Source organism: Bradyrhizobium sp. CCBAU 45321 (assembly GCF_028128975.1).
In the GTDB taxonomy this organism is placed as follows: domain Bacteria; phylum Pseudomonadota; class Alphaproteobacteria; order Rhizobiales; family Xanthobacteraceae; genus Bradyrhizobium; species Bradyrhizobium yuanmingense.
Genome location: NZ_LFKZ01000130.1, coordinates 224840 through 281557, shown reverse-complemented (window position 1 = coordinate 281557; position 56718 = coordinate 224840). Strand labels below are relative to the sequence as shown.

The window sequence follows — 56718 nt, the reverse complement described above, 5'->3', positions numbered from 1 at the left end:
GGGTGATCTCTCCACTCGGGCACTGTTCGGTGGGGAGAGACTGTCACCCCACCCCGCTCGCGCTGCGCGCGATCGACCCTCCCCCTCCAGGGGAGGGTGGGAGACGGTCTCTGTGTGGCACGAAGGTACGAGCCTCATGTCCCAACCGCTGCTGATCGAGCATGACGACGGCGTCGACCGGGTGACGCTCAATCGGCCCGAGCACCTCAACGCGCTCGATCCCGCGCTGATCGATGCGCTCAACGATTATTTCCAGGGCCTGCAACGCAATCGCGACACGCGCGTCGTCGTGCTCAAGGGCGCCGGCAGGAATTTTTGTGCCGGCCTCGATCTCAAAGCCGCGATGGAGCGCCGGGCCGGGCAGCAGGAGCCGCCGGGCGTCACGGAGTCGCTGGATTCGCAGCGGCGCATCGCCGACATCGTGATACTGATGCGGCGCTGTCCGCAGCCGATCCTGGCGCTGGTGCAGGGCGCGGCCGCCGGCGGCGGCTTTGCGCTGGCGCTGGCCTCAGACATGCGCATCGCGACGAGATCGGCGCGGATGAATTGTGCCTTCATCAAGCTCGGTCTCGGCGGCTGCGACATCGGCACCAGCTATTTTCTGCCGCGCCTCGTCGGCGTCTCCGTTGCATCCGAGCTGATCCTCACCGGGCGCTTCATCGGAGCGGAGCGCGCGCTCGCGGTCGGCCTCGTCTCGGAGCTCGTGGACGAGGACAAGCTCGATGACGCGGCAGGGCCTTACGTCGAGGCGATGATGACGGCCTCGCCCGTGGGCCTACGGCTATCCAAGGAATGCCTCAACATGAGCGTCGATGCCGGCTCGCTCGAAGCCGCGATTGCGATGGAGGATCGCAACCAGGTCCTGTGCAGCCGCTCGGAGGAGTTTTCGGAAGGCATCAGGGCCTTCCTTGAGAAGCGAAAGCCTGTCTATATCAGGCGCTGAACGAGAACGATCCGCAAAGGACAGTAATTCCGGGAGACGCAAAATGAGTGGAAGCGCGGCAGCGGTGATGACGAAGCCCGCCTTTCGCAAGGTCCAGTGGCTCGCGCGCGACATCGACGTCGAGCGCCGCGCCGACGGCACGGTGGTGCTGAAGTCGCGCATTCCGCTGCAGCCTTATGAGAAGCACATTCCGGCGTCGCTGGCGAAATGGGCGAAGGAAGCGCCCGAGCGCATCTGGCTGGCGCAGCGCGGCGGTCCGAACCGCGAATGGCGCAAGGTGTCCTATGGCGAAGCCAAGCGCATCGTGGACGCGCTGACGCAAGGCTTGCTCAATCTCGAGCTCGGCGGCCGGCCCGTCACGATCCTCTCGGGCAATTCGATCGAGCATGCGCTGATGACGCAGGCTGCGATGCAGGCGCGCGTCCCCGCAGCGCCGGTATCGCCGGCCTACTCCTTGATGAGCCACGACCACGTCAAGCTGAAGTATCTGTTCGACCTGATCAAGCCGGCCGTACTGATGGTGCAGGACGGACCGACCTTCGAGAAGGCGCTGAAGGCGCTCGACCTCAGCGGCGTCACCGTGGTCCACGTCGCGCGGCCCTGCGAGGGCATCAAGAGCGTCAGCTTTGCCGAGCTCGCAGCAACGCCCGTCACGGCCGATGTCGAGGCCTCGATCGCGAAGATCACGCCGCAGACCATCGGCAAGCTGCTGTTCACGTCGGGCTCGACCGGCATGCCCAAGGCCGTCATCAACACGCAGGAGATGATGTGCGCCAATGCGGCGATGATGATGCAGGTGCGGCCGCGCGATCCGAACGGGCCTGTTGCGACCATGCTGGACTGGATGCCCTGGAACCACACCATGGGCGGCAATGCCGCGTTCCATCCAATATTGGTCGACGGTGGCACGCTCTATATCGATGACGGGCGCCCGATGCCGGGCCAGTTCGAGGAGACGCTGCGCAATTTGCGCGAGATCTCGCCGACCTATTACGCCAACGTGCCCGCCGGCTATGCCGCGCTCGCCGCCGCCATGGAGAAGGACGACGCGCTTTGCCGCTCATTCTTCAAGAACCTCTCGATCATGGCCTATGGCGGCGCGCGCCTGCCTGACGATCTCTACGAGCGCATGCAAGCGCTGGCGGTAAAGACCACCGGAGAGCGGATCGTGTTCTATACCGGCTGGGGCTCGACCGAGACCGCGCCGACCTCGACCGGCACCTATTGGGACACCGAGCGCGTCGGCCTGATCGGCCTGCCGTTCCCAGGCGTCGAGTTGAAGATGGTGCCTTGCGGCTCGAAGTACGAATTGCGCCTGCGCGGCGTCAACGTCACGCCCGGCTATTTCGGCCAGCCGGAGCTGACCAGGAAAATGTTCGACGAGGAAGGATTCTACTGCATTGGCGATGCCGGCATCTTCGTCGACGATGCCGATCCGGTGCAAGGCATCATCTTTGCCGGCCGCGTGGTGGAAGACTTCAAGCTCACCACCGGCACGTTCGTGCATGTCGGCTCTCTGCGGACCGATGCGATCGCAGCAGCGACGCCTGTGGTGCACGACGCGCTGGTCGCGGGGCAGGACCGTCCCTTCATCGGCCTCTTGGCCTGGCCGAACCTGCACGCCTGCCGCCAGCTGGCCGGCAATCCCGATCTGAGCTTTACCGATGCGGTGAAGCATCCCGAGGTGATCGCCTGCTTCAGGCGCGGCCTGGAAGCCCACAACCGTGAGTGCGAAGGCGCCAGCAGCCGGGTCATCGCGCGCGCGATGCTGATGGTCGAGCCGCCTTCGATCGACGGCAACGAGCTCACCGACAAGGGCTACATCAACCAGCGCGCCGGCCTGGAACGCCGCGCGGCGCTGGTGGAGCGGCTCTATGCGGACAAGCCGGATGAAGATGTGATCGTGCTGAAATGAGAGCGCAACTCTCTCCCCTCGTCATTCCGGGATGGCCCGAAGGGCCAGGCCCGGAATCCATAACCCCGGCTCGTGGTTATGGATTCCGGGCTCGCGCCAAGGGGCGCGCCCCGGAATGACGGTGCCAATAAATGACAACGAATAAACAAAGGTAGCCCCGCCATGAACTTCGATTTCTCCGACGACCAAAAACAGCTCCGCGACCAAGCGCGCAAGTTCCTCGCCGAGAAATGCTCGCCCAAGGCGGTGCGTGTCGTGCTCGACGGCAAGACGCCTTACGACAAGGAGCTGTGGAAAGGCCTCGCCGAGATGGGCTTCCTCGGCGTCGCGATTCCCGAGGAGTTCGGCGGTGCCGGCGCGGGCCATCTCGAGCTGTGCGTGATCGCGGAAGAAATGGGCCGCGCCAACGCGCCGGTGCCGTTTTCCTCGACCGTGTACCTCGCCGCCGAAGCGTTGCTGATCGCCGGCAGCGACGCGCAAAAGAAGAAATGGCTGCCGGCGATTGCGTCCGGAGAGGCCATCGGCACGCTGGCGCTGTTCGAGGGCAAGGGCAACCCAGCGCCGAAGAACGTCAAGCTGACGGCTGCGAACGGGGTGCTCAACGGCGTCAAGAAGCCGGTCGCCGACGGTGCCATCGCCGATTTTGCGGTGGTTGCCGCGCGCACGGGATCGAGCGGGCGCGACAATGACATCTCGCTGTTCCTGGTCGATCTCAAAGCCGGCGGCGTCGAGGTCAAGAACCTCACTAATCTCGATCCGACCCGCGGGCAGGCCGAGATCACCTTTAAGGACGCCAAAGCCGAGCCTCTCGGCGCCGCGGGCGACGGCTGGAGCATCCTCACCCAGGTGCTCGACCGCGCCGCGGTGCTGTGCGCGTTCGAGCAGGTCGGCGGCGCCGACCGCGCGCTGGAGATGGGCCGCGACTACGCGCTGGACCGCATCGCCTTCGGCCGGCAGATCGGCTCGTTCCAGGCCGTCAAGCACATGCTGGCCGACATGTACGTCTCGGCGACGCTGGCGCGATCCAACAGCTATTACGGCGCCTGGGCACTCTCGACCAATGCGGCCGAGCTGCCGGAAGCCGCCGCCGCCGCGCGCATCAGCGCGACGCAGGCGTTCCAGCACTGCGCCAAGAACAACATCCAGGTCCACGGCGGCATGGGCTTCACCTGGGAATTTGACTGCCACATGTACTACCGCCGCGCCAATGCGATGGCGCTTGGCCTGGGCAGCCTGTCCTATTGGGAGGATCAGCTGATCGACCGCATGCGGAAGAAGAACGCGGCGTAACCCTCGCTCGTGTCCCGGACGCGGCGCGGAGCGCCGCAGAGCCGGGACCCAGGGGCTGCAATGGACCCCGGCTCTGCAGCGCACCGCTTCGCGCTGCGCAGCGTCCGGGGAACGAACCGAGAGATGAGACCATGAACTTCGACGACACCCCGCAGGAAGCCGAGTTCCGCGCCACCGCCCGCGCCTGGATCAACGCCAACGCGCCCAAGCAATACGAGGAGGAGCTGCGCAAATCCTCGCTCGGGCGTACCGTGCTCAAAAACGCGGATATCCTGCAGGTCGCAAAAGCCTGGCAGAAGAAAAAGGCCGACGCCGGCTGGGCCTGCCTGCACTGGCCGAAGGAATATGGCGGCCGCGGCGCCTCGCCGATCGAGCGCGTGATCTGGCAGCAGGAGGAAGGGCCGTTCGGCCAGCTCTCCCGCATGTTCATCATCGGCCACGGCATGTGCGGGCCGACCATGATGGCGTTCGCGCGCGAGGAGCATAAGCGCACCTATCTGCCGCCGCTCGCCTCCGGCGAGAAGGTCTGGTGCCAGCTGTTCTCCGAGCCCGCCGGCGGCTCTGATGTCGCGGGCCTCCGCACGCGTGCGGAGAAGGACGGCGACGACTGGGTGATCAACGGCCAGAAGATCTGGACCTCGGGCGCGCATTATTCAGACTATGGCATCCTGCTCACGCGCACCGATCCGACCGTGCCCAAGCACAAAGGCCTCACCATGTTCTTCCTGGACATGAAGAGCCCCGGCGTCGAGGTGCGGCCGATCAAGCAGGCGAGCGGCGCCTCGGATTTCAATGAGGTCTATTTCACCAACGTCCGCATCCCCGACCATCAGCGCCTCGGCGAGGTCGGCGACGGCTGGAACGTCTCGCTGACCACGCTGATGAACGAGCGCAGTGCGATCGGCGCGGCCGTATCGACCGGTTTCCCTGAATTGTTCGAGTACTGCTCCAGCTTGATGCTCGACGACGGCCCGGCGATCGAGGATCGCGCGGTGCGCTCCAAGCTGGCGAACTGGGCGGTGAAGGCGAGCGGCTTGAAATACACCAGCATGCGCGCGATCTCGGCGCTGTCGAGGGGCGAACGCCCGGGGCCGGAGAACTCCATCGGCAAGCTGGTGGCGGGCTCCATGATCCAGGACGTCGCGACCTACGCGTTGGATCTGCAGGGCGCGTCCGGCGTCGTCAGCGGTGAGGATGCCGAGCTCGCCGGCCGTTTCCAGGCCATGCTGCTGCGCGCGCCGGGTACCCGCGTCGAAGGCGGCACCGACGAGATCATGCGCAACATCATCGCCGAGCGGGTGCTGGGCCTGCCAGGCGACATCCGCGTCGACAAGGACGTGCCGTTCAACAGGATCCCGACGAAGGGAAGGAATTAGCCGTGTCCCGGACGCGATGCAGCACGCAGTGCTGCTTCGCAGAGCCGGGACCCAGATGGCCGCAATGGGCCCCGGCTCTGCAGCGCACCGCTTCGCGCTGCGCAGCGTCCGGGGCACGAGAGAGGAGAGCTCGAAGATGAATTTCGACGACACCCCGCAGGAAGCCGCGTTCCGTGAGACCGCGCGCAAATGGATCGAGACCAACGCGCCGAAGGAGCTGCATGGCGAGCTATCAAAGTCCTCGCTCGGCCGCATCCGCCTTGCCAACCGCGACATCGTCGAAGTCGGCAAGGCCTGGCAGAAGAAGAAGTTCGAGGGCAATTGGGCCTGCCTGCACTGGCCCAAGGAGTATGGCGGCCGCGGCGCGACGCCGATCGAGAAGGTGATCTGGCAGCAGGAGGAGGGCGTCTACGGCAAGCTGACGCAGCCGTTCCAGATCGGCGAAGGCATGTGCGGACCGACCGTGATGGCGTTCGGCAGTGAGGAGGCCAAGCGCCGTTACTTGCCGAAGCTCGCATCGGGCGAGGAGATCTGGTGCCAGCTGTTCTCCGAGCCGTCTGCCGGCTCCGATGTCGCAGGGCTTCGCACACGCGCGGAGAAGAAGGGCGACAATTGGGTCGTCAACGGCCAGAAGATCTGGACCTCGGGCGCGCATTATTCCGACTATGGCCTCCTCATCGCACGCACCGATCCGAACGTGCCCAAGCACAAGGGCCTCACCATGTTCTTCCTGGACATGAAGAGCCCCGGCGTTGAGGTGCGGCCGATCAAGCAAGCCAACGGCATGCAGGAGTTCAACGAGGTCTATTTCACCGATGTGGTGATCCCCGATAGCCAGCGGCTGGGCGCCGTCGGCGACGGCTGGAACGTCTCGCTGACCACGCTGATGAACGAGCGCATGTCGATCGGCGCGCGGCTCGCGACCGGCGTGCCTGAAATGTTCGAGCTCTGCTCGAACCTGATGCTGGAGGAGGGCCTCGCCATCGACGATCCCGCCGTGCGCTCGAAGCTCGCGAGCTGGGCGGCGAAGTCGAACGGGCTGAAATACACCAGCTACCGCACGATCTCGGCGCTATCGAAAGGCGAGCGCCCGGGCCCGGAGAATTCGATCGGCAAGCTGGTCTCGGGCATGATGCTGCAGGACATCGCGACTTACGCCATGGACCTGCAGGGTGCGGCCGGTGTTCTCACCGGCAACGACGAGGAAACGGCCCAGGGCCAATTCCAGCAGATGCTGCTGTCCTCGCCCTCGATGCGCATCGCCGGCGGTACCGACGAGATCCTGCGCAACATCATCGCCGAGCGCTTGCTGGGCCTGCCGGGCGACATCCGCGTCGACAAGGACGTGCCGTACAACAAGATCCCGACCAAGGGGCGGTGATCGCGCGCGCTGAGCATGGACCTCGGGTGGGCAAAGGCGCAAAGCGCCGTGCCCACCCTTGCGCGTTGCTCACTCCACCCCGATCGTCGTCAAGTCCTGGAACCAGTGCTGCGCCTGCACGAACTGCTTGATCTTCGGTGACAGCGCGTGCGGGTTGGTGTCGTGGACGACCCACACCAGCGTGGCATCGTCCACGATCAGCGCATGCGCCTGCGCCAGCAATTGATCCTGCTTGGTGCTCTCGAAAGTCTGCTTGGCCTCGTCGATCAGCGCGTCGACCTTCGGGTTCTTGTAGCCGCCCCAATTGACGCCTACCGGCGCGATCTGGCCGGAATGGAAGAAGCGGACGATGGCGTAAAGCGGATCCGAGGTGACATAGGCGATGTTGTTGGAGGTGATGCCGGCGTTCATCTCGTCGGCGGCGCCCTTGCGCCAATGCGTATAGAGCGTCTCCAGCTCGACCACCTTGAAGTCGATCTCGATGCCGATCTCCTTGAAGCTTTGCTGCAGGAATTCGTTCATCGGCAGCGACAGCATCTGGCCGGTGCCGCCTTGCGCGATGATGAAGGTGGTCTTCAGCGGCTTTGCTTTGGAATAGCCCGCTTCCTCCACCAGCTTCTTGGCGGCGGCGAGATCATATTTCAGCTCGAAGCTGGGCTTGCCGAACCACGGGCTCGACGGGTCGACCTGGCCCTTGGCGGGCTTGGCGAGGCCGTTCATCAGTCCGACGACTTCGTCGCGGTTGATCGCAAGGTTCAGCGCCTTGCGCAGGCGGATGTCGGTCCAGGGCGAGCCCGGCAGCACGCTGAGGTGATAATTCCACACATGCGGCGTGACGTTGTCGACCAGCTTCATTCCGGCCGCCTTCAACTGCGGCACGGCATCCGGCGCGGGTGTCTCGATCAGGTCGACCTGGCCGGCGAGCAGCGCATTGGTGCGCGTCAGCGCTTCCGGCATCGGTACCAGCACAATCTTGTCGGCCTTGGGAATGCGCTTCTTGTTCCAGTAGTCCGGATTTTTGCTGAGCTCGGCGAGCTCGCGCGGCACCAGCTTCGTCAGCTTGAACGGGCCGGTTCCGGAGGGCTGGCTGGCGAACTTGTCCCAATCCTTGCCGAGTTTTTCGTATTGCGCCGGGCTCGAGACCAGGAACCACAGCATCTGGTAGGGGAAGAAGGAATCGACCGTCTTGGTGGTGATCTCCACGGTGGAGTCGTCGATCTTGGCGTAGCTGGCGACGGAGGGGAGGCGGGTCTTCACCTGCGCGCTCTGCCGCTTGTCGAATTGCGGCGCCTTGTCGTTGAGCACCTTGTCGAGATTCCAGATCACCGCATCGGCGTTGAAATCGCTGCCGTCGTGAAACTTCACGCCCTTGCGCAAGCTGAAGCGCCACTTCGTCTTGTCGGCATCGTCCACCTTCCATTCGGTGGCAAGGCCCGGCACCAGCTTGCCGGGGCGGTCGGCGACGTCCATCTCCCAGGCCACCAGGGGATCGTAGATCGTGTAGGCCGTGAACTGATAGGCGCCGGCGCCGCGATCAGGCTGGCCGGTGGTGAGCGGAATATCCGCCATCGAGATGCCGTAGCGCACAACACTCTCCGCGCGCGCCGAGATTGCGGAGGACGCCAGCGCAAGCACGGCGAGACAGGTCGATAAGCGAATACGCATGGTCCAAGCTCCCAGGGATTTCGGAGCCGAACTTGCAATCTTGATGCCAGAATAGGCAGCCCGCCTGGTTGCCTCCTGGCGATCCACAAGGACTTGTCGCCGCAGGCAAGATTTGCAGAAAAAGTTTCTCCTTGGCATAGCCATTGCATACCATTGCATCAAAATTAATCATCCAAAGCCGGAGAAGGACGAGGCGATGCTTACTAAGAAGAAGACACGTGCGGCACTGATCGCGGTGCTCGCTCTGACGACAGCCGCCGCATGGCCGCGTGTGGCGAGCGCGCAGACCGTGCTGCGCATCGGCATGACCGCTGCCGATATTCCGCGCACGCTCGGCCAGCCCGATCAGGGTTTTGAAGGAAATCGCTTCACCGGCCTCACCATGTACGACGCGCTGACCGGCTGGGACCTGTCCTCCGCCGAGAAGGCGAGCGTGGTGATCCCCGGTCTTGCCACCGAGTGGAAGGTCGACGATGCCGACAAGACCAAATGGGTCTTCAAGCTGCGCCCCGGCGTCACCTTCCACGACGGCTCGCCGTTCAACGCGGACGCCGTGGTGTGGAACGTCGAGAAGGTGCTGAAGCAGGATGCGCCGCAATTCGACGCCAGCCAGGTCGGCGTCACGGCCTCGCGCATGCCGACGCTGGCCTCGGCGAAGAAGATCGACGACATGACCGTCGAGCTCACCACCAAGGAGCCCGACAGCTTCCTGCCGATCAACCTCACCAATCTGTTCATGGCGAGCCCGGCGAAGTGGCAGTCCTTCTACGACAAGACCGAGGGCGCCGACGCCAAGGCGAAGTCGCAGGCCGCCTGGACTGCGTTTGCCAAGGACGCCTCGGGTACCGGTCCCTGGAAAATGGCGAGCTTCACGCCGCGCGAGCGGCTCGAGCTGGTCAAGAACGCGAACTACTGGAACAAGGATCGTGTGCCCAAGGTCGACAAGATGGTGCTGCTGCCGATGCCGGAAGCCAACGCGCGCACCGCGGCGCTGCTCTCCGGCCAGGTCGATTGGGTCGAGGCGCCGGCACCGGACGCGATCCCCGAATTGAAGCAGCGCGGCTTCAAGCTCTACTCCAACGAGCAGCCGCACGTCTGGCCATGGCAGTTCTCGCGCGTCGAGGGCTCGCCCTGGAACGACATCCGGGTGCGCAAGGCCGCGAACCTCTGCGTCGACCGCGAAGGCCTCAGGGACGGTCTGCTCGCCGGCCTGATGGTGCCGGCGACCGGCACCTTCGAGCCCGGCCATCCCTGGCGCGGCAATCCCACCTTCCAGATCAAGTACGACAAGGCGGCTGCGCAAAAGCTGATGCAGGAGGCCGGCTACGGTCCCAACAAGAAGCTGACCGTGAAGACGCAGACGTCGGCGTCCGGCTCGGGCCAGATGCAGCCCTTGCCGATGAACGAGTATCTGCAGCAGGCGCTGGCCGAATGCTATTTCGACGTCCAGCTCGACGTCATCGAATGGAATACGCTGTTCACCAACTGGCGCCGCGGCGCCAAGGATCCCAGCGCCAACGGCTCGCACGCGACCAACGTCACCTACGCGGCGATGGACCCGTTCTTCGCGCTGGTGCGCTTCCTGCAGTCGGGCATGGCGCCGCCGGTCTCGAACAATTGGGGCTTCATCAACAACCCCAAGTTCGACGAGCTGGTGAAGAAGGCGCGCCAGACCTTCGATCCCGCCGCGCGCGACGCCGCGCTCGCCGAGCTGCACGCAGCCTCCGTCGACGACGCCGCTTTCCTTTACGTCGCCCACGACGTCGGCCCGCGCGCCATGAGCCCGAAGGTGACAGGCGTCGTGCAACCGAAGAGCTGGTTCATCGACTTCTCGCCGGTGTCGATCAAGCAGTGAGGTGAGTACGCTCTATCGACGCGTCATGCCCGGGCTTGACCCGGGCATCCACGTGTCTCCTCCAGCTCCGTCATTGCGGGATCGTCCGAAGGACCAGACCTCAGGTGTGCAATTGCGCACCGGGGAATCTCGAGATTCCGGGTTCGATGCTTCGCATCGTCCCGGATGACGAACCAAGAAAACGTGGATGGCCGGGACAAGCCCGGCCATGACGACCACTACGCACTAACTTGAGTAATCCAACGTGCTCGCCTATACCGCCAGACGCATTGTCTACGTCGTCCCGATCGTCATCAGCGTCGCGCTGGTGTGCTTCCTGCTCGTGCACATCACGCCGGGCGATCCGCTGGTCGCCGTGCTGCCGGCCGACGCGTCGCAGGAGCTCGCCGCGCAGCTGCGCGCCGCCTACGGCTTCGACCGGCCGCTGCCGGTGCAGTTCGGCCTGTGGCTGTTGCGTGCCCTTCACGGCGATCTCGGCAATTCCATCGCGACGGGGCGTCCGGTGCTCGCCGAGGTCATGCGCGCGGTCGGCAACACCGTCACGCTCGCAATTGCCGCCGCCATCATCGGCTTCACCATGGGCGTCTTGCTCGGCCTGATCGCCGGCTATTTTCGCGAGACCTGGATCGACAAGGTCGCGACCTCCTTTGCCATCGCCGGGGTCTCGGTGCCGCATTACTGGCTCGGCATGCTGCTCGTCATCATCTTCTCGGTCCAGCTGAACTGGCTGCCCGCGGTCGGCGCCGGCCCCAGCGGCTCCAACTCCTGGGCCTGGGATTGGGCGCATCTCAAATATCTCGTGCTGCCGGCGATCACGACGTCGGTGATCCCGATGGGCATCGTCACCCGCACGGTCCGCGCGCTCACTGGCGACATTCTCTCGCAGGACTTCGTCGAGGCTTTGCGTGCAAAGGGCCTGCGCGAAACCGGCGTGTTCCGCCACGTCATCAAGAATGCCGCGCCCACCGCGCTCGCGGTGATGGGGCTTCAGCTCGGCTACATGCTCGGCGGCTCGATCCTGATCGAGACGGTGTTCTCCTGGCCGGGTTCGGGCTTCCTGCTCAACTCGGCGATCTTCCAGCGCGACCTGCCGCTGCTGCAGGGCACGATCCTGATCCTGGCGCTGTTCTTCGTCTTCCTCAATCTCCTGGTCGACATCGCCCAAGCCGCGATCGACCCGCGCATCAAGCGGGGCTAGCGGGATGCATTTGAGCCGAGCTATAGCCGCGAAGCCGGTGCGCTCCCTCCCCCGCGAGCGGGGGAGGGTTGGGGAGAGGGTGTCTCCGCTCGCGAGAACCCCCAAGAGGCGAAAGCCCTCACCCGTCGCTTCGCGACGACCTCTCCCGCAAGCGGGAGAGGTTAACCGACCAAGCGGTTCGCACCGACCACACCGATACGCAACGGGAGCCAGCCGATGAGCGAGCTTCCGCTGTCCGCCACCGCCGACGCCGCGCTGCAGGCGGCGCCTGCCACCAAGGCGCGCGGCTATTGGGCGACCGTCGGCCGCCGCATCATGCGCGACAAGGTCAGCATGGCCTGCGCGCTGGTGTTGCTGCTGATCTTCCTCTCCGCGATCCTCGCGCCGTGGCTCGGTCTCGAAGACCCCTACAAGGGTTCGATGATCCGCCGGCTCCGCCACATCGGCACCACAGGCTATCCGCTCGGCACCGACGAGCTCGGCCGCGACATGCTGGCGCGGCTGATCTATGGCGGGCGCCTGTCGCTGGTCATCGGCATCCTGCCCGTGATCCTGGCCTTCTGCATCGGCACCTCGCTCGGCATCATTGCCGGCTATGTCGGCGGCAAGCTCAACACCGCCATCATGCGCACGGTGGACGTGTTCTACGCCTTCCCGTCGGTGCTGCTGGCGATCGCGATCTCTGGCGCGCTCGGCGCCGGCATCCTCAACTCCATCGTGGCGCTGACCATCGTGTTCGTGCCGCAGATCACCCGCGTCGCCGAGAGCGTCACCACCGGCGTGCGCAACATGGACTTCGTCGAGGCCGCCCGTGCCTCCGGCGCGGGCGCCTTCACCATCATGCGCGTCCACATCCTCGGCAACGTGCTCGGCGCGATCTTCGTCTATGCCACCAGCCTGATCTCGGTCTCGATGATCCTGGCGGCCGGTCTGTCCTTCCTCGGCCTCGGCACCAAGCCGCCGGAGCCGGAATGGGGCCTGATGCTGAACACGCTGCGCACCGCGATCTACGTCAATCCCTGGGTCGCAGCCTTGCCGGGCGCAATGATCTTCGCAGTCTCGATCTGCTTCAATCTCCTTTCGGACGGCCTGCGCAGCGCCATGGACATCAGGAATTAGCCATGAGCGAGATCAACGCATCTGTCGCCATGCTGGAGCCGGTCGAGGACCGCGGCGGGCTCGCGCAGCCGCTGCTTCAGGTCAACGGCCTGACCAAGCATTTTCCGGTGCGCGGCGGCCTGTTCGCCGCCAAGCGCACGGTGCGTGCCGTCGACAATGTCTCCTTCTCCGTCGCCAAGGGCGAGACGGTCGGCATCGTCGGCGAGTCCGGCTGCGGCAAGTCCACGACCGCGCGGCTCCTGATGCACCTGATGCCGCGCGATGACGGCGACATCATCTATGACGGCATGACCGTCGGTCAGTCGCTGAGCTTGCGCGAGCTGCGCCGCGGCATGCAGATGGTGTTCCAGGATTCCTACGCTTCGCTCAATCCGCGCCTGACGATCGAGGAGTCGATCGCCTTCGGTCCCAAGGTCCACGGCATGGCCGATGGCTCGGCGCGCAATCTGGCGCGCGAGCTGCTCGGCAAGGTCGGCCTGCGCCCGGAAAACTTCGCCAACCGCTATCCGCACGAGATCTCCGGCGGCCAGCGCCAGCGCGTCAACATCGCCCGCGCGCTGGCGCTGTCGCCGCGGCTGGTGATCCTGGACGAGGCCGTCTCGGCGCTCGACAAATCCGTCGAGGCGCAGGTGCTCAATCTGCTCGCCGATCTCAAGCGCGAATTCGGCCTCACCTATCTCTTCATCAGCCACGACCTCAACGTGGTGCGCTACATCTCGGACCGCGTGCTGGTGATGTATCTCGGCGAGGTCGTCGAGCTCGGCCCGGTCGACCAGGTCTGGGACAGCCCGGCCCATCCCTACACCCGCGCGCTGCTCGCGGCGATGCCGTCTTCCGATCCCGACAGGCGCACCGAGACGCCCCCGATCACGGGCGATCCGCCCAATCCGATCGATCCGCCCCCCGGCTGCCGTTTCCACACCCGTTGCCCGTTTGCGGAGCCGCTCTGCGCAAATGCGACACCAAAGCTCACCGCGCTGGATAATATGGGTCACGAGGCCGCGTGCTACATGGCCATACCGGGCTCAGGCCATAGCCGCGCCCCCAGGGGAGATATCGCATGACGAGACCGACACCGAAAGAGATCAAGCCGATCGCGCATATCGCCGGCGTGCCCGTGGACGACGAGATCGCGATCCGCATCTCCAATGCCATCGGGCCCGCCTTCGAAGGCTTCGCCGCGATCGCCGGCACGCTGCCGTTCGATCTGGAGCCCGCAACTTACGTGCTCGCGCAGACGCAGAAGGTGTCGAAATGAGCCGTGAGCCCGCTCTGATGACGCTCACCGAGGTCGCGCGCGCGATCGCGATGAAGCAGGTGTCCTCGCACGAGGCGACGCGTGCGCTGCTGCAGCGCATCGCGCAGTGGCAGCCGCATCTCAACGCCTTCATGTCGATCGAGGCCGAGGCTGCATTGAAAGCGGCGGATGCTGCCGATGCCGAGCTCGCCAAGGGCAATGTCCGCGGTCCCCTGCATGGCGTGCCGCTTGCGCACAAGGACATGTACTACGATGCCGGCCACGTCTCGACCTGCGGCTCGCTGATCCGCCGCGACTTCGTGCCGAACGTCACGTCCACCGCCTTGCAGCGGCTCAAGGACGCCGGCCAGGTCCGGCTCGGCACGCTGCATCTCGCCGAGTTCGCCTATGGCCCGACCGGGCACAACGCCCATTACGGTCCGGTGCGCAATCCCTGGAACGTCGCCCATATCACCGGCGGCTCCTCATCCGGCTCCGGCTCGGCGGTGGCCGCGCGCCTGACCTATGCGGCGCTCGGCTCGGACACCGGCGGCTCAATCCGCATGCCCGCGCATTTCTGTGGCGTCACGGGGCTCAAGACCACGGTGGGCCGCGTCAGCCGCGCCGGCGCAATGCCGCTGTCGCAATCGCTCGACACCGTCGGCCCGCTGGCCCGCACGGCCGAGGATTGCGCGCTGTTGCTGGCGCTGATGGCCGGGCCTGATCCCGCCGATTCGACCTGCAGCCACGAGCCGCTCTCGGACTACGTCGCGGCCACCAAGAGCTCGCTCAAAGGTCTCAAGATCGGCGTGCCCGCCTCGTTCTACGTCGACGATCTCGACAGCGAGGTTGCGCGCGTGCTCGACGAGACCATCGCGGTGCTCAAGCGCGAGGGCGCCGACATCGTCCCCGTCGAGCTGCCCGACCAGCGGCAATTGTCCTCGGCCAGCCAGCTCGTGCTCGCCGCGGAAGCTGCCGCCTTCCACAAGCGCTGGATGATCGAACGTCCGCAGGACTATGGCCCGCAGGTCTTGATGCGGCTTCAGAACGGCCTCGCCGTTCCCGCCATCACTTACCTCGAGGCGATGCGTTGGCGCGGGCCGGCGCTCGCGGCCCACAATGCCGCGACGGCAGGCGTCGATGCGGTGATCGCGCCGGCGTCCCCAGTGCCGGCGCCGACGATCGAGGAGAGCGACGTTGGCGGCGGCCCGAACGCGCCGGCGCTGTTGCAGCGGCTGACGCTGTTCACCCGCCCGGTGAATTTCCTGGGCTTGCCGTCACTGACCATTCCGTCGGGCTTCACCACGACCGGCCTGCCGGTCGGCATGCAGCTGATCGGCCGCTCCTTCGACGAAGCCACCCTGCTGACCATCGGCGCCGCGTTCCAGCGCGTCACCGATTATCACGATCGATTGCCGAAACTGCCGTCATGACAAAACTCGTCGAGATCTCAGGCCTCAACATCCGCTTCACCGGCGAGCGCACGGTCTATGCCGTGAACGATCTCAGCCTCTCGCTCGGCAACAGTGAGGTGCTGGGCCTGCTCGGCGAATCCGGCTCCGGCAAGAGCGTGACCTTGCGTGCGCTGATGCGGCTGTTGCCGAGGAAGCGCACGCAGATCTCGGGCACGGTCAATGTGTTGGGTCGTGACGTGCTCGCCATGAACGACGAGCAGCTGTCGTCCTTTCGCGGCCAGACCGTCTCGATGATCTTCCAGGAGCCTGCGCTCGCGCTCGATCCGGTCTACACGATCGGCGCGCAGATCGCCGAAAGCGTCGTGCGCCACGAAGGCAAGAGTTTTGCGGAAGGGCGCGCGCGGGCGCTGGAAATGCTCGAGGTGGTGCGCATTCCTTCCGCCAAGCGCCGGCTGGATGCCTATCCGCACGAAATGTCCGGCGGCATGCGCCAGCGCGCCATGATTGCGCTGGCGCTGGCCTGTCGTCCCAAGATTCTGCTCGCGGACGAGCCGACCACCGCACTCGATGCCACCGTGCAGATCCAAATCCTGCTGCTGCTGCGCGAACTCCAGCGCGAGTTCGGCATGTCCGTCATCTTCGTCACCCACGACATCGGCGTTGCGATCGAGATCTGCGACCGCGTCGCAGTGATGTATGCCGGCCAGATCGTGGAGCAGGGCACCTTGCGCGACATCGTCCGCTCGCCGGTGCATCCCTATGCCAAGGGCCTGCTCGCCTCCACCATCCACGGCGCCAGGCGCGGACAGCGGCTGGAGACCATCCCCGGCACGCCGCCGTCGCTGGCCGAGAAGCCGCACAATTGCTCCTTTGCTCCCCGCTGCAAGCTCGCCGAGCCGCGCTGCCTGGAGCAATTGCCTGCCAATGTCGAGGTCGGGTCGGGCCGGGCGGCGAGGTGCGTGCTGGCGGAGCCGGTCACCGCAGTATCATAGTTCGGATGAATGAGCCGGGCTGAGCGAGCCTCCAGCATTCACACCCCGTTCATTCCGGTTCCCGTTCCATGGCTCCGTTCACGGAGAGGAACCTCACGGATGTACATTTCCAACGAAGGCCTGCTCGTTATCCTGTTCGTCGGTCTCGTCGCCGGTTGGCTCGCCGGCAAGATCGTGCGGGGCGCCGGGTTCGGCCTTATCGGCGACATCGTGATCGGCATCTGCGGTGCGCTGGTGGCAAGCCTGCTGTTTCCAAAGCTCGGCATTCGCCTGGGCACCGGCTTGATCTCCCAGATCGTCTATTCTGCCATCGGCGCGGTCATCCTGCTGCTGGTGGTCCGTCTGGTGCGCGGCGGGGGCCGGCTCTAGCCTCTGCATTCGGCTGAGCGGAACTTGAGCCGCGCTTTTCGCGGAAGCGGCTGAAAGCCTGCAAGAAAAAGCCGCAAGCCTGTGGAATTCCGGACTTGCGCGGAAGGCTGTCGGGGGTAGATGTGGCCCATGAGGCCTCGGATTAAATTCGACCGCGTTGGACGGCCGGAAAACAGATGTTAATCCAAGGCGAGTACTCCTTGAATCGCCTTTGAAATCAGGGCTTTGCCCGTTAGCCGAAAGAGATCAGACTGATGGCAGCCATCCCTGGCGTCCGCCGTTCAGAGCTCGGTGACGCTTTGCGCGCTTGTCGCACGGCCTTCATCGGCGTGGGCCTGATGAGCTGCATGATCAACCTGCTCTATCTGACCGGGTCGATCTTCATGCTGGAGGTCTATGACCGGGTGCTGCCGAGCCGCAGCATCCCGACCCTGGTCGGCCTCATCATCCTCGCCAGCTTCCTCTACATGGCGCAGGGCGTGCTGGACATGATCCGCAACCGCATCTTGGGGCGGATCGGCACCGCGCTCGACGAGGCCCTCAATAAGCGCGTGTTCGACACCATCGTGCGCCTGCCGCTGCTGGTCGGCAGCCGCAACGAGGGCCTGCAGCCGCTGCGCGATCTCGACAATGTCCGTTCCTTCCTCGGCGGCATGGGCCCGAGCGCGTTCTTCGACCTGCCCTGGCTGCCGCTCTATCTCGCCATCTGCTTCGCTTTCCATGTCCTGATCGGCGTCACCGCGCTGGTCGGCGCCATCATCCTGGTCGGGCTGACGCTGGTGACCGAGTTCATGTCGCGCCAGCCGGCGAAGGAGGCGATGGGCCTCGCCGCCCAGCGCAACGATCTCGCCCAGGCCAGCCGCCGCAACGCCGAAGTGATGGTGTCGATGGGGATGGCCGGCCGGATGAACCAGCGCTGGAGCGAGGCCAACGAAAAATACCTCGCCGGCAATCAGCGGGCGAGCGACGTCGCCGGTGGTCTCGGCGCGGTCGCCAAGGTGCTTCGCATGATGCTGCAATCGGCCGTGCTCGCGGTCGGCGCCTATCTCGTCATCCACCAGGAGGCCACCGCCGGCATCATCATCGCCGGCTCGATCCTGTCCGCCCGCGCGCTCGCGCCGGTCGATCTCGCCATCGCGCATTGGAAATCCTTCGTCGCGGCGCGCCAGAGCTGGCAGCGTCTGACGCGCCTGTTGGAGCAGATGCCGGCGCAGGCGATGCCAACCCAGCTGCAGGCGCCGACCAGCCGGCTCTCGGTCGAGGGCGTCGCCATGGTGCCGCCCGGCGATCAGCGTCTCGTGGTGCAGGATGTCACCTTCGCGCTCGCCGCCGGCAACGGCCTCGGCGTGATCGGCCCGAGCGGTTCCGGCAAGTCGTCGCTGATCCGCGCGCTGGTCGGGGTCTGGCAGCCGGTGCGCGGCAAGGTGCGGCTCGACGGCGCGGCGCTCGATCAATGGACGAGCGACGCGCTCGGCCGCCATATCGGCTATCTGCCGCAGGACGTCGAATTGTTCGGCGGCACCATCGCGCAGAACATCAGCCGGTTCGATCCCGAGGCCACCTCCGAGGCGATTATCGCCGCGGCCAAGGAGGCCGGCGTGCACGAGATGATCATCAAGATGCGCGAGGGCTACAACACCCAAGTCGGCGAGCAGGGCGCCGCGCTTTCCGCAGGTCAAGCCCAGCGCGTGGCGCTGGCGCGCGCTCTCTACGGCAACCCCTTCCTGATCGTGCTCGACGAGCCCAATTCCAATCTCGACACCGAAGGCGACGAGGCGCTGACCCGCGCCGTCCGCTCGGCGCGCGAGCGCGGTGCCATCGTCGTCGTGGTGGCGCACCGCCCGATCGGCGTCGAGGCGGTCGACCAGATCCTGGTGCTGCGCGACGGCCGCATGCAGGCCTTTGGGCCGAAGGAGCAGGTGCTCGCCCAGGTGCTGCAGCCGCGCGTGACGCCGCCGGCGCCGATCAAGATCGTCAGCGAAGGCGGAGTGGCCAAACCATGAGCACGAAGCCATGAGCACGATGGCCATCGGCGGCCCCAAGGCGGCCGCGAAGACCGTCCGCGACTCCATCAGGTTCCACCTGATGCTCGGCCTCGCCATCGTGGTGGTCCTGGTCATCGGCCTCGGCGGCTGGGCCTCGACCGTCCTGATCTCGGGCGCGCTGATTGCGCCGGGCCAGATCGTGGTCGAATCCAACGTCAAGAAGGTGCAGCATCCGACCGGCGGCGTGGTCGGCGAGGTGCGCGCCCGCGACGGCGACCTGGTCAAGTCTGGCGACATCGTGGTGCGGCTCGACGACACCGTCACCAAGGCCAATCTTGCCATCGTCACCAAGAATCTCGATGCGGCGCAGGTGCGTGCGGCGCGATTGCAGGCCGAGCAGCGCGGCCTCGACCGAATCGAGTACCCGCAAAGCCTCATCGAGCGGGCGGGCGATCCCGACGTCAAGGCGCTGCTCGCGGCTGAAACCAAGCTGTTCGAGGTCCGCGTCAACGGCCGCACCGGGCAGAAGGCGCAGCTGCGCGAGCGCATCACGCAGCTCAACGAGGAGATCGCCGGTCTCAGCGCCCAGGAAAAGGCCAAGGACCAGGAGATCGCGCTGGTGCTGAACGAGCTCACCGGCGTGCGCGAGCTCTACGACAAGCGTCTGGTGCAGATCTCGCGCCTGACCCAGCTCGAGCGCGACTCGGCCCGCCTCAATGGCGAGCGCGCGCAGTACATCGCCGCGCGCGCCCAGGCCAAGGGCAAGATCACCGAGACCGAGCTCCAGATCATCCAGATCGACAAGGACGTGGTCAGCGAGGTCTCCAAGGACCTGCGCGAGACCAACGACAAGATCGGCGAGCTGATCGAGCGCAAGGTCGCGGCCGAAGACCAGCTCCGCCGCGTCGACATCCGCGCGCCGCAGGACGGCATGGTGCTGCAATCGAGCGTGCACACGATCGGCGGCGTCGTCACCGCCGGCGACACCTTGATGCTGATCGTGCCGCAGGCCGACGATCTCCAGGTCGAGGCCAAGGTCAATCCGGTCGACATCGACAAGCTCCAGATCGGCCAGAAGACGCTGCTGCGCCTTTCCGCGTTCAACCAGCGCACCACGCCCGAGCTCAACGGCGTCGTCAGCCGCGTCTCGCCCGACGTCACCACCGACCAGCGCACCGGCCAGAGCCATTACACCATCCGCGTCTCGATGCCGCCGGAAGAAATCGCCCGGCTCGGCGACGTCAAGATGATCCCCGGCATGCCCGTGGAAGCCTTCGTCCAGACCGGCGACCGCACCATGTTGTCCTATCTGATGAAGCCGTTTCACGACCAGCTGATGCGCGCGTTCCGCGAGAAGTGACGCGCGACATCGCGTCATCTTCACCCGTCATTGCGAGCGTAGCGAGGCAATCCAGTCTCGTAGGGTGGGCAAAGGCGCAAAGCGCCGTGCCCACGATCTTTCACACGATGAGCATATTGGTGGGCACGCTTTCGCTTTGCCCACCTACAACACCGCCTTCTTTGCTATAGTTCGACTCAGGCCCAATCATCCGGCGGTCGAACCATGCAATCCCCACCCTCCATCGCCACCCAATCCTTCTCCGACGCGTCCCTCGCCGTTGCCCGCCTCGAGGAGATCTACGAGCGCAACACGAAATTCCTGCGCGACCGGTTCGAAGCCTATGTCGGCGGCGAGGCGATCACGACGCGGGTTCGCGCCTACTATCCCTTCGTCCGTCTCACCACCGCGACGCATGCGCGGCTGGATTCGCGTCTTGCTTACGGCTTCGTGGCCGGACCCGGCGTGCATGAAACCAGCGTGACGCGGCCGGATCTGTTCCGCAGCTATCTCACCGAGCAGATCGGCCTCTTGATCCAGAACCACGGTGTGCCCGTCGAGATCGGCGAGTCCGCCGAGCCGATCCCGATCCACTTCGCCTATCGGCGCGACATCAATATCGAAGCCGCCATCACCACCAGCGAGAACTCGTCCGTCACACGCTCGCTGCGCGATGCGTTCGACGTGCCCGTTCTCGCGACGATGGACGATTCGATCGCCGACGGCACCTTCGAGCTCCAGCCCGGCGCGCCCGAGCCGCTGTCCCTGTTCCGCGCCGCCCGCGTCGATTACTCGCTGCGCCGGCTCTATCACTACACCGGCACCGATCCCGAATATTTCCAGAACTTCGTCATCTTCACCAACTACCAGTTCTATGTCGACGCCTTTGCGCAAGCGTGCCAGCAGCGGCTGCAGTCCGGCGAGGCCGGACTCGAGGCTTTCGTCGCGCCCGGCAACGTGATCACGAACAGCGGCGGCGCGATCAGCGGCACTGCGCCGGCTCGTGCACCGCAGATGCCGGCCTTCCACCTGGTCGCACCTGGCTATCGCGGCATCACGTTGATCAACATCGGCACCGGCCCGTCCAATGCGCGCAATGTCACCGACCACGTCGCGGTGCTGCGGCCGCATGCCTGGCTGATGCTCGGCCATTGCGCGGGCCTGCGCAACACGCAGCGGCTCGGCGATTACGTGCTGGCGCACGGCTATGTGCGCGAGGATCACGTGCTCGACCGCGAGCTGCCGCTGTGGGTGCCGATCCCGGCTCTGGCCGAGATGCAGGTCGCGCTCGAGGAGGCGGTCGAGGACGTCACCGGGCTCGAAGGCTTCGAGCTCAAGCGCCTGATGCGCACCGGCACGGTCGCGAGCGTCGACAACCGCAATTGGGAAATTTCCGGGCCCGAGGTGATCCGCCGGCTGTCGCAATCGCGCGCGGTGGCGCTCGACATGGAATCGGCCGCGATCGCCGCCAACGGCTACCGCTTCCGCGTTCCCTACGGCACGCTGCTGTGCGTCTCCGACAAGCCGCTGCATGGCGAGATCAAGCTGGCCGGCATGGCCAGCGAATTCTACCGCCGTCGCGTCGGCCAGCATCTCGAGATCGGCCTGAAGGCGCTGGAGCGGCTCAAGCAGCAGGAATCGGAACGGCTGCATTCGCGCAAGCTCCGCAGCTTTGCCGAAGTGGCGTTCCAGTAGGGCCGAGGCCGCACTTTGCTGCTGACAAGCGCAGCGATTTTCAGCATTGTCCGGCGCGGGGCTCGACCGGGACGACTTGATGCCACTCATGCGCCACAAGATCATTGGCCATGATCTGGAACGGCTGGCCTTTCGCTTCACCATGCTGAACGATGGCGAGGTCGTGCAGTGCCAGATCAGCGACGCCGCGATGGACGAGCTCGCGGGCATGCAGGGCACCGAAAGCAGCGCGCGTCAGGCGCAATTCCTGTCGCTGCGCGAGACCATCGAGCGGATCGCGTCGGATCTCTACGACGAGGCACCGCGATTCCCGGGCTATGTGGTGCGGATTTTCATGCGGCATTTGGAAAGGTAGCTGTCTCGCCACACTCCGTCGTCATCGCCCGGCTTGACCGGGCGATCCAGTACTCCGAGACGGCAGTGATAGAACCGAGAAGACGCGGCGTACTGGATGCCCCGGTCAAGCCGGGGCATGACAGCGATTATGTGGCGAGCTTGTCCGCTCGCTCACATCGCACAGCCGCATCACCCCTCAAGCTTCCTCAACAACAGCTTCAGCGCCGCCGCTGCGAACACCTGCATGTTGCCGAACCGGTCGTTGCTCCCCGTCTCCAGCGTCATCACCTCCATGGCGGGCCCTGCAACTGCCATGCAGCTATGGCCCGCCGAATCGCCGTAGCGGTTGCCGGTGGGGCCGGCGGCGCCGGTCTCGGACAGGCCCCAATCGCTGTCGAAGCGCGTTCGCATCTGCTCGGCCAGCAATTGCGCGTAGGGCTCCGACGAGGACCGAAAGCCCCTCATTCCTTCGTCCGAAATATCCATGAGCACGCGCCTGGCATCGCGCGTATAGACCACCGCGCCGCCGAGGAAATAGGCGGATGCGCCGGGCACCGCGAGCAGGCTGGCCGCGATCAAGCCGCCGGCGGAGGATTCGGCAACCGCAATGGTCTGTTTGCGCGCGATCAGTTTGGCGGCGACCTGTTCCGCAATGCCGACGAGCTCTTTCATGTCGTAACCCCTCATTCCTTCGCAACCGAGCTCAGCCTTCCTAGCATATGACAGGACGCTTGGCCGAGTTGCGGGCGGCGGGCAGGCCTGCTTGAATGGCGGGGATAAGAAGAGACATGCGAGGAAACGTGAGAAGGGAGACGTAATGGCATCCCTGATCGCCGGCGGCATCGACTGCGACGTGCATCCGGCCGTGCCGCATCTGACCAGCCTGCTGCCGTACCTGAACGATTATTGGCGCGATCAGGTCACGACGCGCGGCATGGTCGACCTTGTCTCGCAATCCTATCCGCAGAACTCGCCGATCACCGCGCGGCCGGACTGGCGCCCCGAGACCGGCAAGCCCGGCGAGAGTCTGGAGGCCATGCAGCGTCACGTGCTCGATCCCTTCCAGCTCAAGCATGCGATCTGCAATCCGCTCTACGGCGTTCAGATGGTGTTTTCGGAAGACATGCAGGCGGCCTTCTGCCGCGCGCTGAATGATTGGCTGGCGAAGGAGTGGCTCGATCGCGACGCGCGGCTCCGCGGCTCGATCGTGATCCCCACGCAAAGCGTCGAGAAAGCGGTTGCCGAGATCGAGCGCTGTGCACCGGACGAGCGCTTCGTGCAGGTGCTGATGCTGGTGATGGGCGATACGCCGCTCGGCAAGCGCGCGCTGTGGCCGATCTACGAGGCCGCGGAACGTCTGGAACTCCCGGTCGGCATCCACGCCGGTTCCGCCTATCACAATCCGCCGACCGCCGTGGGCTGGGGGTCCTATCACATCGAGGATTATGTCGGGCAGGCCCAGGCGTTCCAAACCCAGCTCACCAGCCTGATCGTCGAGGGCGTGTTCGCCAAATATCCGCGGCTGAAAATGGTGATGCTGGAGTCCGGCGTGTCCTGGATCGCGCCCTATCTGTGGCGTCTGCACAAGTTCTGGCGCGGGGTGCGGATGGAGACGCCGTGGGTCGATCGCGCGCCGCTGGAGATTGTGCGCAGCAACATCCGCTTCTCGTTACAGCCATTTGATGCCCCGCCGGAACCCGAGACATTAATTCGCCTGTTTGATCATATGCAGTCGGACGAATTGGTCCTATTCTCCACGGACTATCCGCACTGGCAGTTCGACGGCCAGGACGCGCTGCCCGAAGGTCTGTCCCCCGATCTCGTGCGCAAGATCATGATCGACAATCCGCATGCAACCTATCCCCGCCTGACATGAGCCCGCTGCCAAAGGAGGCAAGGCGATGAATATCCAGTTCCGCGAGAACCAAGAAGCCGCTTCCCCACTGACCGTCAAGACCGCAATCGCGGACTGCGACATCCATCCGGCACGAACGACCCCCACCGAGCTCTATCCCTACCTCGCCAAACGCTGGCAGCATCATCTCGAAATTTACGGCGTCCATGCCTATCAGGGCATGCTGGAAGGCCCGCCCTATCCAAAGGCCCAGCCCAACGCCTCGCGCCGCGATGCCTATCCGCCGGAAGGCGGCCCGCAGGGCTCTTCACTCGCCTTCATGCAGAAGCAATTGCTCGATCCCAACAACGTGCAGCTGGGCGTGCTCAACCCGCTCAACACCGGGCAGGGCATCCGCAATCACGAGCTCTCAGCCGCGCTGTGCTCGGCCATCAACGATTGGCAGATCGACAAATGGACCAGCAAAGATAAGCGGTTGAAGGCCTCGATCGTGGTCGGCAATGAGGACGGGCTATCGGCCGCCGCCGAGATTCGCGAGCGCGCCGGCGACAAGAATTTCGTGCAGGTGCTGCTGCTCAGCCGCAATGTCGAGCCGCTCGGCCAGCGTCGCTATTGGCCGATCTACCAGGCCGCAGAAGAAGCGGGGCTCCCGGTCGGCGTCCACGCCTTCGGCTTCGGCGGCAATCCGATCACGCCGTCGGGCTGGCCATCCTATTACATCGAGGAGATGGTCGGGCATTCGCAGTGCCAGCAATCGGCGCTTGCAAGTCTGGTTTTGGAGGGCGTGTTCGAGCGCTTCCCGAAATTGAAGATGGTGATGATCGAGGCCGGCTTCGGCTGGGCGCCGTCACTGGCGTGGCGGCTGGACAAGGCCTGGCAGCGGCTCAGGAGCGAGGTGCCGCATGTAAAACGGCCGCCGTCGGAATATATCCGCGAGCAGGTGTGGTGGACGACGCAGCCGATGGAAGATCCTGAAAGGCGCGAGGATCTGTTCGACGTCATCAAATGGATCGGCTGGGATCGTCTCTTGTTCGCCACCGATTATCCGCATTGGGACTATGACGAGCCGTCGCGCGTGCTGCCAGCGGGAGTCAGCGAGGCCAACCGCGAGGCGTTCTATCTCGGCAATGCGAAGAAGCTGTACGGAATCAATTGATGGCGCGGCACGTCATTGCGCCAGTGGATGAACTCCCGCCCGGCACGCGAAAATTCCTGGAGATCGACGGGCGGCCGATCGCAGTCTTCAACATCAAAGGCGAATATTTCGGCCTGATGAACCGCTGCCCGCATCAGGGCGCTGCGCTGTGCGAGGGGCCGTTGATCGGTCTCGCCCAGTCGCGCAATCCCGGCGAGATCGAATACACCAAGCTGGGTGAGATCATCCGCTGCCCCTGGCACGGCTGGGAGTTCGACATCCGCACCGGCCAATCCTATTGCGACCCCCGCCGTTTCCGCGTGAAGGCCTATCCCGCCCATGTCGAGCCGGGCGCGAGCGTGGTGAAGGGGCCCTATGTCGCGGAGACCATCCCGGTGAAAGTCGAGAGCGACTACGTGGTGGTCGAAATCTAAGCCGCACCGGCGGTGCGCTCCCTCGCCCCGTTCTTACAGGGAGAGGGTTGGGGTGAGGGGCCTCTCTCAACACGAGCGGTCGTCGAGATACCTGTACCCCCTCACCCGAATTCGATCTGCGATCGAATTCGACCTCTCCCCGCAAGCGGGGAGAGATGAAGAGAGTGCGCGTCCCGAAATGACACCGTCTAGCGCCCCGCCACCGGCTCCGGCACCGCATCATAGGCCGGCACTGTGCCGCCGCCGCGATACACCGTCGAGGCCGCGATGATGCCGAGCAGGGCGGCGAACATTAGCCAGAAGCCAGGCGCGGCCTTGTCGCCGGTGCGCTCGATCAGCCAGGTCGAGGCGAACGGCGTGAAGGTGCCGAACAGGGCGGCGGCGAGCGCGAAGGCGAGCGAGAAGCAGGTGGTGCGCACGTGCGCCGGCACGATCTCGACGAGTGCGCCGAGCATGGTGCCGCTGTAGACGCCGAAATAGAACGAGAACATCATCTCGACCGCGAGCAACTTGCCGAACGTCGGCGCGGCCACCAGCCAGTGCAGCGCCGGATAGGCGGTGACGAGAGAGAGGCCGGCGATGGCGAGCAGCACCGGCTTGCGGCCGATGCGATCGGACAGCGCGCCGCCGACCGGATTCCAGATGAAGTTGCTCACTGCGACGAGCAATGTCACGAGCAACGCGTCCTGCGTCGACAGCTTCAGCACAGTCTTGCCAAAGGTGGGCGTGTAGACGGTGACGAAATAGAACGTCGTCGTGGTCAGGATCGCGATCATCATGCCGAGCACGACGATGCGCCAGTTGGTGAGTGCGGAGGCGAACACCTCGCGCGTCGTCGGATGCTTTCTCATGGCAAGGAAGGCCGGCGTCTCCTCCAGCGTCCGCCGCAGGATGAAGATCAGCGGAATGATCAGGCAGCCCACGAAGAAGGGAATGCGCCAGCCCCAGGCGGCCACCAAGTCGGCCGGCATCACCTCCGAGAGGATGAAGCCGAGGATCGAGGCCACGAAGATCGCGACCTGCTGGCTCGCCGATTGGAACGAGGTGTAGAAGCCGCGATTGCCGGGCGTTGCGATTTCCGCGAGATATACCGAAACGCCGCCGAGCTCGACGCCCGCCGAGAAGCCCTGCAGCAGCCGGCCGATCAGCACGATGATTGGCGCGGCGATGCCGGTGGTCGCGTAGCTCGGGCAGAACGCGATGACGACGGTGCCGAAGGCCATGATGCCGAGCGTGACGATCAGGCCCTGGCGGCGGCCGATGCGGTCGATATAGGCGCCGAGCACGATCGCGCCGACGGGACGCATGAGAGCGCCGAGCCAGAATACGCCGAACGTGTTGAGTAGCGAGGCCGTCTCGTTGGTGGAGGGGAAGAACGCCTTGCCGATCGCGGCGGCATAGAAGCCGAACAGGAAGAAGTCGAACTGCTCGAGGAAATTGCCCGAGGTCGCGCGCAGGATGGCGCCGATGCGCGATTTGATCGCGGGTGGATTGGTCGATGCGGCTGATCCAGCCATGGCGTTCTCCCCTTGGAAAGGCGTGGCCGGCCGAGAATCGTTCTTTCGGCAAGGCGACAGATTGATGCTGCGACAATCTGCCATACCCCTTCCCGCGCGGGGCGAGGCGAGTCAACCGATTTCGCCGGGGAAGCTGATGAATTTTCAGGCTTTATTTTGCGCTGCAGCGATCATCCAGTCGCGAAAAGCGACCAACTTTGGCGCCTCGCGACGGCCCTCGGGCGAGACCAGGTAAAAGCCGGCGTCCGCCGGCAGCGCGATCTTGAACGGCACGACGAGCCGACCTTTGGCGATGTCGTCCTGCACGTAGGAGGTCCGTCCCATCGCGACGCCGATGCCGTCGATCGCCGCCTGGATGGTCATGAAGATCATGTCGAAGGTGATGCCGGGGTGTCTTGCGATATCGGCCGGCAGGCCCGCCGCGGTCAGCCACAGCCGCCAGTCGTCGCTATTGGTGCTCGACGTGTGCAGCAGCGGATGGTTGCGCAGATCCTCGGGGCGGCGCAGCGGCTTGTCGCCGCGCAGTAGCGACGGGCTGCACACCGGAAACAGCTCGTCCGCCATCAGCCAGTCGGCGCGCAGGCCCGGCCATTGGCCGCGGCCATAGCGGATCGCGGCATCGACATTGTCGCGTTGGAAATCGACGAGGCTGGTCGAGGTGGTGATGCGCACATCGATGCCGGGGTGCTGCTCCTGGAAATCGGTCAGCCGCGGCAGCAGCCATTTGGCGGCGAGTGAGGCCAGCGTCGACACCGTCAGCACCTTGTCGTCCTCCTTACGCAGCAGGCGGTCAGTGGCCAGGCGCAAGTCGTTGAAGGCGGCGCGGACGCCCGGCAGGTAATCGCGCGCCTCCGGCGTCAGCGCCAGCGCGCGGTTCTGCCGGATGAACAGGCGGATACCGAGCTCCTCCTCCAGCCTGCGGATCTGATGGCTGATCGCGGTCTGGGTCACGTTCAGCTCGCTGGCTGCCAGCGTGAAGCTGAGATGGCGCGCGGCGGCCTCGAACGCCCGCAATCCGTTCAGGGAGGGCAATCTGGCAGTCATTTGGCAGCAGGATGCATGACGTTATTTCATGCGAAAAGGTACAAATTGTCGTTTGTCGCGGCGCAGCAGAAGGCAGATATTAGCCGTCAACTTAGCTCCAGGAGCTGAAAATGTCTACATTGACCGACAATTCGATGACAAATCATCATGCGCACGGCCTCCTCTACCAGATCGGTGAAATCCTCCACGTCTGGCACGAGCGCTACCGGACCCGGCGCGAGCTGACCAACTGGACCGCCCGCGACCTCCACGACGTCGGGCTGTCCTGGTCCGACATTGCCTACGAGGCCGACAAGCCTTTCTGGCGGGCCTGATAGGCCGCCAGGCCGGCGCCGCCTGAGCACAGGGGCGCCGGCGGTCCCTTTTCCGCAGGGCATGTGACATGAGCAGCCTCCGCCTCGAAGACCTCAAGCAATATTCGGACGTGCTGCGCACCCGGCACGGTGAGCGGCTCAATGTCCGCTTCGTCGAGCCGCGCGACACCGATGAACTGCAGCACTATTTCCGCTCGCTCTCGACCCGCTCCCGCTACAACCGCTTCTTCGGCGCGATCAGCGAATTGCCCAAGGGCCTGCTGCACGATTTCCTCGAGGTCGGCGAGCGCGATCGCTTCACCATCGTGGCGACCATGATGGTCGACGGCTTCGAAACCATCGTGGCCGAAGCGCGCTATGCCTTCCATGCCGAGACCGCGACCCTCGAGTTCGGCCTCTCGGTCGATGACCGCTGGCAGGGCCACGGCATCGCCACCGCGCTGATGAAGAATCTCGAATGCCGCGCGGCCGCGCTCGGCGCCGAGCACATCTACGGCGACACGCTGCGCTCGAACGAGACCATGGTCTCGCTCGCGCGCAAATCCGGCTTCACCTTCGTCAACCACCCTGATGACTGGAAGCTGGTGCGCTTCGACAAGGAGATCAGGGTCGAACCGAAAGACATTCCCTGTGCGAGCTGGCGCCTCGCCGCCCTTTCCCGTCAGGCCGACAGCCCCTCAGCCTCGGCCTGACATGACTGCAGCCCGGCCTGGCCAAGCCAGCGCCGGGCTTTTTTTTCCACTGCGGTCTCTCACTCCATCGTCATTCCGGGGCGCGCGTAGCGCGAACCCGGAATCCATTACACCGCGCGTTTCGCGGCCCGATGGATTCCGGGTTCGATGCTGCGCATCGCCCCGGAATGACGCCTCGTTTCGGAACTACTTCCCCGTGAACACCGCCTTGCGCTTCTCGATGAAGGCCTGCACGGCCTCCTTGTGGTCGGCGGTCGTGGTGAGGCGGACCAGCCGCTCGGCTTCGTGGTCGCGCGCGGTTTCGAAGTCGAACAGCAGGGCCTCGTCGAGATTGTCCTTCATGTAGCGCAGCGCGAGGCGCGGGCCTTCGGCGAGCGATTTGGCCAGTGCGAACGCCTCGGTCTGCAATTTGTCGTCGGGCACGACGCGGTTGACGAGGCCGATCGCTTCGGCGCGCGCGGCATCGACGCGGTCGCCGGTGAACATCAATTCGCGCGCCCGCGCGGTGCCGACCAGCCGAGTGAGCAGCCAGGCGATGCCATAATCGCCGCTGAGCGCGATGCGGGCATAGCCGGTGGCGACGAAGGCAGATTGCGCGGCGATGCGGATGTCGCAGGCCATGGCGATGGCGAGCCCGGCGCCGACCGCGGGGCCGGGAAGCGCAGCGATCGTCGGCTTGCGCACAGACACCAGCGCGCCGGTGAGCAGCCGCTGCCGCTCCTGCAGGTCGGCGACCTTGTCGTCAAAGGACATGTCGAGCTTGGCCTTGTCGCGATGCGCACCCATGCCCTTGACGTTGCCGCCGGCGCAGAAGGCTTCGCCCGCGCCGGTCAGCAGCAGCGCGCCGACATCGGGATTCTCGCCGCAGCTCCTGATCATCGTGCGCAGCGCCGGCGTCAGCGCGTCCGACAGCGAGTTGCGCGCCTCCGGCCGGTTCAGCGTGATCACAGCGACGCGGTCACGGACCGTGCAGAGGAGTTCATTGGTGCCGGTGTCAATGGTGGTTTCGGTGGTCATGTCGCCTCCCTCGTTCGTCATTGCGAGCGAAGCGAAGCAATCCAGAATCTTTCCGTAGAGCCAGTCTGGATTGCTTCGTCGCTTCGCTCCTCGCAATGACGGGTGTTGTTGTCAGCTCGCCCTCAAAACCTCTCCACCCAGGGCCGCAGCTCCAGCTCCCAGCTCCAGGCGCTGCGCGGCTGCTGCAGCACGTTCCAATAGCTCAGCGCGATCGCGTCGGGATCGAGCATCGAGTCCGACTTGTCCGCCGGATCCGTCCGCGCGGCGCTCCTGATGCCGCCGTCGATGACGAAATGCGCGACATGGATGCCCTGCGGCGAGAGTTCGCGCGCCATGCTCTGCGCAAGTCCGCGCAGCGCGAACTTGCCCATCGCGAAGGGAGCGGACTGCGCATAGCCCTTGACGCTGGCGGAGGCGCCGGTGAACAGGATCGCGCCGTGCTGGTTCGGCAGCATGCGCTTGGCCGCCCGCTGCGCCACCAGGAAACCGCCATAGGCGCTGACCGCAATCGCCTGCGCGACGTCGGCGGGCACGAGGTCGACGAACGGCCCGCGCGTGCGGCCGGAGGCGTTGTAGACGACGAGGTCGGGCATGCCGATCTCGCGCTCGACCAGGCCGAACAGCCGCTCCACCTCGTCGGGCTCGGTGGCGTTGCAGGCATAGGCCTTGGCCCCGGTCTCCGTGCAGAGCGCGCCAAGCTTCTCGATCTTGCGTGCGGCGAGCGCGACGCGGATGCCCTGCGCCGCCAGCAGGCGCGCCAGCGATGCGCTGAGGCCTTCGCCGGCACCGACGATGAGGGCGATCCTGTAGTTCGGGTGTTCCATGGCGTGATCTCTCCGAAGTAGGAGCCGCTGATCTATGCATGGTCCGCGCAGACAACCAGCCGGCGCGATCACAATTCCGCAGGGCGAGTTGCTCCCTCGCGGCGATCATGCCGCCCTGACATTTTGCGGCTTTATCGCTGTCCGCGACTGGAGCATGATCGACATCATCCAAAGCGGCAAGCGCAAAGAATTGCCGTCGGACGGAAACGAAGAGGACGATCATGCCCGGACCGGTTAAAGCGCAGCCAAAAGATATCGCGGCCGCGCCAGCCGGCCTGCTGGCGCCCGATACGTCGGGCATGAATTTCTACCGCGCCGATCCCGCGCTCGCGGACCTGCTTCGCATCCATCTGCCGGAGAATCTGTTCCGCCACATCGAGCCGCATCTCGGCCGGCTCGGTGAGCTCGCCGGCGGCCATCTCGACGAATGCGCGCGGCTCGCCGACCGGCACACGCCCATCCTGCACCAGCGCGACAAGTTCGGCCGCGACGTGCAATGGATCGAATATCACCCGGCCTATCGCGAGCTGGAGAACGCCGCGTTCGGCGAGTTCGGCATCCACGCGCTTTCAATCCGCAAAGGCATCATGGGCTGGCCGGACAAATACCCTGTTGTCGCCAAGCACGCCTTCACCTTCCTGTTCAACCAGACCGAATTCGGCATGGGCTGCCCGATCAACGTCACCGATGGCTGCGCCAAGCTCTTGGCGAATTTCGGCAGCGAGGCGCTCAAGGCGAAATATCTGGATGGCCTGACCTCGACCGACATGAGCAAGCTGACCCAGGGCGGCCAGTTCATGACCGAGAAGGAAGGCGGCTCCGACGTCGGCACGCTGACCACGCGCGCCGTGCAGGAAGGCGACCATTGGCGCCTCTATGGCGAGAAATGGTTCTGCTCGAATGCCGACGCCAAGGTCGTAATGCTGCTGGCCCGGCCCGAAGGCGCCGGGCCCGGCACCCGCGGCGTCGGCCTGTTCCTGATGCCGCGCTTCCTCGACGACGGCACGCAGAACCATTACCGGATCGTGCGCCTCAAGGACAAGCTCGGCACCCGCTCGATGGCCTCGGGCGAGATCAAGCTCGAAGGCGCGATCGCCTACGCCGTAGGCAAGCTCGACCGTGGTTTCGTGCAGATGGCCGAGATGGTGAATTCGTCGCGGCTCTCCAACGGCGTCAAGTCCACCGCACTGATGCGCCGCGCCTATCACGATGCGATGACGGTCGCGACCAACCGCGTGGTGTTCGGGCAGCGCATCATCGATCTACCGCTGGGACGGCGGCAGATGCTGAAGATCATGCTGCCGGTGGAGCAGGGCCTGTCGATGAGCTTCCTCACTGCTGATGCCCTCGACCGTGCCGAGGCCGGCAGCCAGGATGCTGCGACGCTGCTGCGCATCCTCACCCCGACGCTGAAATTCCGCGCCACGCGCGATGCGCGCAAGGTTTGCGGCGATGCGCTCGAGATGCGCGGCGGCATCGGCTATATCGAGGAATTCGCCACCGCCCGCCTGCTGCGCGATGCGCATCTCGGCTCGGTCTGGGAAGGCACCGGCAACATTGTCGCGATCGATGCGCTGCGGCGGGCAGTGGGCCGCCACGGCGCGGAATCCGCGCTCGCGGCCGATCTGCACGCCCGGCTCGGCGACAGCGCCTCGGTACCGCAGGCCTGGCGCGATCATCTGCGTGGCCTCACCGACCGCGTCGTCGGCTTCGCACGCGAAGTTGCGGCCAAGTCCGAGAACGAAGCCGATGCGCGCCGCGCCACCAGCGCGCTCTATCACGTCGCCAGCGCAGTCGCCTTCGCCTGGGAAGCGCACCGCGTCCACGAGATGCGTGGCGATGCACGCCGGCTGCTGCTCTCGCGCCTCGTGATCGACCATCGCGTGACGCCGAGCGATCCGTTCCGGCTGACGGAAAATGCCGCGCAGGCGAAGATTGCCGCGCTGTTGCTCGGCGATCGTGCCGCCAGCATGAGCGAGGTTGGCGAACTGGTTCTGGCGGCGTAGGCTTCTGTCTTCACCTCTCCCATAGGGAGAGGTCGATTTGCGTAGCAAATCGGGTGAGGGGCTCAGGTCCCACGAGGGGGTGTAACCCCTCACCCGACGCTTCGCGCCGACCTCTCCCCATGGGAGAGGTAACGTCCGCACGCAACGAAATCATAAACAACGAGGAAACACCGATGAAGGCCGCCGTCCTCTATGAAGTCAACCAGCCGCTCGTCATCGAGGACATCAGCCTGCCGAAGCCGGGACCGCGCGAGGTGCTGATCCGGACCGCGGTTGCCGGTCTCTGCCATTCCGACCTGCACTTCATGGAAGGGCTCTATCCGCATCCGCTGCCTGCGGTGCTCGGTCACGAATCCGCTGGCGTGGTTGAGCAGGTCGGCTCCGATGTGACTTATGTCAAGCCGGGCGACCATGTCGTCACATGTCTCTCCGTCTTCTGCGGCACCTGCGACAATTGCACCACCGGCCGCACTGTGCTCTGCACCGACGCGACGGTGAAGATGCTGCCGGGCGTCTCCAACCGGATGCAATGGTCGAAGCCGGAGAAGCTTCACCAGTTTCTCAATCTCTCCTCCTTCGCCGAGCAGATGCTGGTGCACGAGAACGCCATCGTGAAGATCCGCAAGGACATGCCGCTCGATCTCGCCGCCCTGATCGGCTGCGGCGTCATCACCGGCTATGGCGCGGTGGTGAACACGGCGAAGGTGACGGCCGGCGAGACCGTAGCGGTGATCGGCTGTGGCGGCGTCGGCATGGCCGCGATTAACGGCGCGCAGATCGCCGGCGCCGGTCGTATCATCGCCATCGACACCAATCCCGCAAAACTCCAGCTCGCGACCAAGCTGGGCGCGACCGACATCATCAACCCCGCCGACGGCGATGTCGTGAAGCAGGTGCGCGACCTCACCAATGGCGGCGTGCACCATGCCTTCGAGGTGCTCGGCCGCAAGGAGACGGCCGAGCAGGCTTTTGCGATGCTCGCCTCCGGCGGCACCGCCACCATCGTCGGCATGATCCCGTTCGGGCAGAAAATCGAGCTGCACGGCTTCGACTTCCTGCGCGAGCGCAAGATCCAGGGCTCCTCGATGGGCTCGAACCATTTCCGCGTCGACATGCCGCGCCTGGTCGACTTCTATTTGCGCGGCCGGCTGCATCTGGAAGATTGGATCTCGGCCAAGCTGAAGCTCTCCGAGATCAACGAGGGCTTCGCCAACATGAAAGCGGGCAAGACGCTACGCAGCGTGATCGTGTTCGATAGTTGATTCCAGAACCGCTGTTTCGCTCCGTCATTGCGAGGAGCCCTCGCGACGAAGCAATCCAGGAGTCTCCGCGGAGATAGTCTGGATTGCTTCGCTTCGCTCGCAATGACGTGAAGGAATCAATCATCGAACATCTTCGGCGGCACGAAGCCGCCGAACTCGCGCTCGATCAGCTCGGCGAGCTTGAGCGGCGTGCGGTCCTCGAGGAAGGGACCGACGATCTGAGCGCCGACCGGCAGGCCGTCCTTCGACAGGCCGAGCGGAACGGCCGTTGCCGGCAGGCCCGGAAGCGTTGCGATGCCCGGCCAGGCGAGCTGGTCGGAATAGGGGTAATCCTTGCCGTCGATGCTGATCGTTCGCAGGCGCTGCTCCGGCGAATGATCGTGCGGAAAGGCCGGCGTCGGCATGATCGGGCAGATCACCGCGTCGAAGCTCCCGAACAACGCCCGCCATTGCGCGCGCAGGACGGCGCGGGCCCCCGCATCGAGCACCCAGGCGCGGTGGCTCGCGGTGATGCCGCGCAGTCGCTCCGCGTCAAGGCTGGTGTCCTCCGGTGACAGCTGGCTCGCCCGCGCCTGCGCATCCGCCAGCTCGTCGGGAGGCAAGAACGCGCCGAGGAAACCCAGCAGCATGCGCATGTAAAGCCGGGACGTCTCCGCGAAGTCCGGGAGCAGCGCGCTCTCGCGTGCGACGGTGACGCCGGCCTTCGCAAGATCGATTGCGAGCTTGTCGATCGCGCTGCGGACATCTCGGTCGCTCGGCAGCAGAGGATGGCTGTCGATCACCAGGATACGAAAATCCCGCAGCGACTGATGCCGCGCAGCCGGCAAATCGAGCTTGTAGGCGATACCGATGTCGAGAGGATCGGGTCCCGCCATGACGTCGAGCAGCAAGGACAGATCCGCCGCATTGCGCGCCATCGGCCCGATGACGGCGAGGTCGCCCTCGCGCGGAATGGCTGGAAACGGCGGCGGGGTCTCGCCGCGCGCCGCGCAGAGATTGAGGGTCGGCTTGTGCGCGAACACGCCGCAATGAAATGCCGGCACACGCAGGGAGCCGCCGATGTCGGAGCCGGTGGCGAGCGCGCAATAGCCTGCGGCGAGGGCTGCCGCCGATCCCCCGGACGAACCGCCCGGCGTGCGGCCGAGATCGTAGGGGTTGTTGGTGGTGCCGTAGATGTCGTTGTAGCTCTGCCAGTCGCCGAGGCCGACCGGCAGGTTGGTCTTGCCGAGGATCACGCCGCCGGCTTGCTTGATGCGGGCCACGGCCAGCGCGTCTTCCACAGGCTTGAAATCCTTCTGCGGCAGGAATCCCCAGGTCGTCGGCAGGCCGGCGATGTTGAAGGATTCCTTGATCGTCGTAGGCAGGCCGAGCAGCGGCTTGCGCTCGCCGCGCGCCAGCGCCGCATCCGCCTCGCGCGCCGCAGCGAGCGCGCGATCGAAGTCGCGCACGCACACCGCGTTGATCCTGCCGTCGTGCCGTTCGATACGCGCGATCGCGTCCTGCGTCAGCTCGACGGCCGAGACCTTCTTCGCGCGCAACGCGGCCGACAGTTCGACCGCACTCTTGAAACTCCATTCCGATCTGGCCACGGCGCTTCTCCCGCTCCGGTTCTTGGAAGATGATGCGCAGTTTGGCCGAATCTCTCAACGGCTGTTTGATGGAGATTGTGGTTCCCGATCAAATCAGGCCATGCCGGCGCTAGCGAGGAAGTCGAGCAGCAACCGGCTCACCGCGGCCGGCTGCTCCTGCTGGACCCAATGGCCGGCGCCGTCGACGAGATGGCAACCGAGCATCTTCGTGCACGCGCTGCGCTGCATCGTCTCGAATACGCCGGGCCGTTGATAGGTGCCCCAATCCTGCTTGCCCGAGATGAAGCAGGAGGGCACGTCGATGCTGCGGCCGGCAAACAATTGCATCTCATTGTTCAGCGTGCCCGACGTACCGTAGCGGTACCATTGCAGCCCGCCCTGAAATCCGGTGCGGCTGTATTCGGCGCTGTAATGGGCAAGTTGGCTGTCCGGCAGCCATTGGTTCGCGGCGATCGCGGCCGGAGAGGGCATTTCCTTCGCGACCGTCTCGGCCATGGTCTCATGCAAGTCCATCACGTAATAGGTCGGCAGCTTCGCCAGCTCCTGCGCCGACCACGCTTGCAGCGGATAGGGCTTGTTGTCGGTCCAGTCCGCGCTCTTGTGATGATAATAGGCGCGCAGGAAATCGTGCACGCCCTGCGGTGCCTGCTGCATGTGGGCATTGGCTTCCCGTGTCGAATAGTACCATTGATAGTGCTTGCGTGGCCGCGGCAGCGCGGCGAGCTCGCGATGCACCGGGTCTTCCACCGCGGGCTTTGCCGGATTGTCGACCGTGCCGAACGGCAGCGCCGGTGGGCCGCCGAACGGCGCGCTCATCATCGTCACCGAACGAAACACGTCGGGCCGGATCAAGGCGCACCAGGCTGCGACCGGGCTGCCAAAATCATGTCCGACCACATCGACCTGCCTGTAGCCGAATGCCGACACCAGAGCGAGCGCATCGCGCACGAGATTGAGAAGCGAGAACGGCGCGAGAGGGCCGTCGTACTCCGCGCTCCATCCCGTGGTGCGTCCGTAGCCGCGCTGGTCCGGTGCGATTACGTGATAACCAGCGGCGGCCAGCGCCGGCATCACCTTGCGCCAGGAGAAGGCGAGCTCGGGAAAGCCGTGCAGCAAGAGGATACAGGGCCGTCCCTTGGTCTCGAAACCGGCCTCCAGCACATGCATCCGCAAGCCGTTGATGCCGTCGACGGTGCGCGAGCGGATTCCGGCGGGCAGGGGAATTGGGGGCAGATCGGTCATAGTATTCTCCACTCGGGCAATACTGTAGGGTGGGTTAGCCTCGCGGATTGCGCGAAGCGCAAGCCGCGCGGCGTAACCCACCACTTTATTCTCCGCGGAGGCAGAAGCGGTGGGTTACGCTCGGCGTCTGCGCTTCGCGCAGCCGCAGAGCTAACCCACCCTACGGCATCTCGCTAAACCGCCGCGCACACGAACGCGTTGCCCTTGCGCCTGATCTTCCCCACCGACGGCGAGGGGAAATGCGCGGTGCAGCACAGCGTGTCGGTGTCGCAATAGCGTTCCAGGAAGCTGCGGCGCGTTTTCGCGGCTGCGGCCGGATCGACGTCGAATTTGATCGACAGCTCCGGATAGAGCGTCTGCAGTGGCGAGTGGATGAGATCGCCCGAGAACACCGCATCGTCCTTGCCGCGGCCCATCGTGATGGCGATATGGCCCGGCGTATGGCCAGGTGTCGGCAGGATGCGGACGTGGTCGCCGATCTCGTGGTCGTTGCCGACGAGCTCGTGCCTGTTGGCCTCGACCACCGGCAACACGCTGTCGACGAAGGGCGGGATCTCCGTCTTCTCGTTCTGCGCGGACCAGTGATCGAATTCCTGCTTAGCGAACACATAGCGCGCCTTGGGGAAGGTCGGCACCCAGCGGCCGTTTTCCAGCCGCGTGTTCCAGCCGACATGGTCGACATGCAGATGCGTGCACATCACGAAGTCGATGTCGTCGACCGAAAACCCCGCGGCCCCGAGGCCGCGCAAATAGGTGTCGTCGGTCTTCATGTTCCATTTCGGCCGCGGCCGCGGCTTGTCGTTGCCGATGCAGCTGTCGACCAGGATGGTGTGGTGCGGCGTCTTCACTACGTAGGACTGGAAGCACAGCAGCAGCACGTCCTCTTCGTCCAGCGCCTTCGCCTCGCGCATCCACGCCCGGTTCTCGGCCAGCACCTCGGCCGTCAGCCCCGGCAGCATCTCCAGCGCCGGGACGAACGAGGTCTCCTGCTCGATGACGCGATGGATGGTGAGATCGCCGACCGAGAATCTGAGGCTCATGAGAACTCCCGAACTTTATGCGGGTGGCGGCACCGAGATCTTCACTGAGGGCCGCTCCAGCATCTTCTGGTGGAAGGCGTCGAGCTTGGGAAAGGCCTTGCGCCAGCCGCAATCGGCGAAGCGGAAGTCGGCATAGCCGAGCACGCAAACGAGGCCGATCTGCGAGATGTCGAACGGGCCGTTCAGCACGTCAGGCATGTTCTCGAAGCGCGCCATGCCGGTCCAGGCTCTGTTCCAATGGTCGTCCGACCAGGCCTGCCATTGCAGGCCCTGCGGCCGCACCATCTTCTCGTAACGGCACAGCAGCATGGAATCGAGCATGCCGTTGATCAGCGAGTGATTGGTCTTGGCCTTCCAGCGCCGCGGGCCGTAATCCGGAATCAGGCTGCCGCCGGCGATCTCGTTGAGATATTCGACGATGACGTAGGAATCCAGGATCACGTCGCCGTCATTGGTGATCAGCACCGGCAGCTTCTTCAGCGGCGTGATCTTCGAATAGTCCTCGTTGGCCGTGCCCGGCGTCACGCTTGCTGGCACGAATTCGATCTTGTCGATCAGCCCGAGCTCGATCGCGGCGATGCGCACCTTGCGGGCAAAGGGCGAGGCGGGGGAGAAGGTGAGCTTCATGGGAATTCCCTGCAATCGAACTTGTGCGAACGGCGTCTCCTCGTCATGGCCGGGCTTGACCCGGCCATCCACGCCTTGCCGCGTAGTCAGACTGTGAGACGTGGATGCCCGGGTCAAGCCCGGGCATGACGACGGTGTATGATGCGCGGCTTACGCCGCCACGATCTCCTGGCGCTGCTCGCCGAGGCCTTCGATGCCGAGCGTGACGACGTCGCCGACATTGAGGAAGGTCGGCGGCTTCATGCCGAGGCCGACTCCGGGCGGGGTGCCCGTGGTGATGACGTCGCCGGGCAGGAGCGTCATGAACTGCGAGACATAGGAAATGCACTTGGCCATCGAGAAGATCATGGTCTTGGTCGAGCCGGTCTGGCGGCGCTGGCCGTTGACATCGAGCCACATCGACAGGTTCTGCACATCCTTGATCTCGTCCTTGGTGGCGAGCCACGGCCCGAGCGGGCCGAATGTGTCGTGCGACTTGCCCTTGGTCCACTGGCCGAGGCGCTCGATCTGGAAGGCGCGCTCGGAGACGTCGTTGCAGACGCAATAGCCGGCGACGTGGTTTAGCGCGTCGGCTTCCGAGACATATTTGGCGCGAGTGCCGATGATGGCGGCGATCTCGACCTCCCAGTCGAGCTTGGTCGAGCCGCGCGGCTTCTCGACGGGATCATTCGGGCCCGACAGCGAGGTATTGGCCTTCATGAAGATGATCGGCTCGCTCGGAATCTCGGCGCCGGTCTCCTTGGCATGGTCGGAATAGTTGAGGCCGATCGCGACGAATTTCGAGATGCCGGTGACGGGCGCGCCGAACCGGGGCTTGCCGGAAACGGCGGGCAGCGAGGCGGGATCGATCGCGGCCAGCTTCTTCAGGGATTCCGGCGAATAAGCTTCGCCGGTGAGGTCCTTCAGATGCGCCGACAGGTCGCGCAATTGGCCGGATCTGTCGATCAGGCCGGGCTTTTCCGCACCCTTCTCGCCATAACGAACAAGCTTCATTCTCGTTTCTCCCTGGAGATTGGACCGATCGGTTGAATAGCTTCTTGGAACAGGGCGGCGGGAAATTCAACCGCCCAAAACGGGCATCACCCCAGCGCCACGAACCTGAATGCGTCGCCGTCCCGCTTGATATGTCCGGCCGAATAATGACCGCCGATCACCAGTGTGGGCGTGTCGGCAAAGCGCGAGAACACCGCGTACCGGCTTGCCGCCGATCGCGCGGGATCGGTATCCACGGTCGAGCACCAGTCGAGATGGGCCATCTGGCAGGGATGATGGGCAACGTCGCCGGTCAGAAGCGCCTGCTCGCCATCGGACTCGATCAGGACGCTCATGTGCCCCGGGCTGTGACCGGGGGTTGGGATCATTTCGATCTGCTCGCAAAGCCGATGGTCACTCGGGACCAGATCGGCCTGGCCGGCATCGACCACTGGCTTCACGGAATCGTTGAACACCGCGACCTTGTCCGGCTCGGCCGTGTAATCACGCCAGTGCTCATATTCGGTCCTGCCGAAAACATAGCGCGCCTTCGGAAATGTCGGCACCCAGCGGCCGTCAACCAGCCGCGTATTCCAGCCGACATGGTCGACGTGAAGATGCGTGCACAGCACGGTGTCGATGCTGTCAGGCGGAAACCCCGCCGCTGCCATGGTCTCCAGAAAGGGTGTGCTGCGGTTGTTCCAGGTGGGGACACCGCGGCCCTGCTTGTCGTTGCCAAGGCCGGTGTCCACCACGATCCGGCGCGTCGGCGTCTCCACCACCAGCGAGTGGATCGACATTTTCAGCCGGCCTTCGTCGGTGGCGAAATGCGGGCTCAGCCAGGGCAGCTTCTGGATCTCGTCATTGGTCGCTGCCGGCAGGATGAAGCGGGTCGAGCCGACCGTCTCCATTTCGACGAATTTGGTGATCCTGACCTTGCCGACCTTCCACTGCATCCGGCGCCTCCCCTGTGTTCTTGCTCTTGCGCTGGAACATGCACATTTTCTGCCATCGGGCGCAATGGATCATCTGAGGTGATGTGGCGTTATCGCGGGGAACTGGATGCTAGCCGAAGAGGACGCCATGCCAGAGCTTGCGATTTCCGCGGAGAAGGTCGCCTTCATCATCGAGAAGGCGCGCGAATTCGACGTCAAGGAGGGGGCTTCTGATCCGGACTCCGGCTCGAACGCGGCCGACGACGATATGATGGACGTCCTCGACGACGATGGCTCCGATCCGGTCGTGCAAGAGCTCGGCAGCTTCATGATCGCCCTGAACGAGGACGAGCAGCTCGACCTCGTCGCGCTGACCTGGCTCGGCCGCGGCGACGGCACGATCGATGACTGGGACGAGCTGCGCGCCCGCGCGGCGGAGGCGCGCCGTGAATATGGCAGCCCACGCCGCGAAACGGTGCACTATCTGCTCGGCGAGCCCATGCTGGGCGATCTGCTCGCGAACGGGCTCGACGAATTCGGCATCGACTGGACCGATGAGCGCACCACCGCCGATTCCTCCGCTCCGAGCCAGCAGGATGAGGACGAGCCCACCAAGCAGCGGTGAGGATCGGGCTTTGACGCCTCCACATCGTCATGGCCGGGCATAGCCGTCCGAAGGACGGCGTCGCTTCCGCTCGCCTATGCCCGGCCATCCACGTCTTACTTTGCCGAACAAAGAACGTGGATGCCCGGGACAAGCCCGGGCATGACGATCCTTCGTGATGCGATGATGCTTTACAGCGTCCCCGGGAACGCGCCACCATCCAGCAGAATGTTCTGGCCGGTGATGAAGCCGGCCTTGGCGCCGCACAGGAAGGCGCAGGCATAGCCGAATTCGTCGGGCTGGCCGAAGCGGCCGGCGGGGTTGAGCTTGGCGCGCTCGGCCAGGATCTGCTGCGGCGTGACGCCACGCTTGTCGGCTTCGCCCTTCGCGGTGCTGGTCAGGCGATCGGTCTCGAACGGGCCCGGCAGAAGGCCATTGATGGTGACGTTGTTGATGACCGTCTTGCGCGACAGGCCGGCGATGAAGCCGGTGAGGCCGGCGCGGGCTCCGTTGGAGAGGCCGAGGATATCGATCGGCGCCTTCACCGCGGCCGAGGTGATGTTGACGATGCGGCCGAACTTGCGTGCCATCATGCCGTCGACCGTCGCCTTGATCAGCTCGATCGGGGTCAGCATGTTGGCGTCGATCGCCTTGATCCAGTCGTCGCGGGTCCAGTTGCGGAAATCGCCGGGCGGCGGGCCGCCGGCATTGTTGATCAGGATGTCGGGCTCGGGGCAGGCCTTCAGCACCGCCTCGCGGCCCGCCGGCGTCGTGATGTCGCCGACGATCTCGGTGACGGTCACGTCGGGATAGGCCTTGCGGATCTCGTCGGCGGTCTTCTTCAGCGTATCAGCGCCGCGCGCGGTCAGCGTGACGTGAACGCCGGCCTCGGCCAGCGAGATGGCGCAGGCGCGCCCCAAGCCCTTGCTGGATGCGCAGACGATGGCGCGGCGACCCTTGATCCCAAGATCCACTGTTTCACTCCCGTAAATGTCAGGCAGGTTTTGGACGGCGGCTACCTTAGCCAACTGTGATGCCGCTGATAAGGGAGCGGCCCGCACCAAAATGCATGCGCCTCGCGGCTAGCGATGCAAATGCGCCAGATCAGATCCGCCGCTCCTGCTTGAGGCGGTCGATCGCGGCGGCAGCTTCCGGCGGCAGCGACTTGAAGCCCATCTGGCCCGCGGTCGAGAACAGCGGGCGCAGATGCGAGCCGGCGAGGAAGGGCGGCTGGCGGTTCGTCGGCACGATCTGATCGAACACCAGCACCAAGGTGGTGGCGACGAGGCCGACCCTGACGGCGCCGAGCGCCGCGCCGCCGAGCCGGTCGCCGAGGCCGGCCTCGCCGATCGTGTCGTTCAGCGCGATGCGGCCGATATGGCCGAACAGCATGCCGACGACGACGAAGATGGCGAAGAACCAGATCCAGTTCTGCAACAGCGGCGAGTTCGGATTGCCGGCGATCTGCGGTGCGATCAGCGGCATCAGCGCCACCGCTATGGGTGCGGCGAGCAGATAAGCGAGGATGGTCATGGCACTGCGCAGCAGCCCGGTCCTGAACCCCAAGCCGACCGCGACTGCCAGCGCGGCGTAGACAGCGAGATCGAAACTGTTCATTCGCGAAAGCCCCGCCTCGACGGAACGAATGAACGCCGAGCCGATCATTCCGGTTTCAGATCGCTAAAATCGTCTGTATTGGTGGCCTCAAAGCTTAAGGGAACCGCGCAAGGAACGCGTCATGTCAGACCTATTCGACGTCAGTAAAGAAATCATCCTCGTCACGGGTGCGAGCCAGGGGCTGGGCCGGCAATTTGCCCGGGTGCTGGCGGCGCATGGTGCTGCCGTCGCACTCGCTGCGCGGCAGACCGACAAATTGAGGAGCCTGGAAGAGGAAATTCGCGGCAGGGGCGGCCGCGCCGCTGCGGTCGCGCTCGACGTCACCGACACCGCCTCGATCGCCAAGGCGGTCGATGCCGCCGAAGCTGCGCTCGGCCCGGTCACCGTGCTGATCAACAATGCCGGCATCGCCATCGAGAAGCTCGCGACCGAGCAGACCGAGGCGGACTGGGACGCGGTGATGGGCGCCAATCTCAAGGGCGCCTATTTCCTCGCGACGGAAGTGGCGCGCCGCATGATCGCGCGCAAGCAGCCGGGCAACATCGTCAACATCGCCTCCGTGCTCGGCACCGGCGTCTTGAAGGCGCTCTCGCCTTACGCGATCTCCAAGGCCGGCATCCTCCAGGCGACGAGAGCGATGGCGCTCGAGCTCGCGGGCCAGAATATCCGTATCAACGCGCTCGCGCCCGGCTATATCGATACCGAGATGAACCACGCCTTCTGGTCGACGCCGGCAGGCGAGCGCCTCGCCAAACGCATTCCGCAACGCCGCGTCGGCGCCGAGTCCGATCTCGACGGCGCGATCCTGCTGTTGGCATCGAATGCGTCGCGCTACATGACGGGGAGCGTGGTGACCGTGGACGGCGGCTTCTTGCTGAATTGAGCCCCTCTTCGCCTCTCCCCGCTTGCGGGGAGAGGCCGGAATTTGCGAAAGCAAATTCCGGTTGAGGGGGAGTCTCCACGTGTCGCGATCGTTGGCACACGCAGTGTTCCATCCACATCGTCATTGCGAGCGTAGCGAAGCAATCCAGAATCCCACCGCGGAAAGACTCTGGATTGCTTCGCTGCGCTCGCAATGACGGAGAACGACTTAGCGCATCTCCCCCCGGATCATATCCGCCGCCTTCTCCCCGATCATGATGGTCGGCGCATTGGTGTTGCCGCCGATCAGCGTCGGCATGATCGAGGCGTCGACGACGCGCAATCCTGCCACGCCATGCACCTTTAACGCCGGATCGACCACGGCCATCGCGTCCGTGCCCATCTTGCAGGTGCCGACGGGGTGATAGACGGTGTCGACACGCGCGCGCAGAATTGCGCGGATGTCCTCGTCCGTCTTCACCTCGGATGTGAACATGTCCTTCTTCTGCAGCGCCCGCATCGCAGGCGTCTCCATCAGCTGCCGCGTCGTCTTGAAGCCGGCGACCATCGCCTCGAGATCCTCCGCCTCGCCCAAGAAGTTCGGGTCGATCATCGGCGCTGCGAGCGGATCGGCGCTCTTCAGCCCAATACTGCCGCGGCTCTTCGGTCTGAGCAGACAGAAATGGCATGAGAAGCCCGCCTCCTTGTGCTTCTTGCGGCCGTGGTCGTCGAGCATCGCGATGACGAAGTGGAGCTGGATGTCCGGTATGTCGAGATCGGGCCGGGTCTTCAGAAAGCCGCCGCACTCGGCGAAATTGGTGGTCATCACGCCGCGCCGTTCGCGGCGATAGCGCTGGATACCGCGCAGCAGGGATGGCAGCCGGCTGATCGAGGCGTGAACGAAGTGCGGATAATCGGAGGCGTAGACGAATACGAAGTCCGGATGGTCCTGCAGATTACGCCCGACGCCCGGCAGGTGATGCACGACGCCGATGCCGTGCGCGGCAAGTGCGTCGGCGTCGCCCACGCCCGACAGCATCAATAGCTGCGGCGACTGGAAGGCGCCGGCGGCGAGGATCACCTCGCGGCGGGCGCGCAGCTGCCTTGTCTGCTTGCCCTGCACATATTCGATGCCGACCGCGCGCCCAGCATCGAACAGGATCTTCGTTGCCTGCGCTCCCGTCTCGACCCGCAGATTCGGCCGCTTGCCGAGATGAGGAGCCACATAAGCCCGCGCCGCGCTCCAGCGCTCGCCGCCCCGCTGCGTCACTTGGTAGCTGCCGAGCCCTTCGCTGTCCTCGGCATTGAAGTCCTCGCGGATGCGAAACTGCGCCTCGCGCGCGGCCTGATGGAAGATGTCGTGAATCGGATTGTCCGAGCGCAGCTTGTTGACATGCAGCGGGCCACCCTTGCCGTGATACTCGCCGTCGAAATCGGCGTTGTCCTCCGACCGCTTGAAATAGGGCAGCACGTCGGCATACGACCAGCCGGCATTGCCGAGCGCGGCCCAGTGGTCGTAATCCCATTTGTGGCCGCGGATATAGACCATGGCGTTGATCGCCGAGGACCCGCCGAGGCCCTTGCCGCGCGGCTGATAGCCGATGCGGCCGTTCAATCCTTTCTGCGGCACGGTATCGAAGGCCCAGTTGGCCGCGGCGTAAGGCAATGCGAGCCCGAATGGCGTCGTGATCCGCCAGGTGTCGTTCCGTCCCCCAGCATCGAGCAGCGCGACGGATGTCCCCGCATCCTCCGACAGCCGCCCCGCAGCGGTGCAGCCGCCCGAGCCCGCGCCCACGACGACGAAATCGAATGTGTCGGTCAATGTTGTTTCCCCCATTTAGCGTCATTCCGGGGCGCGCGAAGCGCGAACCCGGAATCCATTCAGCCGCATGACGTGCTGCGAGATGATTCCGGGTTCGATGCTGCGCATCGCCCCGGAATGACACTCCGGCGTTTCAGCCTTAATCTTGTTGCCGCAAGCTGGCCCTTTGTGGAACTTCTGGCAAGACCGCGCGAAACGGCGCGAAAATCCGCCCATTCCCCTGTCACAAAGTCGAAAAAAACGTTCCCGCAGCCCTTTCCAAAGGCAGCCCGCCTTGATACATACCCCCCGCACCCCGACGGGCATTGCCTAGGGGTCGCCTTCCAAGGAAGCCTTTGGGACGGAAGCGAAAAGCCAGCGCGACCAGCGCCGGCCGCAACAGACCGTCCCCAGGACTTAACGGAAGGCGCGCAAAGGTTTAACGCGGGGTGGAGCAGCCCGGTAGCTCGTCAGGCTCATAACCTGAAGGTCATAGGTTCAAATCCTATCCCCGCAACCAAATTCGGATTGACCGGATCCGAGACGAAAATGGCCCGCGATAAGCGGGCCATTTTTGTTTTTGGGGGGAAGGATCGCGGGCCGTCTCAAAGCCGGGACGAGGCCGCGGCTAGTGCCAATCCGCTTGAGTCGGTCAGCAATACGGCACGTCTGTGAACCGTGCAGAATTTGGCCGGGTCGGCGAGGCAAACTGAGGCACTGTCATCGTAACTCACAATCCGCGGACCAGCAGCGCGCCGCAGCAACTGCTTATTCAATGACGATCTCGCCTATCATGCCGTGGTCGGCGTGCGTGCGGCCGTCAGCCGCAACGATGCCGCAGCGCAGGTCGGTGACGCGGCCGGTCGCCACCGGCACGAACCACCATTCCGCCGTTTGCCCCGGATAGACCTCAATCTCGCGGATCGCCCCCTTGAACTCGGCGAGCGCCGCCAACTTGCCGTCGCGCGTTCCCATGGCCTGGACCTTGCGCGTGAAAATGAGCTGCGCGAAGCCCTGCGAGGTGAAGTAATGCGCGTCGTTGCTCGGGTTCTTGAGCACCAGCTTGTAGAGCTTGCCGGTTTCGAACCTCAGCTTGTTCGGCACGAACACGTGCTGCCCTGGCTTGCCGAGCTCGATTGTGACCTCGATCGGCTCCTGCCCCGCCAGATTACCCGCGGCACACGCGCCGCTCGCGAATGCCATAGACAACAGACCAACGACAGCTAGTGTCGAGGTGAAAGAAAATCTGCGCATGATCGTCATCCTCCTTGCTCGTCTGGTTCGCGCTTCATCCGTTTTCAATCCCGTCAACGATAGAAGTCCATGAACGGCTCGCGGCCGTTGTGGTATCTGCGGCTCCGCATTCAGACATCGAAAATGAAATCATATTTGTGAATGGCGGAGGGACGAACGCCAATCAGTTCGATGTGGTCATCGCCGACCGACACGATGGCATTGCCTTGCACAGATGAGATGCGGACATCATTCCAGCCGAGATTTTCTGCGTGCTTGAACTCGAGTTTGTCGACGCCGGGCTGGAAGTCGGTGATCGTGGCTCTGGTCCCGCCCTTGTCGAAGACGAAATGGTCGGCACCGCCCAGTCCCGTGAGTGTTTGCTTTCCAGTGCCGGCGAACAGGAAATCTCCCTGTGGGCCGCCGACAAGCGTGTCCTTGCCGTTCGAACCGATGACGAGCTGTCGCTCATCGGGATCTTCCGACTCCACGCCGCCCTTTAACCCGGTGTGTCGTGTGTACGCGATGAAGACATCCTCCTGAATGTGTTGGGTATCGGTGTTGCGGAGGATGATGTCGGCGAGCGTCGTCTGCTCGATCTGCTGCAATGTCTTGGCGTCGAAGCCCTGATTTTCAAACCAGAATCGGTCGCCATCGCGCAAGGCCCCGAACTGCATGGCGATGACGGTCTGGAAAGTCTCGCCGACGAGCGCGCCAGCGGCATGATTCTCGGCCAGCCCCCCGGTCCAAAGGTCGATCAGGTCGACGTTGTTCGAGAAGGCCTCCTTCAAGGCCGCCCGCGTTCCCGGATCGCTGGTGATCTGGTCGATCTCCGTATACCGGGCGAGGCCGAGCGATTCGCGTACGTCGTTGAGGGATCCGACACCGAAATCGCGCTCACGCTGGATGTTGATCGCGGCGAGATCCATGCTCACCGGCGGGTCGAAGAGGAAATTGCGCAGGTCTTCGACGATGCGAACATCCATAGCCTGCGACGGGTCGCCCGCCAGATGGCGCAGCTGCCCGTCGGCGCCGCCGGACGCAACGAAATCCGATGGCGGTGCGAAGAAGATATCCTTGAGCTCACGCTCCGTTCCTTCGATCACCTCGCCGTTCTCCGCCAGGCTCTCGGTTTCTGCGGAGACGATCGAATGTCCGAAGCGGAAGGCGATGTTGAACTCAAGCGAAAGGCGCGGGTCCACGCTTGCGTCGTAACCGCCGTAAGGCGCAATCGCATCGTCGCCGAGCAGGTTCGGCAGAAATTCCTCATACGTGATGTTCGCGATCTCCGCCGTGACGATGGCTCGCGCATAGTTGTAGAGCTGATCGCCGCTCCAGGTCGGGTGCGCATTGTGCAGCTTGTCGACCTGATAATTGTGTTCGCGCACGAACAGCGTGTGCAGCGAAGTCAGCGCAAAGTTCTCTGCGGCGCGCGGATCGCCGGCAGCGAACATGCCGTTGACGATCGGAAGATTGCCTCCCTCCGACACCTTCATGTGTCCGTCGGGCAGGCGCAGGCTCGTCGCCGTCGCTAAGTTGGAGCCGTAGACCATGGAGGCATCGAGCCAGCCGGTGCTGAAATTGAGGGGAGTGGCCGGGTTGTCCGGGCTCGTTCCGCTCGACGGATCGGTGATCGCTCGGGTCATGGGCATGATTGCGCCGTCGCCGAACACAGGGTCGCCGTTGGGCACCGCGATGCTAATGTCATTGATGCCGTCGCTGCGCGTCAGCGTCAGATCGTGATCGATGAACTGGCCCCAGGCGTACATGAATGCCGACACGCCTTGCTCGTTGGGGACGTTCGCGTCGCCCTCGCCGACAACGACGTTGCTGATGGTCCGCGGGTTGGGTCCATCGAGCGGCTCGGAAATGCCGTCGCTGAAATGGGCGGGGCCAATGCGGTCGACCGCCGTACCGGCGGCGTTGAGGTCGAGGTCCGTGAGATTGTTTCCCGAACCGTCAAAGCTGCGAAACTGGAGCGTTGGCAAGGGCGGTTGCGGGCACCCGTACCAAACCTGATGGCCTTTAAACGCCCAGTGAAACTCGCCTGAATGACTGCCGCGCGGCTCTTGGAAACCAGTCCAGATAGACGCGCCAGGCCCGTCGTCAAAGTCGAAAGGGTTCTGCTTGAGGCGAAACTCGCTTGGCCAAGTCGGTCGCAGCCCCCGCATCATGTGCCTCCCCATTCTATGTAATGCGAGTAAGAATGATTTGCATCTGTAGTGCAAATGCGAATTAGTTGCAATAAATTCGATAGGGGAGCGTCCGCGCCGGGGAGGGGAAGGGGCCTCCGGGTTCGGCAGATGTCGAGTTGTGGAGAGGTCGTGGCCGCGATGCACCCGCTGCTGGGATAGCGTCCAAGGTCTGCCGCTCAAATTGCGGCTTGAAGCAAGTGTCGGTATCGGTGGTTGCCTATCCCTGCAGCCAAATTCGGATTGACCGGATCCGACACGACAAAGGCCCGCTTGATGCGGGCCGTTTTTGTTTGGCGGTGGAATCGCCGCGCTACCTCGCCGCGGTCTGCCAGGCGAGTAGCCGCTGCTCGACGAGTGACATCGCAACTGACGTCAAATATCCGGTCGCACCGAGCAGGATGACGCCGGCGAAGAGGTCGGCGGAGCGGAACGCGCGTGCCGAGAGCAGCACCCAGTGACCAAGGCCGTCGAGGCCGGCCAGGATCTCGCAGACCACCGAGAGGATCAGCGCGACGGTCAGGCTGAGCCGCATGCCCGCGAGGATATCCGGCAATGCCGAGGGCAGGGCGATCTTGCCGATGATTGCGGTGCGCGACATCTGCAGCGAGCGGGCGACCTCATACAGCCGCGGCTCGACCGCGGCAAAGCCGTGAATGGTTGCGAGCATGATCGGCCAGATCGCGCCGAAGGCGATCACGAACAGCGCCATGCCTTGCGTCAGGCCGAGCATTGCGATTGCGACCGGGATGATTGCCGAGACCGGCAGGGGCCTTAAGAATTCCAGCGACGGCGCGACATAGGCGCGCATCATCTTGGACGAGCCGATCAGCGCGCCAAGCGCAATGCCGGCGATCGAGGCGGCGAACCAGCCATAGGCCATGTGCTCCAGCGTGCCGATCAGCTTGCCCGCGAGATCGCCGCTGGCGAAGCCACGCACCAAAGCGGCCCAGGCGCGGTCCGGACCGGGCAGGAACACCGGCGACACCAGCTTCAGATTGGCGACAAGTTGCCACGCCGCGATGAAGCCGGCCGCGACGAGGACGCTTGCCAAACGCCAGAGGATCGCCGCGCGCTTCATGGATTGTCTCCGGCGAGCGCGGCGCGGCCGAACAGGCGGCGCTGGGCGGCGATCAACAGGATGTTCAGCGCGTAGCCGATCACGCCGATCCAGACGAGATAGGCCAGCATCAGGTCGGCGCGCAGGGCCTGCTGCGCCAGCATGATGCCGGCACCCAAGCCGATCGGGTTGATGGCGATCTCGACGGTGACGGCGACGATCAGGGCGATCCCGGCCGACAGGCGGAAGGCGACGAAGATCCTCGGCAGTGCGGCCGGGATCACGATCTTCGCGATCCGTTGCGGCGCGCTCAGCCGCAAGGCCCGCGACACCTCCATCAATCGCGGCTCGATGCTGCGCACCGCGCTGCGCGTCATGATCAGCATCGGCCAGACGCAGGCGAACGCCACGATCACGATCTCCATGCGGTAGCCGAAGCCGAGCGCGATCAACGCAATCGGCAGCAGCGCGATCGAGGGAATCGGGCGGATCGCCTCGACCGTCACCTCCATCAGCCGGTCGAGGGGACGCGAGATGCCGAAGGCAATGCCGAGCGCAAGTCCGATGGCGCTGCCGATGGCAAGCCCCGCAAAGGCGGCGAACAGCGTGTCGCGGGTCGCGACCGGAATCGAGAGATCGGCGAGCGCCGTGGCCAGCGCCGCGAGGATTGCGCTCGGCGGCGCCAGGCTGTCGCTTTGCAGATGGGTGAGGCGCGCCCAGAGCTCAAACGCCAGCACCAGCGCCAGCGGCAGCAGCAAGGGCTTGGTGCGGTCGAGGCTCAATGCTCGGTCGCCTTGATGAAGTCGAACAATTGCCGGCGCAGCCGCAGGAATTCCGGATGTTCGCGGGTGGCGAGCTGGTCGCGCGGACGCGGCAGGTCGACGTCGAACTCGATCCCGATCCGGCCGGGATGCGGCAAGAGGCCGATGACGCGGTCGCCGAGATAGATCGCCTCGTCAAGATCGTGGGTCACGAAGATCACGGTGGTCTGGCTCGCCTGCGTCAGCGACAGGACCTCGTCCTGCAAGCCTTGCCGGGTCATCGCATCCAGCGCGCCGAACGGCTCGTCCATCAGCAGCGTGGTCGGCTCCTGCGCAAGGCAGCGCGCGATCTGCAGCCGTTGCTGCATACCTCCTGACATCTCAGTCGGATATTTGTCGGCATGGCCGGGCAACCCGACCTTGCGCAGCAGCGCCTCGATGCGCGCGCCGCGTTCGCGCGCCGGCACCCGCGAGGCTTCCAGCGCCAGCGAGATGTTTCCGGCGGCGGTCCGCCACGGCAACAGCGCCTTGCCGTAATCCTGGAACACGATCGCGACCTCGCGCCGCGGCTCGGTGATCTCTTCGCCCTCAAACGTCACCGCGCCGCTCGTGGGGCGATAGAGGCCTGCGGCGAGCCGCAGCGCCGTGGTCTTGCCGCAGCCGGAGGCGCCGACGATGCAGAGGAATTCGCCCGGCCGCACCTGAAGATCGAGGTTCTCGATGATGGTCTTGCCGCCGAGCCGCAGCGTCGCGGCATTGAACGCGATCAGCGGTTTCTGCCGCCGCGCGGCGCGCGCCTCGCTGAGCCTTGCAACGACGCTCATGATTGCTCTCCGCCCACCTGCGGATAGACGAAGTCGATGGTCGAGTGCAGATGCGCCGCCAGCATTTTTTGCGCGGCGGCCACGTCGCGGGCGAGCACGTGGTCGGCGAGTATCTGGTGACTGCGGATGAATCTCTCGCCGCTGTCGATGGCGCCCATCATCACGCGGCGGTAGCGGTAGGCCTGGTCGTAGAGGTCGGAGTGGGCGGCCAGCATGCGCCGCGAGCCGCAGGCGGCGAGCAGCGCGGTGTGGAAGCCCTTGTGCAGCCGGTCGAACTCCGCAGCGCCCTCGCGGAATTCGTTGCCGGTGCGCTCGATATGCCGGCGCATCTGATGCAGCGCGCTGATGATGCCGGCCTCCCAGGCGGCATCGCCGTGCAGGATCGCCAGCCTGACCGCCTCGATCTCGACCGCGGTCCGCATGCAGGTGATGTCGGCGAGATCTTCGCGGCTGACCTCGGCGACGCGGAAGCCGCGCTGGCCGATGCCGACGATCAGGCCGCGCGACATCAGCCGCGACAGGCCTTCACGCAGCGGCGTGGCGCCGATATCGTAACGCTGCACGAGGTCGACGATGCCGAGCCGCGATCCCGGCGCGAGATCTCCGGCCAGGATGTCCTGCTCGATGAGGTTTGCGGCACGCTCGCTCAAGGTGCCGGCTTCCGTCGGCGGGCGTTCGAGAGTGCGCTCGGGAGCTGGCATCGTCGATATCCCCTAGTTCAGCACCAGTTTCGCGGTGTCGAGCTTCGATTGCAGCATCTTCTGCGACGACATCACCTCGATCCACCAGCTGAGGTTTTGCGGCTTGAGGTTCGGCTCGGACTGGTTCGGCGGCGTCGCCTTGACGAGATCGAGCGGCTGCTTGGTGAACTTGGCGATCGAGGCCGAGGCCTTCTCGCGGTCGCTGTTGACGATCGTGGCGGCCTCCGCGATCGCTTCGCGGAACTTCTTCACGGTGGCCACATTCTTCTCCGCCCAGTCGCGGGATGCGGCATAGAAGATGATCGGATCGGTGCGGCCGAGCTCGGCGCCATAGCGCGCGCCGACCGAGCCGAGCCCCGCATTGCTCATGCGCGTGATGAACGGCTCGGCGGTGAGCACGGCATCGACGCCGCCTGATTTGATGATGTCGGCCATGGTCGGGAAGGTGACCTCGACGAAATTGACGCTTCGGGGATCGACGCCTTTCTCGACCAGCCATTTCACGAACAGCACGTGCAGGAAGGCGTTCAGGCCCGGCGCGCCGACCTTCTTGCCGATGAAGTCCTTGGGATCCTTGATTGTGATGCCGTTGCGGACGAAGGCCGCGATCGCGGTGTTGGAGGTCGGGTTCATGACCGAGGCGCCGGCAATCGCGACGAGGTCGAGGCCGCCGTCGACGGCTTGCAGGAAGACGGTGGAGGTGGGTCCGCCGACCTGAATCGAATTCGACAGGATCGCCGCCGGGATGTTGGAGTTGATCGCGATCGGCGTCATCTCGACGTTCAGCCCGTGCTTTCTAAAAATGCCTTCGTCGACCGCGACCATGGCCGAGGCGCAGTCGGACGTCGCGGTGCAGCCGATCTGGATCTTGGCCTGCGCCAGCACGGGCGCCGTGGAAGCAACGGACACCCCAAGGCCCACCGTGAGACCTGCCAATATCGCCCTGACCTGTGTCCCTCTCACCGCGCTCTCCCGATTTGTATTTTTCTATCTTGTTTATCGATATTTTATCTGATCATATATTTCGAACGAGAACAAGGGGTGCCCAAGGTGAAACTCGCAACATTCAGATCGGCCGGTCAGGAGAAGATCGGAGCCGTCCACAGCAATAGCAGCCAGGTGTTCGACCTCGCCGCCGCGGCCGCACGGGACGGCGGGGCCGATCCGGCCTTTGGCTCGATGCTGGCGCTGATCGACGCCGGGCCCCGCGCGCTCGATCGGGCCCGGGCCCTGCTCGACAAGCACGGCCAGGACGCGACGCTGTCGGCGGCGGTCAACGCCGTCGACATCCTCGCGCCGGTCCCGGAGCCCAGGCAAATGCGGGACGGCATGTCGTTTCCCCTGCACATCCTGCAGGCGCCGCGCGGGCAGCAAAAGCTCGCCGCGCGTGCCAAGGGCGACATGGCGGCATTGGCGCGCATCGACGCCGAGCCGCTCGGCGAATTGCCCGAGGTCTATCGCAAGCAGCCGATCTTCTACATCACCAACCGCTTCAGCGTCCGCGGCACCAACACCACGGTGAAATGGCCTCGCTACAGCAAGGTGATGGACTACGAGCTCGAATTCGGGATCATCACCAAGAACAAGGGCGCCAACATCACGCCTGCGAAGGCTGGGGATCACATCTTCGGCTACACCATCTTCAACGATTTCTCGGCGCGCGACGCCCAGCGCATCGAGATGGAGGGACGGCTCGGCCCTGCCAAGGGCAAGAGTTTTGACGGCGGCAACGTGATGGGGCCCTGGATCGTGACACCGGACGAGATCGGTGATCCCTACAAGCTAAAGATGGAAGCGCGCGTCAACGGCGAGACCCGCTCGAAAGGCGTGAGCGAGGGCATGCTGTTTTCGTTCGAGGAGATCATCGCGCACGTCTCCCAGGACGAGACGCTGATGCCCGGTGAATTCATCGGCTCCGGCACGGTCGGCAATGGCTGCGGCCTCGAGCTCGGCTGGTTTCTCGAGCATGGCGATACGATCGAGCTCGAGGTCGAGAAGATCGGTATCTTGAAGAACCGCGTCGAGCGGCAAGATACCTGAAGGGGACGTCTGAAGGCGCGGCTGACGCCGCCAACGAAAACAATCGACGAGGAAGCGCCATGACGAGCAAGCTGATCGACATCTCAGTCCCTCTCCAGAACGACGTGCCCGCCGACCCGCCCGGCAATCATCCGACGATCCAGTATATCGATCATCAGCAGGGCCTGCCGCGCATGCTGCAGTTCTTCGACGGGCTGAAGGCCGAGGATCTGCCTGATGGCCAGGGCTGGGCGGTGGAGCAGGTCAGTCTCTCCACCCACAACGGCACGCATCTCGACGCCCCCTGGCATTTTCACCCGACCATGAATCGCGGCGAGCGGTCCTGGACCATCGACGAGGTGCCGCTGGAATGGTGCTACCAGCCCGGCGTGAAGCTCGACTTCCGGCACCTGCCGGACGGCTATGTCGCAACGGCCAAGGACGTCGAGGCCGAGCTCGAGCGCATCGGCCACGAGCTGAAGCCGCTCGAGATCGTCGTGGTCAACACCAGCGCTGGCGCCAAATATGGCCGGCAGGACTACGTCACGTCGGGCTGTGGCATGGGCTACGAAGCAACCATGTACCTGCTCGAGCGCGGCGTGCGCCTGACCGGCACCGACGGCTGGAGCTGGGACGCGCCGTTCGTTCACACCGCGAAGAAATATGCCGAGACGAAAGACGCCAGCCTGATCTGGGAAGGCCACAAGGCCGGACGCCATATCGGCTATTGTCATCTCGAGAAGCTGCACAATCTCGAACTGCTGCCGCCGTCAGGCTTCAAGGTGTCATGCTTCCCGGTCAAGATCGAGCGCGCCTCGGCCGGATGGACGCGTGCGGTCGCGATCTTGGAAGGCTAGCTCCTCGAGGCCCGCGACCACCGAGACCGACAATTGCCGATGACGTCCATTTGACGCGATTGACGCCCAACGCGGAGCCGCCGCCGGCCTGTCGCTGACTTTACCCTTGATGGAATCGAGTCCGATAGTCATGCGGCAACACGTTCAGGCGGCGGCGGAACGCGCGGCGCAGATGCTCTTCGCTTTGAAAGCCTGCGCGCGCGGCGATTTCCTTGATAGGGGAGGCGGACTCTTCCAGCGCGCGTCGGGCGGCCTCGACGCGAAGCTCTTCCACCGCCTTGGCCGGGGTGCGGCCGGTCTTCTGGCGAAACACGCGCGCGAAGGTGCGCGGGCTCATGCCGGCTCGTTCGGCGAGACTTTCGACGCGCAAATCGCGGCCCAGATTTTCCTGCATCCAGCTCGAAATTGTTTCGAAAGCGCGGTCTTCCGAGGCCTGCATTGACAGCGGCACGCTGAATTGCGCCTGCCCGCCGGGCCGCTTGAGGAAAACGACGAGCCGGCGCGCGATGCGCATGGCCTCGCGATGGCCGAGATCATCTTCCAGAAGCGTAAGCGCCAGATCGATGCCGGCCGTCACGCCTGCCGATGTCCAGATGCCGCCGTCATGCACAAAGACTGGATCGACCTGAACCGAAACGTCGGGATGTTTTTCTCGCAGCAGGTCACAGGAACCCCAATGGGTGACCGCGCGCCGCCCGCGCAGCAGCCCGGCCGCAGCCAGAACGAATGTACCCGTGCAGACCGAGCAGACGCGCCTTGCCTTCGGCGCTGCCAGGCGAAACCAATCGACCAGCGCGGCTTCTGCAGCGGCGCGATGGACGCCGGGACCCCCACCCACCACGAGGGTGTCGATGTTCTTTTGGTCGCAATCAGCGAGGGCGGTCGTGATCACCTCCAGACCGGACGAGGTTTTGACCGGCCCGCCCTTCAACGAGCAGATCTGCCAGACATAGGGCGCCTGCCCCGCTTTGGACGTTTCGCAGGCCAACTCGAAGGCCTGCAGCGGTCCGGCGAAGTCGAGCAACAGGCAGTCGTCGAACAGCACGAAGATCACGCGGCGGCGGACGGAACGGGCCATTGGCAGCGCCTTGAGCAGGGACGGCTTGGCAGGAATTGCGTGTGTAATGACATTTCGGCAAATGCCCTCCGCTGTCAACATGGGTTATCCAACGTAGGAGGGCTCAATGTCCGGCAAGCGGATCGAAATCGGAATTCTGTACTATCCCGGGATGACGCAGCTGGACGTCACCGGACCTTTCGAAGTGTTTGCCCGTCTGCCGAACGTCCGCATGCACCTGTTGTGGAAGCGTATCGAGCCTGTCGTCAGCGACGTCGGTCTTCCGCTGCTGCCAACCACGACGTTCGCCGACTGCCCGGATCTGGACGTGTTCTGCATCGGCGGCGGCCCGGGACAGGTCGCCACCATGGACGATGACGAGGTGATTGCCTTCGTTCGCGACAAGGGTGGATCGGCACGCTACATCACTTCGGTTTGCGCCGGCTGTCTGATCCTCGGCGCCGCAGGCCTGATCGACGGATACAGGTCAGCCTGCCATTGGCTGATGAGCGACCA

At 64.8% G+C, this 56718-nt stretch carries 53 protein-coding genes and 1 tRNA gene (1 of these 54 running past the window's edge); 31 read left to right on the top strand and 23 right to left on the bottom strand.

The window, feature by feature from the left end:
* Positions 1-136 precede the first annotated feature (136 nt).
* The 5 genes from ACM43_RS33835 (at position 137) to ACM43_RS33815 (ending at position 6905) form a co-directional block, all read left to right on the top strand.
* Positions 137-943, top strand: coding sequence for an enoyl-CoA hydratase/isomerase family protein (locus ACM43_RS33835; RefSeq protein ID WP_271546048.1), 807 nt, complete (start codon positions 137-139; stop codon positions 941-943).
* 43 nt (positions 944-986) lie between these two features.
* Positions 987-2858: an AMP-binding protein gene (locus tag ACM43_RS33830; protein ID WP_271546046.1), complete on the top strand. Its 1872-nt coding sequence runs from the start codon at positions 987-989 to the stop codon at positions 2856-2858.
* Positions 2859-3020: 162 nt separating this feature from the next.
* On the top strand, positions 3021-4148 hold the full coding sequence (locus tag ACM43_RS33825) for an acyl-CoA dehydrogenase family protein (protein WP_271546044.1): 1128 nt from the start codon (positions 3021-3023) through the stop codon (positions 4146-4148).
* A gap of 131 nt (positions 4149-4279) precedes the next feature.
* Positions 4280-5524, top strand: coding sequence for an acyl-CoA dehydrogenase (locus ACM43_RS33820; protein WP_271546043.1), 1245 nt, complete (start codon positions 4280-4282; stop codon positions 5522-5524).
* A gap of 136 nt (positions 5525-5660) precedes the next feature.
* Complete coding sequence (locus ACM43_RS33815) at positions 5661-6905, top strand: acyl-CoA dehydrogenase (RefSeq protein ID WP_271546041.1); 1245 nt, start codon at positions 5661-5663, stop codon at positions 6903-6905.
* A 69-nt stretch (positions 6906-6974) separates the two neighbouring features.
* On the opposite strand, the gene ACM43_RS33810 is transcribed toward ACM43_RS33815, so the two are convergent.
* Positions 6975-8570: an ABC transporter substrate-binding protein gene (locus tag ACM43_RS33810; RefSeq protein ID WP_271546039.1), complete on the bottom strand. Its 1596-nt coding sequence runs from the start codon at positions 8568-8570 to the stop codon at positions 6975-6977.
* A gap of 196 nt (positions 8571-8766) precedes the next feature.
* On the opposite strand from ACM43_RS33810, the gene ACM43_RS33805 reads away from it, so the two are divergent.
* The 12 genes from ACM43_RS33805 (at position 8767) to ACM43_RS33750 (ending at position 22129) form a co-directional block, all read left to right on the top strand.
* Complete coding sequence (locus tag ACM43_RS33805; RefSeq protein WP_271546037.1) at positions 8767-10425, top strand: ABC transporter substrate-binding protein; 1659 nt, start codon at positions 8767-8769, stop codon at positions 10423-10425.
* A gap of 244 nt (positions 10426-10669) precedes the next feature.
* Positions 10670-11623: an ABC transporter permease gene (locus ACM43_RS33800; RefSeq protein WP_057028344.1), complete on the top strand. Its 954-nt coding sequence runs from the start codon at positions 10670-10672 to the stop codon at positions 11621-11623.
* A gap of 216 nt (positions 11624-11839) precedes the next feature.
* Entirely contained in the window at positions 11840-12742 is a 903-nt protein-coding gene (locus ACM43_RS33795; RefSeq protein WP_057028343.1) for an ABC transporter permease, read from the top strand.
* A gap of 2 nt (positions 12743-12744) precedes the next feature.
* Entirely contained in the window at positions 12745-13806 is a 1062-nt protein-coding gene (locus ACM43_RS33790; protein ID WP_271546033.1) for an ABC transporter ATP-binding protein, read from the top strand.
* Positions 13803-14000: a hypothetical protein gene (locus ACM43_RS33785; RefSeq protein WP_036020905.1), complete on the top strand. Its 198-nt coding sequence runs from the start codon at positions 13803-13805 to the stop codon at positions 13998-14000. The genes ACM43_RS33790 and ACM43_RS33785 overlap by 4 nt, the downstream gene beginning before the upstream one ends.
* Positions 13997-15412, top strand: a complete 1416-nt coding sequence (locus tag ACM43_RS33780; protein ID WP_271546028.1) for an amidase — start codon at positions 13997-13999, stop codon at positions 15410-15412. The genes ACM43_RS33785 and ACM43_RS33780 overlap by 4 nt, the downstream gene beginning before the upstream one ends.
* Positions 15409-16386: an ABC transporter ATP-binding protein gene (locus tag ACM43_RS33775; protein ID WP_271546026.1), complete on the top strand. Its 978-nt coding sequence runs from the start codon at positions 15409-15411 to the stop codon at positions 16384-16386. Before ACM43_RS33780 ends, ACM43_RS33775 begins: the two co-directional genes overlap by 4 nt.
* Before the next feature lie 99 nt (positions 16387-16485).
* Positions 16486-16755: a GlsB/YeaQ/YmgE family stress response membrane protein gene (locus tag ACM43_RS33770; protein ID WP_035997080.1), complete on the top strand. Its 270-nt coding sequence runs from the start codon at positions 16486-16488 to the stop codon at positions 16753-16755.
* Positions 16756-17009: 254 nt separating this feature from the next.
* A complete protein-coding gene (locus ACM43_RS33765; RefSeq protein WP_057028339.1) occupies positions 17010-18758 on the top strand; it encodes a type I secretion system permease/ATPase in 1749 nt (582 codons plus the stop codon).
* A 10-nt stretch (positions 18759-18768) separates the two neighbouring features.
* Positions 18769-20100 (top strand): HlyD family type I secretion periplasmic adaptor subunit, encoded by a 1332-nt coding sequence (locus ACM43_RS33760; protein WP_271546022.1) that lies wholly within the window; start codon positions 18769-18771, stop codon positions 20098-20100.
* 204 nt (positions 20101-20304) lie between these two features.
* Positions 20305-21774 carry an AMP nucleosidase gene (locus ACM43_RS33755; RefSeq protein ID WP_271546021.1) on the top strand — a complete coding sequence of 490 codons (1470 nt, stop codon included), beginning with the start codon at positions 20305-20307 and terminating at the stop codon, positions 21772-21774.
* Positions 21775-21820: 46 nt separating this feature from the next.
* Positions 21821-22129 (top strand): DUF1488 family protein, encoded by a 309-nt coding sequence (locus ACM43_RS33750; RefSeq protein WP_271546019.1) that lies wholly within the window; start codon positions 21821-21823, stop codon positions 22127-22129.
* Positions 22130-22299: 170 nt separating this feature from the next.
* Here ACM43_RS33750 and ACM43_RS33745 read toward each other — a convergent pair whose 3' ends face one another.
* On the bottom strand, positions 22300-22782 hold the full coding sequence (locus ACM43_RS33745; protein WP_271546017.1) for a CinA family protein: 483 nt from the start codon (positions 22780-22782) through the stop codon (positions 22300-22302).
* A 145-nt stretch (positions 22783-22927) separates the two neighbouring features.
* Here ACM43_RS33745 and ACM43_RS33740 point away from each other — a divergent pair, with 145 nt between their 5' ends.
* From ACM43_RS33740 to ACM43_RS33730, 3 genes are read left to right on the top strand one after another with little or no spacing between them, the layout of a single operon-like run.
* Entirely contained in the window at positions 22928-23986 is a 1059-nt protein-coding gene (locus ACM43_RS33740; RefSeq protein ID WP_271546015.1) for an amidohydrolase family protein, read from the top strand.
* Between the two features lie 25 nt (positions 23987-24011).
* A complete protein-coding gene (locus tag ACM43_RS33735) occupies positions 24012-25121 on the top strand; it encodes an amidohydrolase family protein (RefSeq protein ID WP_271546013.1) in 1110 nt (369 codons plus the stop codon).
* On the top strand, positions 25121-25534 hold the full coding sequence (locus ACM43_RS33730) for a Rieske (2Fe-2S) protein (RefSeq protein WP_157283159.1): 414 nt from the start codon (positions 25121-25123) through the stop codon (positions 25532-25534). The genes ACM43_RS33735 and ACM43_RS33730 overlap by 1 nt, the downstream gene beginning before the upstream one ends.
* Before the next feature lie 188 nt (positions 25535-25722).
* Here ACM43_RS33730 and ACM43_RS33725 read toward each other — a convergent pair whose 3' ends face one another.
* Both ACM43_RS33725 and ACM43_RS33720 read right to left on the bottom strand, forming a co-directional pair.
* On the bottom strand, positions 25723-27051 hold the full coding sequence (locus ACM43_RS33725; RefSeq protein WP_271546011.1) for an MFS transporter: 1329 nt from the start codon (positions 27049-27051) through the stop codon (positions 25723-25725).
* A 144-nt stretch (positions 27052-27195) separates the two neighbouring features.
* The gene (locus ACM43_RS33720) at positions 27196-28095 is read right to left on the bottom strand and encodes a transcriptional regulator GcvA (protein ID WP_157283157.1); all 900 of its coding nucleotides are present in this window, start codon (positions 28093-28095) and stop codon (positions 27196-27198) included.
* 110 nt (positions 28096-28205) lie between these two features.
* Here ACM43_RS33720 and ACM43_RS33715 point away from each other — a divergent pair, with 110 nt between their 5' ends.
* Both ACM43_RS33715 and ACM43_RS33710 read left to right on the top strand, forming a co-directional pair.
* Positions 28206-28409: a DUF1127 domain-containing protein gene (locus tag ACM43_RS33715; RefSeq protein WP_271546010.1), complete on the top strand. Its 204-nt coding sequence runs from the start codon at positions 28206-28208 to the stop codon at positions 28407-28409.
* Positions 28410-28477: 68 nt separating this feature from the next.
* Positions 28478-29101 (top strand): GNAT family N-acetyltransferase, encoded by a 624-nt coding sequence (locus tag ACM43_RS33710; protein ID WP_271546008.1) that lies wholly within the window; start codon positions 28478-28480, stop codon positions 29099-29101.
* Between the two features lie 186 nt (positions 29102-29287).
* On the opposite strand, the gene ACM43_RS33705 is transcribed toward ACM43_RS33710, so the two are convergent.
* Positions 29288-30118, bottom strand: coding sequence for an enoyl-CoA hydratase (locus tag ACM43_RS33705; protein WP_157283155.1), 831 nt, complete (start codon positions 30116-30118; stop codon positions 29288-29290).
* Between the two features lie 122 nt (positions 30119-30240).
* On the bottom strand, positions 30241-30942 hold the full coding sequence (locus ACM43_RS33700; RefSeq protein ID WP_271546006.1) for an SDR family NAD(P)-dependent oxidoreductase: 702 nt from the start codon (positions 30940-30942) through the stop codon (positions 30241-30243).
* A gap of 34 nt (positions 30943-30976) precedes the next feature.
* Here ACM43_RS33700 and ACM43_RS33695 point away from each other — a divergent pair, with 34 nt between their 5' ends.
* From ACM43_RS33695 to ACM43_RS33685, 3 genes are all read left to right on the top strand, one after another.
* Positions 30977-31180, top strand: a complete 204-nt coding sequence (locus ACM43_RS33695; RefSeq protein ID WP_035997131.1) for a hypothetical protein — start codon at positions 30977-30979, stop codon at positions 31178-31180.
* Positions 31164-32948 carry an acyl-CoA dehydrogenase family protein gene (locus tag ACM43_RS33690; protein ID WP_271546004.1) on the top strand — a complete coding sequence of 595 codons (1785 nt, stop codon included), beginning with the start codon at positions 31164-31166 and terminating at the stop codon, positions 32946-32948. The genes ACM43_RS33695 and ACM43_RS33690 overlap by 17 nt, the downstream gene beginning before the upstream one ends.
* Positions 32949-33121: 173 nt before the next feature.
* A complete protein-coding gene (locus tag ACM43_RS33685; protein WP_271546002.1) occupies positions 33122-34210 on the top strand; it encodes a Zn-dependent alcohol dehydrogenase in 1089 nt (362 codons plus the stop codon).
* Positions 34211-34326: 116 nt separating this feature from the next.
* On the opposite strand, the gene ACM43_RS33680 is transcribed toward ACM43_RS33685, so the two are convergent.
* From ACM43_RS33680 to ACM43_RS33655, 6 genes are all read right to left on the bottom strand, one after another.
* Positions 34327-35799 (bottom strand): amidase, encoded by a 1473-nt coding sequence (locus tag ACM43_RS33680; protein WP_271546000.1) that lies wholly within the window; start codon positions 35797-35799, stop codon positions 34327-34329.
* A gap of 93 nt (positions 35800-35892) precedes the next feature.
* Complete coding sequence (locus ACM43_RS33675; RefSeq protein ID WP_271545998.1) at positions 35893-37041, bottom strand: alpha/beta hydrolase; 1149 nt, start codon at positions 37039-37041, stop codon at positions 35893-35895.
* Positions 37042-37214: 173 nt separating this feature from the next.
* Positions 37215-38081, bottom strand: a complete 867-nt coding sequence (locus ACM43_RS33670; protein ID WP_271545996.1) for an MBL fold metallo-hydrolase — start codon at positions 38079-38081, stop codon at positions 37215-37217.
* A gap of 15 nt (positions 38082-38096) precedes the next feature.
* On the bottom strand, positions 38097-38708 hold the full coding sequence (locus tag ACM43_RS33665) for a glutathione S-transferase family protein (protein WP_157283150.1): 612 nt from the start codon (positions 38706-38708) through the stop codon (positions 38097-38099).
* 150 nt (positions 38709-38858) lie between these two features.
* A complete protein-coding gene (locus ACM43_RS33660; RefSeq protein WP_271545994.1) occupies positions 38859-39701 on the bottom strand; it encodes a fumarylacetoacetate hydrolase family protein in 843 nt (280 codons plus the stop codon).
* An 86-nt stretch (positions 39702-39787) separates the two neighbouring features.
* Complete coding sequence (locus tag ACM43_RS33655; protein WP_271545993.1) at positions 39788-40636, bottom strand: MBL fold metallo-hydrolase; 849 nt, start codon at positions 40634-40636, stop codon at positions 39788-39790.
* Positions 40637-40763: 127 nt separating this feature from the next.
* Between ACM43_RS33655 and ACM43_RS33650 the strand changes: the two genes are divergently transcribed.
* On the top strand, positions 40764-41240 hold the full coding sequence (locus ACM43_RS33650; protein ID WP_271545992.1) for a DUF3775 domain-containing protein: 477 nt from the start codon (positions 40764-40766) through the stop codon (positions 41238-41240).
* A 170-nt stretch (positions 41241-41410) separates the two neighbouring features.
* On the opposite strand, the gene ACM43_RS33645 is transcribed toward ACM43_RS33650, so the two are convergent.
* Positions 41411-42193 carry an SDR family oxidoreductase gene (locus ACM43_RS33645; protein ID WP_271545990.1) on the bottom strand — a complete coding sequence of 261 codons (783 nt, stop codon included), beginning with the start codon at positions 42191-42193 and terminating at the stop codon, positions 41411-41413.
* Positions 42194-42323: 130 nt separating this feature from the next.
* Complete coding sequence (locus ACM43_RS33640; RefSeq protein ID WP_036021099.1) at positions 42324-42836, bottom strand: CvpA family protein; 513 nt, start codon at positions 42834-42836, stop codon at positions 42324-42326.
* Between the two features lie 121 nt (positions 42837-42957).
* On the opposite strand from ACM43_RS33640, the gene ACM43_RS33635 reads away from it, so the two are divergent.
* Positions 42958-43719, top strand: a complete 762-nt coding sequence (locus ACM43_RS33635; RefSeq protein WP_271545988.1) for an SDR family oxidoreductase — start codon at positions 42958-42960, stop codon at positions 43717-43719.
* A 207-nt stretch (positions 43720-43926) separates the two neighbouring features.
* Here ACM43_RS33635 and ACM43_RS33630 read toward each other — a convergent pair whose 3' ends face one another.
* Positions 43927-45519: a GMC family oxidoreductase gene (locus ACM43_RS33630; protein WP_271545986.1), complete on the bottom strand. Its 1593-nt coding sequence runs from the start codon at positions 45517-45519 to the stop codon at positions 43927-43929.
* Positions 45520-45941: 422 nt separating this feature from the next.
* Between ACM43_RS33630 and ACM43_RS33625 the strand changes: the two genes are divergently transcribed.
* Positions 45942-46018, top strand: a tRNA-Met gene (locus ACM43_RS33625).
* Between the two features lie 248 nt (positions 46019-46266).
* On the opposite strand, the gene ACM43_RS33620 is transcribed toward ACM43_RS33625, so the two are convergent.
* The 7 genes from ACM43_RS33620 to ACM43_RS33590 all read right to left on the bottom strand — a co-directional run bounded on the left by ACM43_RS33620 (position 46267) and on the right by ACM43_RS33590 (position 53190).
* The gene (locus ACM43_RS33620; protein ID WP_271545984.1) at positions 46267-46752 is read right to left on the bottom strand and encodes a hypothetical protein; all 486 of its coding nucleotides are present in this window, start codon (positions 46750-46752) and stop codon (positions 46267-46269) included.
* Between the two features lie 110 nt (positions 46753-46862).
* Positions 46863-48905, bottom strand: coding sequence for a peroxidase family protein (locus ACM43_RS33615; RefSeq protein WP_271545983.1), 2043 nt, complete (start codon positions 48903-48905; stop codon positions 46863-46865).
* A gap of 331 nt (positions 48906-49236) precedes the next feature.
* Positions 49237-50004, bottom strand: a complete 768-nt coding sequence (locus tag ACM43_RS33610; RefSeq protein WP_271545981.1) for an ABC transporter permease — start codon at positions 50002-50004, stop codon at positions 49237-49239.
* Positions 50001-50765, bottom strand: a complete 765-nt coding sequence (locus ACM43_RS33605) for an ABC transporter permease (protein WP_271545979.1) — start codon at positions 50763-50765, stop codon at positions 50001-50003. The genes ACM43_RS33610 and ACM43_RS33605 overlap by 4 nt, the downstream gene beginning before the upstream one ends.
* Positions 50762-51568, bottom strand: a complete 807-nt coding sequence (locus ACM43_RS33600; RefSeq protein WP_271545977.1) for an ABC transporter ATP-binding protein — start codon at positions 51566-51568, stop codon at positions 50762-50764. The genes ACM43_RS33605 and ACM43_RS33600 overlap by 4 nt, the downstream gene beginning before the upstream one ends.
* Positions 51565-52269 (bottom strand): GntR family transcriptional regulator, encoded by a 705-nt coding sequence (locus ACM43_RS33595; protein ID WP_271545975.1) that lies wholly within the window; start codon positions 52267-52269, stop codon positions 51565-51567. The genes ACM43_RS33600 and ACM43_RS33595 overlap by 4 nt, the downstream gene beginning before the upstream one ends.
* Positions 52270-52281: 12 nt before the next feature.
* Positions 52282-53190 (bottom strand): ABC transporter substrate-binding protein, encoded by a 909-nt coding sequence (locus ACM43_RS33590; RefSeq protein ID WP_333919954.1) that lies wholly within the window; start codon positions 53188-53190, stop codon positions 52282-52284.
* A gap of 129 nt (positions 53191-53319) precedes the next feature.
* Here ACM43_RS33590 and ACM43_RS33585 point away from each other — a divergent pair, with 129 nt between their 5' ends.
* Together ACM43_RS33585 and ACM43_RS33580 are read left to right on the top strand one after the other, a co-directional pair.
* Positions 53320-54309, top strand: a complete 990-nt coding sequence (locus ACM43_RS33585) for a fumarylacetoacetate hydrolase family protein (protein WP_271546514.1) — start codon at positions 53320-53322, stop codon at positions 54307-54309.
* Positions 54310-54368: 59 nt separating this feature from the next.
* Positions 54369-55145 (top strand): cyclase family protein, encoded by a 777-nt coding sequence (locus ACM43_RS33580; RefSeq protein ID WP_271545971.1) that lies wholly within the window; start codon positions 54369-54371, stop codon positions 55143-55145.
* A 100-nt stretch (positions 55146-55245) separates the two neighbouring features.
* Here ACM43_RS33580 and ACM43_RS33575 read toward each other — a convergent pair whose 3' ends face one another.
* A complete protein-coding gene (locus tag ACM43_RS33575) occupies positions 55246-56199 on the bottom strand; it encodes a GlxA family transcriptional regulator (protein WP_442869364.1) in 954 nt (317 codons plus the stop codon).
* A 130-nt stretch (positions 56200-56329) separates the two neighbouring features.
* On the opposite strand from ACM43_RS33575, the gene ACM43_RS33570 reads away from it, so the two are divergent.
* Positions 56330-56718: the 5' portion of a DJ-1/PfpI family protein gene (locus tag ACM43_RS33570; protein ID WP_157283137.1), read on the top strand. Its footprint extends 316 nt past the window's final position; 389 of the gene's 705 nt are visible here — the first part of the coding sequence; it begins with the start codon at positions 56330-56332; the stop codon falls past the right edge of the window.

What these genes read in the sequence shown, in the direction of transcription:
- ACM43_RS33835 (WP_271546048.1), top strand. Translation starts at nt 137, where the DNA reads ATGTCCCAACCGCTGCTGATCGAGCATGACGACGGCGTCGACCGGGTG.
- ACM43_RS33830 (WP_271546046.1), top strand. Translation starts at nt 987, where the DNA reads ATGAGTGGAAGCGCGGCAGCGGTGATGACGAAGCCCGCCTTTCGCAAG.
- ACM43_RS33825 (WP_271546044.1), top strand. Translation starts at nt 3,021, where the DNA reads ATGAACTTCGATTTCTCCGACGACCAAAAACAGCTCCGCGACCAAGCG.
- ACM43_RS33820 (WP_271546043.1), top strand. Translation starts at nt 4,280, where the DNA reads ATGAACTTCGACGACACCCCGCAGGAAGCCGAGTTCCGCGCCACCGCC.
- ACM43_RS33815 (WP_271546041.1), top strand. Translation starts at nt 5,661, where the DNA reads ATGAATTTCGACGACACCCCGCAGGAAGCCGCGTTCCGTGAGACCGCG.
- ACM43_RS33810 (WP_271546039.1), bottom strand. Translation starts at nt 8,570, where the DNA reads ATGCGTATTCGCTTATCGACCTGTCTCGCCGTGCTTGCGCTGGCGTCC.
- ACM43_RS33805 (WP_271546037.1), top strand. Translation starts at nt 8,767, where the DNA reads ATGCTTACTAAGAAGAAGACACGTGCGGCACTGATCGCGGTGCTCGCT.
- ACM43_RS33795 (WP_057028343.1), top strand. Translation starts at nt 11,840, where the DNA reads ATGAGCGAGCTTCCGCTGTCCGCCACCGCCGACGCCGCGCTGCAGGCG.
- ACM43_RS33790 (WP_271546033.1), top strand. Translation starts at nt 12,745, where the DNA reads ATGAGCGAGATCAACGCATCTGTCGCCATGCTGGAGCCGGTCGAGGAC.
- ACM43_RS33785 (WP_036020905.1), top strand. Translation starts at nt 13,803, where the DNA reads ATGACGAGACCGACACCGAAAGAGATCAAGCCGATCGCGCATATCGCC.
- ACM43_RS33780 (WP_271546028.1), top strand. Translation starts at nt 13,997, where the DNA reads ATGAGCCGTGAGCCCGCTCTGATGACGCTCACCGAGGTCGCGCGCGCG.
- ACM43_RS33775 (WP_271546026.1), top strand. Translation starts at nt 15,409, where the DNA reads ATGACAAAACTCGTCGAGATCTCAGGCCTCAACATCCGCTTCACCGGC.
- ACM43_RS33770 (WP_035997080.1), top strand. Translation starts at nt 16,486, where the DNA reads ATGTACATTTCCAACGAAGGCCTGCTCGTTATCCTGTTCGTCGGTCTC.
- ACM43_RS33765 (WP_057028339.1), top strand. Translation starts at nt 17,010, where the DNA reads ATGGCAGCCATCCCTGGCGTCCGCCGTTCAGAGCTCGGTGACGCTTTG.
- ACM43_RS33760 (WP_271546022.1), top strand. Translation starts at nt 18,769, where the DNA reads ATGAGCACGATGGCCATCGGCGGCCCCAAGGCGGCCGCGAAGACCGTC.
- ACM43_RS33755 (WP_271546021.1), top strand. Translation starts at nt 20,305, where the DNA reads ATGCAATCCCCACCCTCCATCGCCACCCAATCCTTCTCCGACGCGTCC.
- ACM43_RS33745 (WP_271546017.1), bottom strand. Translation starts at nt 22,782, where the DNA reads ATGAAAGAGCTCGTCGGCATTGCGGAACAGGTCGCCGCCAAACTGATC.
- ACM43_RS33740 (WP_271546015.1), top strand. Translation starts at nt 22,928, where the DNA reads ATGGCATCCCTGATCGCCGGCGGCATCGACTGCGACGTGCATCCGGCC.
- ACM43_RS33735 (WP_271546013.1), top strand. Translation starts at nt 24,012, where the DNA reads ATGAATATCCAGTTCCGCGAGAACCAAGAAGCCGCTTCCCCACTGACC.
- ACM43_RS33730 (WP_157283159.1), top strand. Translation starts at nt 25,121, where the DNA reads ATGGCGCGGCACGTCATTGCGCCAGTGGATGAACTCCCGCCCGGCACG.
- ACM43_RS33725 (WP_271546011.1), bottom strand. Translation starts at nt 27,051, where the DNA reads ATGGCTGGATCAGCCGCATCGACCAATCCACCCGCGATCAAATCGCGC.
- ACM43_RS33720 (WP_157283157.1), bottom strand. Translation starts at nt 28,095, where the DNA reads ATGACTGCCAGATTGCCCTCCCTGAACGGATTGCGGGCGTTCGAGGCC.
- ACM43_RS33715 (WP_271546010.1), top strand. Translation starts at nt 28,206, where the DNA reads ATGTCTACATTGACCGACAATTCGATGACAAATCATCATGCGCACGGC.
- ACM43_RS33710 (WP_271546008.1), top strand. Translation starts at nt 28,478, where the DNA reads ATGAGCAGCCTCCGCCTCGAAGACCTCAAGCAATATTCGGACGTGCTG.
- ACM43_RS33705 (WP_157283155.1), bottom strand. Translation starts at nt 30,118, where the DNA reads ATGACCACCGAAACCACCATTGACACCGGCACCAATGAACTCCTCTGC.
- ACM43_RS33700 (WP_271546006.1), bottom strand. Translation starts at nt 30,942, where the DNA reads ATGGAACACCCGAACTACAGGATCGCCCTCATCGTCGGTGCCGGCGAA.
- ACM43_RS33695 (WP_035997131.1), top strand. Translation starts at nt 30,977, where the DNA reads ATGCATGGTCCGCGCAGACAACCAGCCGGCGCGATCACAATTCCGCAG.
- ACM43_RS33690 (WP_271546004.1), top strand. Translation starts at nt 31,164, where the DNA reads ATGCCCGGACCGGTTAAAGCGCAGCCAAAAGATATCGCGGCCGCGCCA.
- ACM43_RS33685 (WP_271546002.1), top strand. Translation starts at nt 33,122, where the DNA reads ATGAAGGCCGCCGTCCTCTATGAAGTCAACCAGCCGCTCGTCATCGAG.
- ACM43_RS33675 (WP_271545998.1), bottom strand. Translation starts at nt 37,041, where the DNA reads ATGACCGATCTGCCCCCAATTCCCCTGCCCGCCGGAATCCGCTCGCGC.
- ACM43_RS33670 (WP_271545996.1), bottom strand. Translation starts at nt 38,081, where the DNA reads ATGAGCCTCAGATTCTCGGTCGGCGATCTCACCATCCATCGCGTCATC.
- ACM43_RS33665 (WP_157283150.1), bottom strand. Translation starts at nt 38,708, where the DNA reads ATGAAGCTCACCTTCTCCCCCGCCTCGCCCTTTGCCCGCAAGGTGCGC.
- ACM43_RS33660 (WP_271545994.1), bottom strand. Translation starts at nt 39,701, where the DNA reads ATGAAGCTTGTTCGTTATGGCGAGAAGGGTGCGGAAAAGCCCGGCCTG.
- ACM43_RS33655 (WP_271545993.1), bottom strand. Translation starts at nt 40,636, where the DNA reads ATGCAGTGGAAGGTCGGCAAGGTCAGGATCACCAAATTCGTCGAAATG.
- ACM43_RS33650 (WP_271545992.1), top strand. Translation starts at nt 40,764, where the DNA reads ATGCCAGAGCTTGCGATTTCCGCGGAGAAGGTCGCCTTCATCATCGAG.
- ACM43_RS33640 (WP_036021099.1), bottom strand. Translation starts at nt 42,836, where the DNA reads ATGAACAGTTTCGATCTCGCTGTCTACGCCGCGCTGGCAGTCGCGGTC.
- ACM43_RS33635 (WP_271545988.1), top strand. Translation starts at nt 42,958, where the DNA reads ATGTCAGACCTATTCGACGTCAGTAAAGAAATCATCCTCGTCACGGGT.
- ACM43_RS33620 (WP_271545984.1), bottom strand. Translation starts at nt 46,752, where the DNA reads ATGCGCAGATTTTCTTTCACCTCGACACTAGCTGTCGTTGGTCTGTTG.
- ACM43_RS33615 (WP_271545983.1), bottom strand. Translation starts at nt 48,905, where the DNA reads ATGATGCGGGGGCTGCGACCGACTTGGCCAAGCGAGTTTCGCCTCAAG.
- ACM43_RS33610 (WP_271545981.1), bottom strand. Translation starts at nt 50,004, where the DNA reads ATGAAGCGCGCGGCGATCCTCTGGCGTTTGGCAAGCGTCCTCGTCGCG.
- ACM43_RS33600 (WP_271545977.1), bottom strand. Translation starts at nt 51,568, where the DNA reads ATGAGCGTCGTTGCAAGGCTCAGCGAGGCGCGCGCCGCGCGGCGGCAG.
- ACM43_RS33595 (WP_271545975.1), bottom strand. Translation starts at nt 52,269, where the DNA reads ATGCCAGCTCCCGAGCGCACTCTCGAACGCCCGCCGACGGAAGCCGGC.
- ACM43_RS33580 (WP_271545971.1), top strand. Translation starts at nt 54,369, where the DNA reads ATGACGAGCAAGCTGATCGACATCTCAGTCCCTCTCCAGAACGACGTG.